The organism is Streptomyces sp. NPDC002776, assembly GCF_053592195.1.
The window spans coordinates 1-57,671 of sequence record NZ_JBSFVG010000017.1 but is presented as its reverse complement, the minus strand read 5'-3'; the positions used below and the strand labels follow the sequence as shown (position 1 = coordinate 57,671).

Here is a 57,671-nt window from a genome sequence, read left to right as displayed (position 1 = left end):
TCCCGGCGCGCGGCACGGTCTCCTCCTGGGGCGACTCCTACGGCAACCGCGCCGACCGCTTCCTCGCGGGCACGGCGTACCTGGACGGCTCCCGGCCCTCGCTGATCATGGCCCGCGGCTACTACACCCGGAGCGTGATCGCCGCCTGGGACTGGCGAGGCGGCTCCTTCACCCGCCGCTGGACCTTCGACACCAGTTCCTCCACCAACTCCGGCAAGGGGTAGGACGGTCAGGGCTCGCACAGCCTGTCGGTGGGGGACGTCGACAACGACGGCAGGGACGAGATCGTGTACGGCTCGATGGCCGTCGACGACAACGGCAGCGGTCTGTGGACCGCGCGGACCGGCCACGGGGACGCCCAGCACCTCGGGGACCTCGACCCGGCCGCCTCGGGCCTGGAGTACTACAAGGTCTCCGAGTCGACGTCCCAGCCGGCCGCGGTGTACCTCAACCCCGCGGCGGGGGCGGTCCGTTGGAAGCTCGCCGCCTGCTGCGACAACGGGCGGGGAGTGGCCGCGGACGTCTGGGCCGGGAACGACGGCGCGGAGGTCTGGTCGGCCTCGGACACGAGCATCCGGGACGAGGCGGGCGCCACCAAGGGGCGCGAGCCGTCGTCGGTCAACTTCCTTACCTGGTGGGACGGGGACACGGTCCGCGAACTCCTCGACGGTACCCGGATCGACAAGTACGGCACCTCGGCGGAGACCCGGCTGCTGACCGGCGCCTCGGTCCACTCCAACAACGGCACCAAGGCGACCCCGGCCCTGTCCGGTGACATCCTCGGCGACTGGCGCGAGGAGGTCATCTGGCCGACCAGCAACAACACGGCCCTCAGGATCTACTCGACGCCGCACGAGACGACCACGAGGATCACGACCCTGCTGCACGACACGGTGTACCGCACGGGTCTGGCCTGGCAGAACACCGCGTACAACCAGCCCCCGCACCCGAGCTTCTACCTCGGCAACGGCATGCCGCCGGCCCGCCGACGGGGGTGTGCCGGAATCGCCACACCCCCGCCGTCTCAGCTCACCGCGCAGTTCTGGTCGCCGACCTTGAATGTGGTCGGTTTGCCGTTCGTGCCGGACCAGTTGGCCGTGAAGCCGAAGTTCACCGACCCGCCGGCCGCCACGTTGGCGTTCCAGCCGACGTTCTTCACCGTGACCGAGGCGCCCGACTGGGTGCGCTCGGCGTTCCAGATCTGCGTGATCGTCTGGCTGTCGGGGAAGGACCAGGCCAGCGCCCAGCCGGACCAGGCGCTCGTGCCGGTGTTGGTCAGCCGCACGTCCGCCTGGAAGCCGCCCTGCCACTGGTTGGTGACCTTGTACGTCACCGCACAGGCCCCCGTGGGCCCCGGCCCGGGATCGGGATCCGTACCGCCGCCGCTGTCGGAGGAGTCCCCGTAGATGACGCCCCGGCCGTTGGTGGCGATGTAGACGCGGCCGTAGACCCTCGGGTCACCGGTGATCGCGGCGCCCGTCCAGCCCCATTGGTGGGCGTCGTCGTTGATGCGCGTCCAGGTGGCGCCCTGGTCGGTGGAGCGGAAGATGCCGCGGACCCCGCCGATCTTCGCGCTGGTGTAGAGCGTCTGGTACGAGGCCCCGGGCGCCGCCTTGCCGAACCCGATGGTGTCGGCCTGCTCGACGCCCGCGAGCTTCGTGAAGCTCGTGCCGCCGTTCGTCGACCGCCACAGCCCGTACGCGCCGTCACTCGCGCCGCCCGCCAGCCACACGTCGCCCTTGGTGCCGGGCAGCGCCTTGAAGCGGACGCTGTCACCGCTCGGCAGCCCGGTCGCGGCGGAGGCGGCGAAGGTGGCTCCGCCGTCCGTACTGACGTAGAACTTCCCGGACTTGAAGCCGTAGAAGACCTTCGGGTCGACGCGGTCGGACTCCACGATCGCCCCCGCCGGGATGCCGGAGGACGCCGACCAGGAGGTGCCGAAGCCGGTCGTGTGGTGGACGCCGGTGCCCTGCGGGCTCCACACGAACCGGCTGCCGTCCGCCGCCGCGGCGACCGTGCCGCCCCCGGAGACACCCGAAGGGTCCGTCCCGGCGAACCAGTTGGCGCCGTTGTCGGTGGAGAACGCGATGTGCGGGCCCGAGTCCAGGTTGCCGGAGCGGACCACCGTGTTCGGGTTGGCCTCCGCGAAGTCCAGGCTGGTCGTCGAGGTGAAGTTGGGCTGCGTGAACATCATCGAGGGGACCTTGGTGAGGTCCGTGTGGCGGAAGCCGCCGATGTCACCGAGCGCGCTGAGCAGCGGGGCGCCGGACGGGGGAGAGATCAGGTCGTTGACCGCCGTCTCCTCCAGGCCCCGCACCATCGGCTTGATGGTGAACTGGGCACCGCTGTCCCAGGCGGTGAGGTTCTCGGTGCCGTAGATCGTCGCGCCGGTGCCGTACATCATGCGGTCGGAGTCGAACGGGTCGATCTCCAACGCCTCGGTCATCCAGCCGAGTTTGGGCGTCTGCTCGGGCGGGCTGGGGTTCGCGCCCCAGGTCAGCCAAGGGGAGGAGGAGACGTCCATGGTGTAGCGGTTGGCGCGGTTGGGGTACGACGTGTAGTCCCACGCCTTCGTCCAGGTGGCGCCGCTGTCGGTGGAGCGGAAGATCTGGGTGTCCGGCCACCAGGAGCTGTACGCCGTCGCCATCACCGTGCCCGGATCCTGCCGGTCGACGGTGAGGCCGCTGAAGCCGAAGTAGGTGTCGGCCTCCGCCACCGGGCTGATGTCGGTCCAGGTGCCCGTCGCCGTCGCGTACCGCCACAACCGGCCCTTGCCGCCGTCGTAGGGGCCTCCCTTGTCGCTGTACGACAGGTAGAGGTGGCCGTTCTCGGCGTCCAGCACGCCCTTGTGGGCGAGATAGCCGGTCGGCTGCCCGGCGACCCTGCTCCAGGTCGCCCCCGCGTCCGTCGAGCGGTACACGGCGTTGTCCTTGTCGGCCACGCCGACGTAGATCGTCCGGGTGGCGCTGCCGGCGGTGCCGGTGGACTCGTCGAAGGTGACCCAGACGATGCCCTGGTTGTCGGAGGCGTAGCCGCTGGTGTCGCTCGGATCCTGCACGTAATTGCCGACGTTGGGGAAGTTCGCCACTTGCGACCAGCTCGCCCCGGAGTCCGTCGACCGCCACAGGCCCTTGCCGCTCGGCGCGCCCAGGTACAGCACGCTGTTGCGGTGCGGGTCGACCGCCAGGCGCTCGCCCATGCCCCGGCCCGGCATGTTGCCGCCCAGCTTGAACGGCAGATTCGCCTTCTGCCAGCTGGCGCCCCGGTCCGCGGAGCGCAGCACGGCTCCGTTCCCCGGGTCCCAGCTGTTGGTGTACGTGCCGACGGCGGCGTACACCCGGTTCGGGTCGACGGCGTCGGAGGCGATGCTGACGACGCCGGTGTGGCCCCAGTCGTCCCAGCCCACCGAGTCCAGCAGCGGGGTCCAGGTCTTCGACGACTCCACCCAGCGGTAGGCGCCGCCGATGTCGGTGCGGGCGTAGGCGAGGTTCTTCTCGGTGCGGTTGAACACGATGCCGGGGACGAAGCCGCCGCCATCGATGCGGGCGTTCTTCCAGGTGTAGGTGTCGGCGCTGATCGACACCGTCTTCTTGGCGGGCTCGACGGCGGCCAGTGCGGGCGGCGCGCCCGACAGCAGCCCGGCCGCGAGCGCCAGGACGGCCGTGAGGATGCGGGTTCTTCGCACGGGGAGTCCTTTCCGGTGGGGGAGTTCCGGTGGGTCGTGGAAAGCGCTTTCTCAGTGCAGCGAGAGGTGCCGGGCGGTCCCCCGTGCGGGAAGGGACCGCCCGGCCGTCCGGCCTCGCCGTCAGGTGGCGAGACCTTGCACGCGGGGCTCTTTCAGGCGCCGTGGAGCGCCTGGCGGGGGCGGGTTATTCGAGCAGCTCCGCGTACGAACCCATGGCCAGGGCGATGTCCGCCTGGGCCCAGAAACGGTGGTACGTGAACGTGGGAACCGCTCCGCCCGCCAGATACGCCTCGATCTTCGACCAGGCCGGGTCGTCCTCGTAGAACGTGCGGATCGACTCGAACGTCGACGAGGAGTTGATCGCGTCGCCGTTCGGCATCGTTCCGGTCCAGCCGCTCGGGATGTGGACGCGGTCGTCGAAGCGGTTGTAGTCGGCGCGGTTCTCCGGGACGGCGATGCCCAGGGCGTCCTGGTGGTGGTCCCACATGCCGTCGAGCAGGGCCTTCGCTGTCGTCGCCGCCGCGGTGTCACCGGAGCGGTCGGCGTAGTACGTCAGGGTCTTGGCGTACGCGGCCGCCACACCGACGTCGTTGGTGTAGTCGGCGACGGTGACGTGCAGGCCCGTGTTGGCACCGGGGTTCGTGGCGTTCCAGGTGTCGGGCTGGCCCGACCACTGCAGCGTCGACGGGATCCGGTAGGTGCCGTCCGGGTTGATGGTGGTGTGCGCGATCGCCCAGTCCACCCACTTGTCGAGGACCGCCTTGGCCGCCGCGTTCCCCGTCTGCTGGTAGTACTCGGCCACCCGCTCCATCGACCACGCCTGGAAGCCGAACCACTGGTTGGACGGCGGGTCGTGGTAGACGGGCTGCTGGTCGTAGTACATGCCGTAGAAGGTCGACTTGCCGGCCGGCGGGGTCGCGTAGCGGCCCGCCCAGCTGTTGGTCGCCCCGCCCGCGATCGCGCCCTCGCTGGACTGGAGCCAGCGGTAGAACTCGATCTGCCGCTCCAGGGACTTGGCCCAGTCCGCCTGTCCCGTCGCCGACTTCGGCTTCAGGTCGGGGTAACTGGCCAGCGCGTACGCGGCCATCGGGTTCTGGTAGCCGCCGTGCGCGTGACTGGAGCCGATGCGCCAGGCCCAGCCCGCCGAGGTGTCGGTGGCACCGCCCCAGGCGTAGTACCAGGAGAGCAGGTAGTGCGAGGAGTCCTTGCCGGTGCCGGCCGGGCACGCCGACGGACCGACACAGTTGCCGATCTTCTTGAAGTACTTGTCGTACATGGCGTAGCGCAGATAGTCGCCCATCTTCGCGGCCTTGGCGACGGTCGCGGAGATCTGGCTGCCCTTGCCCTGCGCGTCGGCCCACTTGTCGGCCCAGTACGCGGCCTGCACCGCACGCGCGTCGGCGTCCGGGGCGTTGGTGAACTTCCACTGCTTGGCGTAGGAGGAGTCACCGGTGAACAGGTCCAGGTAGCCGTTCGGGCCGCCGTACTTGAAGGCGTCGCAGGTCGGCTGCGGCACCGTCTCCCACACCGACTCCTGCACTCCGCGCTGGAAGGTGTTGATGTACGACGGACCGGTGTCCGACGGGCCCGCCTCGCACTTGCCGGGCGAGTTGCCGAAGCCGTAGATGTTGTCCACGTCCTGCAGCCAGTGCATGCCGTAGATCTCGTCCGTGCCGTACGCGCTCTTCAGCTCCGCCGCGATCGGGTCCGGGCCGACCGAGACCGAGGCGTCGAGCCGGGCCGGGTACTCGTTCGGGGTGTCCAGCTCGGGCGCGTAGGTCGCGGGCTTGGAGGCGTTGTAGAAGGAGTTGGTCGGCTGGTCGGCGCGGGTGGGGATCATGTACTTCTCCATGATCTCCCAGGCGCCGTTGAACTTGGTCCAGTCGCCCGTCACCTTGCCGTACATGGCCTGCAGCCACAGCAGGTAGCTGTAGGCCTCCGAGGTGGTCTCGTGGCCGTGGTCCGGCGCCTCCACGATCAGCGTCTCGACCGAGTGGTAGGGGATCCCCTCGGGCGAGAAGTAGCCGTTGGCCGGGTTGGTGATCTTCTCGTACAGCTCCAGGAAGCGGGCGTCGTACTCACCCGACGCCTCCACCTGGGTGACGGTCACCGTGGCCTTGCCGTGGCCGTTCGCGGTCGACTCGAAGGTCGCCGCGCCGGTCCCGGAGGAGTCCGCGGTGATGGTCACGCGCTGTGCGGTGTTCCAGTTCGCCGGGGTGAAGGTGAGCGAGGCGCCGCCGGTCACCGACAGACCCGAATTCCCGCCGGTGCGGGCGGTGGTGACGGTCACGTTGGCCGACGGCTGCGTGGACAGCTTGATGTCGAACGTGCCCGTCTCGCCCTGCCGTACGGCCAGTTGGTTGGTCGAGGCCACCACGGCGGGACCCGAGGCGACCGTGATGCCGACCGGCGTGGACTCCGCCGACGCGCCCAGACTGTCGTACGCCTTGGCCAGCAGCGAGTGGCTGCCCACGGTCAAGTTGGAGACGGAGAGCGAGAAGGGGGCGCTCGTGTCCGTGCCCAGCAGCCGGGTGTCGTCGTAGAACTCCACCTTGCTGATCGTGGCGTTGTCGGCGGCCGCGGCGGTGGCCGCGAGCGGCACCGCGTCCCCCTGCGAGTACACGGCACCCGCGGCCGGGCTGGTCAGCACCGTGATCGGGGGCTGATGGGCGCCGGTGCAGCGCGTGCCGTTGATCGCGAAGGAGGCCGGGGCGGCGTTGGTGCCGCTGTAGCTGAACTGCGCCCCGGTGGAGACCGCGGCGCCTGCCGCGATCCGGCCGTTGTACGGGGCGTTCTTCACCGTGATGTTCTGGCCGGACTGGGACCAGGTCCCGTTCCAGCCGTTGCTGAGCCTCTGGTTGCCCGTGTAGGCGTACGTCAGGGTCCAGCCGTCGACCACGTCGGTGCCGCGGTTGGTGATGGTCAGATTCGTGGTGAAGCCGGAGCCCCAGTCGTTGGTCTTGTAGTCGACGCTGCACTGCAGCGGCGCCGCCTGGGCGGGCGTGGTGCCCGTCGCGAGCAGCGTGAACGGAAGCGCCAGGGCGGCGACGACGGCCGTCCAGGCACGCCGTACCGCTCTTCGCCTTCGGTGTGGAGGTTGCATGTGCTGGTTCCTCCTTGCGGCTCGGAGAAGTCAAGGCTTGAACCAGTGGGAGCGCTCCCATAGTGGAGACGGGTGTGCGGGGGGTCAAGATGCTTGAAGAGTCGAAAAGATTCGACGACCACCGTCGAGCGAAAGTCGAGCAACTCCCCTGTCCCTGACGGTCACTTGGCGCTAACTTCGTTGGCACCAGTGGGAGCGGTTCCACCAGTCGACGCGTCGCTCACGACGCGCTGATCTGCAAGGAGACGCTCATGCGCCACCCCCCGCGTTCAGTACTTTTAGCCGTCACCGGAGTGATCCCCATGGTCCGGTACGAGTGTGACGGCGGTGCACCAGAGCCCTCCGCGCGCACCGCATGTCATCCGCGCTGATCACCTCCTGCGCCGGAACATCCACGTCGTACGGCATCGGGCCGCGTGTTCTCGGCGCGCTCGACGGATGACATCCCGCAACGGACCACACCCCATGACGGAGAGGGAACCCGCACTCATGAGTCGTACCAGAACAGCGATGCTCGCCGCCCTGGCGCTGGTCGCCGGGGCCTCCGGGACGGCGTTCGCCGCCGTACCCGACGACGTCGGCACCACCGCCGTGCCCTGCACCGTCGACTACAAGGTGCAGAACCAGTGGGGCACCGGCTTCACCACCGCGGTCACGGTCACCAACAACGGCGCCGCCAAGAGCGGTTGGGCGGTGAAGTGGTCGTACGCCGGCAACCAGAAAGTCACCAACGGCTGGAACGCGAAGATCACCCAGAGCGGTACGGCCGTCACCGCCGCCAACGAGTCCTACAACGGCACCCTGGGCACCGGCGGTTCGGTCAGCTTCGGCTTCCAGGGCTCCTACAGCGGCAGCAACGCCGTCCCCGCCACCTTCACCCTGGACGGCGTGACCTGCAACGTCGACGACGGCGGCGGCACCGGCCCGGACCCCGATCCCGGCAACCGCGTGGACAACCCGTACGCCGGCGCCAAGGTCTATGTGAACCCCGAGTGGTCCGCGAAGGCCGCCGCCGAGCCGGGCGGCAGCCGGATCTCCAACCAGCCCACCGGGGTGTGGCTCGACCGGATCGCCGCCATCAACGGCGTGAACGGCGGCATGGGCCTGCGCGACCACCTCGACGCGGCCCTGACGCAGAAGGGCAGCGGCGAGCTCGTCGTCCAGCTGGTCATCTACAACCTGCCCGGCCGCGACTGCGCCGCCCTCGCCTCCAACGGCGAGCTCGGCCCGACGGAGATCGGCCGGTACAAGACCGAGTACATCGACCCGATCGCCGCGATCCTCGCCGACCCCAAGTACGCCGGGCTGCGGATCGTCACCACCGTCGAGATCGACTCCCTGCCCAACCTCGTCACCAACACCGGCAGCCGCCCGACGGCCACTGCGCAGTGCGACGTGATGAAGGCCAACGGCAACTACGTCAAGGGCGTCGGCTACGCGCTCAGCGAGCTCGGTGACGTGCCCAACGTCTACAACTACGTGGACGCCGGGCACCACGGCTGGATCGGCTGGGACGACAACTTCGCGCCGTCCGCCCAGGTGTTCAAGGAGGCCGCGACCGCCGAGGGCGCGACCGTGAACGACGTCCACGGCTTCATCACCAACACCGCCAACTACAGCGCCCTGAAGGAGAACAACTTCACCGTCAACGACACCGTGGCCGGCAAGTCGGTCCGCGAGTCGAAGTGGGTCGACTGGAACCGGTACGTGGACGAGCTGTCCTTTGCCCAGGCCTTCCGCAACCAGCTGGTCACCGTCGGCTTCAACAGCAGCATCGGCATGCTGATCGACACCTCCCGCAACGGCTGGGGCGGCTCGGCCCGGCCCGCCGGTCCCGGGGCGACGACCAGCGTCGACACCTACATCGACGGCGGCCGCTACGACCGCCGCATCCACATCGGCAACTGGTGCAACCAGTCCGGAGCGGGCCTCGGCGAGCGACCCCAGGCCGCCCCGGCCGCCGGGATCGACGCCTACGTGTGGATGAAGCCGCCGGGTGAGTCCGACGGCGCCAGCCGGGCGATCCCGAACGACGAGGGCAAGGGCTTCGACCGGATGTGCGACCCGACGTACACCGGCAACGCCCGCAACGGCAACAACCTCTCCGGCGCCCTTCCGGACGCCCCGGTGTCCGGGCACTGGTTCTCCGCCCAGTTCCAGCAGCTGATGCGGAACGCCTACCCGCCGCTGCCGTAAGCGGCGGACCTCGCCGGGGCCCGGGAGGGCCGGGCCCCGGCACCCTTTTGCGGTTGCGGCAACATCGTTTGCCTTTCGACGGTGCGTCGGCGCACGCTGGCGCCAACCGGAGGAGAGGCTGACCACCATGGCGCACCAGCACGCGCACCACCACGACCACACCGACATCGACTGGGCCGACATGGCCGGGCACCTGGAGACCCAGGCCGAGCTGTACACGCCGCTGACCGAGCACGCGCTCGCCTGGCTGGGCGGAAAGCAGTCCGAGCCGGGTCTGATCGTCGACGCGGGCAGCGGCCCCGGTGTCGTCTCCTGCATGCTCGCCGACGCCTTCCCCGGTGCCCGGGTCGTCGCGGTCGACGGCTCCGGGCCACTGCTGGAGCGGGCCCGCGCCCGCGCGGAGCGGCTCGGGGTCGCGGACCGCTTCGGCACGATCGCCGGCGACCTCCCGGACGCCATGGCCGAGCTGGACTATCCGGCCGACCTGATCTGGGCCAGCTACAGCCTGCATCACCTCGGCGACCAGCAGGCGGCCCTCGCGGCCTACGCCGAGCGGCTGGCGGCCGGTGGCACGCTCGCCCTGGTGGAGGGCGGTCTGCCCACCCGCTTCCTGCCCCGCGACTTCGGCATCGGCCGGCCGGGCCTTCAGGCGCGGCTCGACGCGTTGCAGGAGGACTGGTTCAGCGAGATGCGGGCCGGGCTGCCGGGCAGTGTCGCGGTGGCCGAGGACTGGCGGGCGCTGATGTCGGCCGCCGGACTGAGGCCCACGGGCTCGAGGACCTTCCTGCTCGACCTGCCCGCTCCGGCGCCCGACCGGGCGCGCGCGGTCGCCGCGGACACCTTCGGCCGGTTCCGGGAGACCTGCGGTGACGCCCTCGACGCCACCGACCGGGCCACCCTCGACCGGCTCCTGGACCCGGACGACAAGGCGAGCGTGCACCACCGCCCGGACCTGTTCGTCCTGGCCGCCCGTACGGTGCACACCGCGGTGCGCCCGGCCTGATCCCGGCGCTCAGCAGCCGCCCGGCCGGGCGTGGACGGTGACGCGCGCGCCCTGGAGGCTGCGGGTGCCGCACTCCACGAAGTACCGGTCGAGCACCCGGCGTTTGGTGCTCTCCTGAGCCGTCCGGTCGACGGGCTGCCCGGCCGGATCGCGGACCGACACCACGCGGCGCGCCGCGAGCAGGCGGGCGCGGATCTCCGGGGCGGGCAACTCCGTGCCGTACAGCGTGCGCGAGCCGGACGGCGAGCCCTTCAGCGCCACATCGCGCAGGCCGTGCACGGACGACGGGTCGGCCAGGGTCTCCACACCCGGCGCCGGGACGGCATGAACACGATCGCGTCGGCGTCGGCCGAGGTGTGTGCCCGGGCTGCGGGTGGGGTGAGGGAGACCGAGTGGCGCCGCCGTCTGCCCTCGGTGCCGTACCGCGAGACCTGCGGCGACCGCCCTTGACTTGGAGAGCGCTGCAACTGATGAACTCCCCCTCACCGAACGACAACAGGGGGTAACCATGACCGACTCTCCGGTCGCACTCATCACCGGCGGCGGCAGCGGCATCGGCGCCGCCGTGGCGCGTCGGCTGCTGGACGCCGGGCACCGGGTGGCCGTCACCGGCCGCGGAGAGGCCCGGCTGCGCGGCTTCGCCGAGGAACTCGGCGATCCCGAGGGGCTGTTGACGATCGTCGGGGACGCCGCGGACCACGAGCACATCCAGGGCGCGGTGGACACCACGCTGAAGCGGTTCGGGCGCCTCGACACGGTCGTCGCCAACGCCGGCATCGCCACCCACGACTCGGTCGCCGAGGGGGACCCGGCCGGCTGGCCGGAGATGATCCTGACCAATGTCCTCGGACCGGCGCTGCTCATCCGCGCCTCGATCGACGCCCTGAAGGAGACCCGGGGCCGGATCGTGCTGGTCGGCAGTGTCGCCGGGTTCGTGCACACGCCGGGCAACCTCTACGGCGCGACCAAGTGGGCGGTGACCGGGCTCGCCGAGAACACCCGCCGTGAGGTGACCGAGTGGGGCGTCGGCGTGACGCTGATCGCGCCGGGCAGGGTGGAGACGCCGTTCTGGGACAGCTACGGCAGCCTGCCGCCCGGGCATCTGCTCACCGCCGACCAACTCGCCGACTCGATCGTCTGGGCGATCCGCCAGCCGGACGGGGTCGACGTCAACACCGTCGTCGTACGGCCGGTCGGACAGCCCAACTGACCGGCCCGGGCGGTCCGGTGACCCGGACCGCCCGCGCCGCACGCGTCAGACGACGTCGAACGTCGCCGGGTCCGGACCGATCCGGCGGTCCTCGTTCAGCGCGCTGATCGCCGCCAGGTCCTCGTCGTCCAGGCGGAAGTCGAACACGTCGATGTTCTCCTGGATCCGGGACGGGGTGACCGACTTCGGGATCACCACATTGCCGAGCTGGAGGTGCCAGCGCAGCACGACCTGGGCCGGGGTGCGGTCGTGCTTGCGGGCGATGGCCACGATCGCCGGGACCTCCAGCAGGCCCTTGCCCTGGCCGAGCGGCGACCAGGCCTCGGTGGCGATGCCGTGCTCCGCGTGGAACGTGCGGGAGGCGTGCTGCTGGAGGTGCGGGTGCAGCTCGATCTGGTTGACGGCCGGGACGACGGACGTCTCGCCGATCAGCCGCTCCAGGTGCTCCGGCAGGAAGTTGGACACGCCGATCGCCTTGATGCGGCCGTCGGCGTGCAGCTTCTCGAACGCCTTGTAGGTGTCGACGTAGGTGTCCCGGGCCGGCAGCGGCCAGTGGATGAGGTACAGGTCCACGTAGTCCAGGCCGAGCTTGGCCAGCGACGTGTCGAAGGCGCGCAGGGTGGTGTCGTACCCCTGCTCGGAGTTCCAGAGCTTGGTGGTGACGAAGAGGTCCTCGCGGGGGACGCCGGAGGCGGTGATGGCCTTGCCGGTGCCCTCCTCATTGCCGTAGATCGCCGCTGTGTCGATGCTGCGGTACCCGGCCTCCAGAGCCGTGCTGACCGCCTGCTCCGCCTCGTCGTCCGGCACCTGCCAGACGCCGAAGCCCAGCTGGGGCATCTCGACGCCGTTGTTGAGGATGATCGGGGGAACCTTGCTCACGAGCTCGTGATCCTTACGGTTGTCGTCAAGTGGTACTCCCATCGTCAACGATCACGGGCCGCGATGCATTCCTGATCGCGCAATCCGTCCGGAGTCCGTCCTGAACTCTCAGGCCTGGTACAGCGCCGCCACCTCGCCGGCGTAGGCCTTCTCGATCGCCCTGCGCTTCAGCTTGAGCGAGGGGGTGAGCAGGCCCTGCTCCTCGGTGAAGGGCTGGGCGAGGATCCGGAAGGTACGGATCGACTCGGCCTGCGAGACCAGGGTGTTGGCGGCGACCACCGCGCGCCGCACCTCCGCCTCCAGGTCGGCGTCGCGCACCAGTTCGGCCGGGGGCGGCCGCCGCTTGCCGCGCATGGCCAGCCAGTGGTCCACTGCCTCCTGGTCGAGGGTGACCAGGGCCGCGATGTAGGGGCGGTCGTTGCCGACGACGACGCACTGGGCGACCAGCGGATGGTCGCGGACCCGCTCCTCCAGCACGCCCGGCGAGACGCTCTTGCCGCCCGAGGTGACCAGGATCTCCTTCTTGCGCCCGGTGATGGTGAGATAGCCGTCCTCGTCGAGGGAGCCGAGGTCGCCGGTGGCCAGCCAGCCGTCGTGCAGGGTCTCGTCGGTGGCCTTGGGGTTGTTGAGATAGCCCTGGAAGACGTTGGCGCCGCGCAGCCAGATCTCCCCGTCGTCCGCGATGTGCACGCTCATCCCGGGGATGGGCTGTCCGACCGAGCCGTAGCGGGTGCGCTCGGGCGGGTTGGCGGTGGCCGCCGCCGTGGACTCGGTCAGGCCGTAGCCCTCGTAGATGTGCACGCCCGCGCCCGCGAAGAACAGGCCGAGCCGGCGGTCCATCGCCGAGCCGCCGGACATGGCGTGCCGGATCCGGCCGCCCATCGCGGCCCGCATCTTGCCGTAGACGAGCTTGTCGAAGAGCTGGTGCTGCATGCGCAGGCCGGCCGAGGGGCCGGGCCCGGTCCCCCACGCCTTGGCCTCCATGGCGTCCGCGTACTTCACCGCGACCTCGACGGCCTTCTCGAAGGCACCGGCCCGGCCCTCCTTCTCGGCCTTGCGGCGGGCGGCGTTGAAGACCTTCTCGAAGACGTACGGCACGGCGAGGAAGAAGGTCGGCCGGAACGCGGCGAGGTCGGGCAGCAGGGCGGCGGCGTTCATCTGCGGCTGATGGCCGAAGCGGACGCCCCCGCGGACCGCGGCGACCTGCACCATACGGCCGAACACATGCGCGAGCGGCAGGAAGAGCAGGGTCGCCGCCTCGTCGCCCTTCTTCGAGTGGAAGACCGGCTCCCAGCGCTCGATGACGGTGTCCGCCTCGTACATGAAGTTGCCGTGGGTCAGGACACAGCCCTTGGGGCGGCCGGTGGTGCCGGAGGTGTAGATGACGGTCGCGACCGAGTCGGGGGTGACCGCCTGGCGGTGCCGGTGCACCACCTCGTCGTCGAGGTGGGCGCCGGCGTCGTACAGCTCCGGGACGCAGCCCGCGTCCAGTTGCCACAGCTCGCGCAGCCGCGGCAGCCGGTCGATGACCGTGGCGATGGTCATCGCCTGGTCCTCGTGCTCGACGACCGCCGCCGAGACCTCCGCGTCGTGCAGCATCCAGAAGCACTGCTCGGCGGAGGAGGTCGGGTAGACCGGCACCACCTGGGCGCCGATGGTCCACAGGGCGAAGTCGAAGAGGGTCCACTCGTAGCGGGTGGGGGACATGATGGCGACCCGGTCGCCGAACCGGACGCCCCGGGCGAGCAGCCCCTTGGCCAGGGCGAGCACCTCGTCGCGGAACTCGGCGGAGGTCACGTCCCGCCAGTGCCCGGCGTCGTCCTTGCGGCCGAGGGCCACATGCGCCGGGTCCTCCCGGGCACGCTCGAACACCACGTCGGCCAGTCCGCCCACCGGCGGGGCCGACGCCGACGGAGGGTTGGTGAACTCGCGCAAACCCCGCTCCCCGCTGTCGACGCTCCGCACAGAGCCGTGAAAGCTACCCCACGCTCCTGTCTGACGGGAGGGGGCAAAAAGCCGGGCGGGGCCCGGGTATGCACAGTTCTAGGGGCGGAAAATGCGCTTACATGGGGAAGGGTCGGACAGAAAACTGACCGTCGAGTAAGTTTCGGTGCCGTAATCTCCACCGAATCTGTACGAGCACATCAGCGGCGGTGCAGTCGCTCCCCGCCCGCCAGGATCGCCGCCGCCAGCGCCTCGGCCGCTCCCTGGGCGGCCGTCCGCCGCTGCCCGTGGACCAGCACGAAGTCCACCCGGCCCAGCTCCGGCAGCCCCGACCGCTGCGCCATCCTGACCAGCCCCGGCGGGATCAGCCCCCGCGAGTGCGCCATCACGCCCAGGCCCGCCCGGGCCGCCGCGATCAGGCCGTTGAGGCTGCCGCTGGTGCACACGATCCGCCACTCCCGACCCTGGCGCTCCAGGGCCTCCAGCGCCAGGGCGCGGGTGATGCCCGGGGGTGGATAGACGATCAGCGGCACCGGGCGGTCCGCCTCCAGCCGCAGCCGCTCCGCCCCGATCCACACCAGCCGGTCGTGCCACACCAGCTCGCCCCCCGGCTCCTCGGGGCGCCGCTTGGCGAGGACCAGGTCCAGCTTTCCGGCGGCCAGCTGCTCGTGCAGGGTGCCCGAGAGCTCCACCGTCAGCTCCAGGTCGACCTCCGGATGCTCGTACCGGAAGCCCTCCAGGATCTCCGGCAGCCGGGTCAGCACGAAGTCCTCGGACGCGCCGAAGCGCAGGCGCCCGCGCAGCCGGGTCCCGGTGAAGAAGGCCGCCGCCTGCTCGTGGACCTCCAGCATCCGCCGGGCGAAGCCGAGCATCGCCTCGCCGTCCTCGGTCAGCTCCACCGAGTGGGTGTCCCGGGCGAAGAGCTGCCGCCCCGTGGCGTCCTCCAGCCGCCGTACGTGCTGGCTGACCGTCGACTGGCGCAGCCCGAGCCGCCGGGCGGCCTGGGTGAAGCTCAGCGTCTGGGCGACCGCCAGGAACGTGCGCAGCTGGGAGGGGTCGTACACGCCCCCAGACTAGCGCGGCTATCGCGGAATGTGATGACAGTCAGAACGGTATGCCGGATTCCCGATCAGGCTGCCGGGGAGGACGATGGGGAGGGCACGACCGTGCCCTCGGACCGGACGTACAGCGAAGTAGTGGAGCACAGTGAAACGCCTGCGATGGCCGCGTCGGCTGCCGATCGACCCGTACGTCCTGCTGCTGCTCGGCACGGTGGGGCTGGCCGCCCTGCTGCCGGCGCGCGGGACGGGGGCCGAGGTGGCCTCCGGTGCCTCGACAGCGGCGATCGCCTTCCTCTTCTTCCTGTACGGCGCCCGCCTCTCCACCCGGGAGGCGCTGGACGGACTGCGCCACTGGCGACTCCACCTCACCGTCCTGGCCTGCACCTTCGTCGTCTTCCCGGTGCTCGGCCTGGCGGCCCGCGGACTCGTCCCGGTGCTGCTGACCGACCCGCTCTACCAGGGCCTGCTCTTCCTCACCCTGGTGCCCTCCACCGTCCAGTCGTCGATCGCGTTCACCTCGATCGCCCGCGGCAACGTGCCCGCCGCCATCTGCGCGGGTTCCTTCTCCTCGCTGGTCGGCATCGTCGCCACCCCCCTCCTCGCGGCGAGCCTGCTCGGCGGCGCGGGCGGCGGCTTCTCCGCCGACTCCGTGCTGAAGATCGTGCTGCAACTGCTGGTGCCGTTCCTCGCCGGGCAGGTGCTGCGCCGCTGGATCGGCGGCTTCCTCACCCGCCACAAGAAGGTCCTCGGCCTGGTGGACCGCGGCTCCATCCTGCTCGTCGTCTACACCGCCTTCAGCGAGGGCATGGTCCAGGGCGTCTGGCACCAGGTCAGCCCCGCCCGGCTGGCCGGACTGCTCGCCGTCGAGGCCGTGCTGCTCGCCGTGATGCTCACGCTGACCTGGTACGGCGCCAAGGCGCTGCGCTTCGGCCGGGAGGACCGGATCGCCATCCAGTTCGCCGGCTCCAAGAAGTCCCTCGCCGCCGGGCTGCCCATGGCGAGCGTCCTGTTCGGCGCGCACGCCTCGCTGGCCGTGCTGCCGCTGATGCTCTTCCACCAGATGCAGCTGATGGTGTGCGCGGTGATCGCCAAGCGGCGCTCCCGCGACCCCGTCACGGAGGTCACCCCCCGGCCGCCAGCCGGAGGGTCACGAACCGCGGTCGGTACAGGGCGACGTTCCGGCTGAGCTGGGCGGCGGCGCCGGTGGTCTCCAGCCAGTTGACGTCGTAGCTGAGCACCAGCCGCCCGTCCTCGCTCAGTTCGGGGTGCGTCTGCGGGTTGTACGCGGCCACCTGCCCGTCCGGCAGGGAAGGGCTGAAGTCCTTGGCCGGCCCGTGCCAGGGCCCGGTGGGCGAACAGGACCAGTACGAGGTCACGGTCGTCAGCCCCGCCCCGCCCGCCGCCATGGTGAACAGCACATACGTCCGCCCGTCGCGCACCACCGAGAAGGCGCTGCCCACCCCGGTGCGCCGCTCGTCCCCGAGCACCGGACGCGGGCGGACGCCCACCGCCCACTCCTCGCCGTCCCAGTACTCCCAGGCGCCCGGATCGGCGAGACCGCCCTCGGGGACCCGGGCGACGTACGCCTGCGACGCCGGACGGGACACCGCCCGGCCGTCGTCGCCGCCGAAGACGTAGGTGAAGCCGTCCTCCTCCAGCAGCGTCGTGCCGAACAGCACGCGCCGGGACGGATCGGGGACCTGCTGCTGGTCGAGGACCTTGACCGTCGACTCGACGCGCAGATCGGGCAGCGAGAGCGTGGCGACCTCGGTGGCGGTGGGCACTCCGTAGATCCACGGCGACTGGCCGTTCGTCCGCACCCACAGCAGTACCCGCAGGACCTGTTCCGAGGAGCCGGGGGAGCGGGGCTCGACGCGTGCCGCGACCGGCCAGCGCCACTGGCCCGGCGCGGGATCGGGGAAGAGGGGAGCGGGCAGGGTGCTCTCCAGCCGCCCGTCCCGCATCACGACCGCCGAGTTCCGCACCATCGGCGCCGTGGTGTCCCGCCAGGCGTACGACTCACCGACCGGGTTGGGCGGGGCGTGCACCTGGCCCAGATAGGTGTCCGAGAACAGCCACAGCACCCGTCCGTCCGGCAGTCGCACCGAGTGGGTGCCGTCACCGCCGGTCCAGTCGTCGGTGCGCGAGGCGTCGTTGCCGTAGCGCGCGAACTCCGAGGTGAGCCGCTGATCGGCGGACCAGGCCCGGACGGTACGGGGTGCGCAGGCGCCGTCCGTGTCGTCGTCCTCGGGAAGCGCGGTGAGCAGTACGGCGCCGAGAACGAGGGCCAGCAGCAGACCGAGCCCCGTTCCCGTGCGGTGGCGTACGCGTGCGTCGTCGGGCACGTTCCGGGACGTTAGTGGCAGGAGCGCACCTGGTCCATGGCGCCTCCGAAGACACCCCGGCCCTGAACGGGCCAACTGACGCCAACAGGCCAACCAAGAGCCACTTAACCCGGGCCACCGGCACAAAGCGCCCGAAGGCGACCGACCCATACAGCAGCGAGACCCCGGGCGGCGCAGGGGGCGCTCCCCGCCGCTCGGGGTCCCGCCGTCGTGCAGCGGGGAACCGTTCAGCCCTGGGCGGCCGCGGCCCGCAGGGCGACGCGGTTCTCGCCCGCGTACACGTTCATGGAGGTGCCCCGCAGGAAGCCCACGAGGGTCAGCCCGGTCTCCGCGGCCAGGTCGACCGCCAGCGAGGAGGGCGCCGACACCGCCGCCAGCACCGGGATCCCGGCCATCACCGCCTTCTGCGCCAGCTCGAAGGAGGCGCGCCCGGAGACCAGCAGGAGTGCGCGGGACAGGGGCAGTTCGCCGTTCTGGAGTGCGCGTCCGACCAGTTTGTCGACCGCGTTGTGCCGCCCGACGTCCTCCCGTATGTCGAGCAGTTCCCCGTCCTCGCTGAACAGGGCCGCCGCGTGCAGCCCTCCGGTGCGGTCGAAGACGCGCTGGGCGGCGCGCAGCCGGTCCGGGAGGCTCGACAGCAGGTCGGGTTCGACGCGGACCGGGGGAGTGTCGGCGATGGGCCAGCGGGCGGTGGTCCGTACGGCGTCCAGGCTGGCCTTGCCGCACAGGCCGCAGGAGGACGTCGTGTAGACGTTGCGCTCCAGGGTGATGTCGGGGATCACCACGCCCGGTGCCGTCTTCACGTCGACCACGTTGTAGGTGTTCGTGCCGTCGGCCGTGGCGCCCGCGCAGTAGACGATGTTCTGGAGTTCTCCCTGCTCCGCGAGGACTCCCTCGCTGACCAGGAACCCGGCGGCGAGCGCGAAGTCGTCGCCGGGGGTGCGCATGGTGATCGCGAGCGGTTTGCCGTTGAGCCGGATCTCCAGGGGTTCCTCGGCGACGAGCGTGTCCGGGCGGGTGGAGACCGCCCCGTCCCGGATCCGGATCACCTTGCGTCGTTCCGTGACTCGTCCCATGTCCCCATCAGCCCCGATCAGTTCCGGTTCTGGACGTGCTGGTAGCCGAAGCGGCCCTTGATGCACAGATTGCCGTGGGTCACCGGGTTGTCGTGCGGCGAGGTGACCTTCACGATCTCATTGTCCTGCACGTGCAGGGTGAGGTTGCAGCCCACTCCGCAGTACGCGCACACCGTGGTCGTCTCGGTCTGCCGGGCCTCGTCCCAGGTACCCGCGGCCCGCATGTCGAACTCGGACTTGAAGGACAGCGCCCCGGTCGGGCACACCTCGATGCAGTTCCCGCAGTACACGCACGCCGAGTCGGTCAGCGGGGCGTCGTGCTCCACCGCGATCCGCGCGTCGAAGCCCCGCCCGGCCACCGAGATCGCGAAGGTGTTCTGCCACTGGTCGCCGCAGGCGTCGACGCACTTGTAGCAGAGGATGCACTTGTCGTAGTCGCGCACGTACAGGTCGTTGTCGATCCTGGGTTCCTCGTTCAGCCGGGCCGCGTCCGGGCCGAAGCGGTCCGGTTCGGCCCCGTACTCCTTGATCCACTCGGCGGCCCGCGGTGTCGTCGACAGGTCGACCGAGGAGGCGAGCAGTTCGAGCACCACCTTGCGGCTGTGCCGCGCCCGCTCGGTGCCGGTGCGGACCTCCATGCCCGGCTCGGCCTTCCGCGAGCAGGCCGGGACCAGGGTGCGGGCCCCCTCGACCTCGACGACACAGACCCGGCAGGCGTTCTTCGGGCGCAGGGTGTCGCCCTCGCACAGGGTCGGGACGTCCTTCCCGGCGGCCCGGCAGGCGTCCAGGATCGTCGATCCCTCGGGCGCCCGCACGGCCTCCCCGTCGAGGGTGAACTCCAGCAGGCGGCGGGGGATCCCCAGCGGTGTCACGGTCATTCGTACGCCCCCAGGCGGTCGATGGCGGATTCCACGGCGTTCCACGCGGTCTGGCCCAGACCGCAGATCGAGGCGTCCCGCATCGCGCGGCCGACCTCTCTGAGCAGGGCGATGTCCCCGGCGGCCGCCGCGCCCGTGCGCTCGGCGATCCGGTGCAGCGCCTCCTCCTGGCGCACGGTCCCGACCCGGCACGGCACGCACTGCCCGCAGGACTCGTCCCGGAAGAACTCGGCGATCCGCAGCAGCAGCCGGGGCAGCGGGACGGTGTCGTCGAAGGCCATCACCACGCCCGAGCCGAGGGTGGTGCCCGCCTGGCGGGTGCCTTCGAAGGTGAGCGGGATGTCCCGCTCGTCGGGCCGTACGAAGCCGCCCGCGGCACCGCCCAGCAGCACCGCCCGCAGCCCGTCGCGCACTCCGGCCAGGTCCAGCAGCTCGCCCAGCGTGGCGCCGAAGGGCAGCTCGTAGATCCCGGGCCGCGCCACGCTCCCGGAGACGCAGAACAGCTTCGGCCCGGTGGACTTCGCGGTGCCGATCGCCGCATAGGCCGGGGCGCCCATGGTCAGGATCGGCAACACGTTGACCAGCGTCTCCACGTTGTTCTCCACCGTCGGCTTGCCGAACAGGCCCTTCTCGACGGGGAACGGCGGCTTGGCGCGCGGCTCGCCCCGGTAGCCCTCGATGGAGTTGAACAGGGCCGTCTCCTCACCGCAGATGTAGGCGCCCGCGCCCCTGCGGATCTCGATGTCGAAGGACCAGCCCTGCCCGAGGACGTCGTCGCCGAGCAGCCCGCGCGCGCGGGCCTGGGTGAGGGCGTGCTCCATGCGCGCCAGGGAGCGCGGGTACTCGCCGCGCAGATACAGGTAGCCGCGGTGCGCGCCGGTGGCGTAGGCGGCGACGGTCATCGCCTCGACCAGGGCGTACGGATCGCCCTCCATGATCACGCGGTCCTTGAAGGTGCCCGGCTCGGACTCGTCGGCGTTGCAGACGAGGTAGTGCGGGCGGTCGGGCTGGGACGCCGTCGCCTGCCATTTGCGCCCCGTGGGGAAGGCGGCGCCGCCCCGGCCGACCAGGCCCGAGTCGGTCACCTCGCGGATGACGCCGGCCGGGCCGAGGGCGAAGGCCCGGCGCAGGGCGGTGTAGCCGCCGTGGGCGCGGTAGTCGTCGAGGCTCGCCGGGTCCACGACGCCGATCCTGCTGAGCAGGACGAGGCCCGGGTCCCCGGCCTGGGGGACCGCGAGCGCCGCCGGTGGCTCCTCGGGGGCCGAGTCGGGCGCGGTCGCGGCGAGCACGGCGCCGGGCACGGTGGCCGGCGCCGACACGGCCGTACGCACCGGGTCCCCCGCCCGGATCGCCAGGGCCGCCGGAGCGCGCTCGCACAGGCCCAGGCAGGGGCTGCGTTCGACGTGGACGCCGGGGCCGAGGCCGCTCTCGACGCCGGCGCACAGGCCGGCCGCGCCCGCCGCCGCGCAGGCCAGGTCGGTGCAGATGTGCAGGACGGTCGCGGGGCGGGGCTTGACCGAGAACATGGCGTAGAAGGTGGCGACGCCGTACGCCTCGGCGGGCGGCACCGTCAGGCGGCGGCACAGGTAGTCCAGGGCGCCGTCGCTGATCCAGCCGATCCGGTCGTTGAGGGCGTGCAGCCCCGGCAGCAGCAGGTCCCGGCGGTCGCGGGCCGCGCGTCCGCCGCGCGCCCACCTGAGGTCCGCGTCGGAGCGGTCGGCGCCCTCCCAGGAGGACTCGGGCGGGCCCAGCAGGGCGTCGACGGCGGCCCGTTCGTCGTCCGTCGGTTTGCTGTCGCCGAAGTGCAGGTCCACTTGCGTCACCTCACGATGGTCGCGACGGGGAGCTTGTCGATCCGGATCGCCGATGCCTTGAACTCCGCCGTCCCCGCGATCGGGCAGTTGGCCTCGATCGTCAGCTGGTTGGTGTCCACCTCGTCGGGAAAGTGCATGGTCATGAAGGCGAGACCGGGGCGGAGCGCGGTGTCGATCCACACCGGTGCGACCACGGCTCCCCGGCGTGAGGTCACCCGGACCTCCTCGCCCACCACGACGCCGTAGCGCTCGGCGTCCTCCGGGCACAGCTCGACGTACTCGCCGCGCCGCATGGGGGAGGCGAAACTGCCGCTCTGCACGCCGGTGTTGTAGGAGTCCAGGCGCCGTCCGGTGGTGAGCCGGATCGGGTACCGCTCGTCGGTGAGGTCGACCGGCGGATCGTGCTGGACCAGCCCGAAGGGCGCCGGGCGGCCCCTGCGGGCGCGGTCCGCGTGCCACAACCTGCCGTGCAGGTAGGGCGGTTCGACTTCCTCGGTGCTGGGGCACGGCCACTGGATGCCCTGCTGCTCCGCCAGGCGTGCGTACGTCATCCCGTAGTGGTCCGGGGAGAGGGACCTGAGCTCGTTCCAGACGGTTTCGGCGTCGGCGTACTTCCACGCGTGGCCGAGCCGTGCGGCCAGTTCGCAGATGATGTCGATGTCGTCGCGCGCCTCGCCGGGCGGGGTGAGCGCCGGGCGCACCCGCTGGACCCGCCGCTCGCTGTTGGTGGTGGTGCCGTCGGTCTCGGCCCATCCGGCGGTCGCGGGCAGCACGACGTCCGCGAGCTCGGCCGTCTTGGTCAGGAAGATGTCCTGGACGACCAGGAAGTCCAGTTGGCGCAGGCGCCGTACGGCCTGGTCGCTGTCGGCCTCGGACTGCGCCGGGTTCTCGCCGATGCAGTAGACGGCCTTGAGCGTGCCCTCCTCCATCGCCTCGAACATCTCGGTGAGGTTCAGTCCGTGGTGCGGCTGGATGACGGTGTCCCACGCCGACTCGAACCTCGTCCGGGAGGCGGGGTCGAGGATGTCCTGGAAGCCGGGCAGCCGGTTGGGGATGGCGCCCATGTCGCCGCCGCCCTGGACGTTGTTCTGGCCGCGCAAGGGCTGCAACCCGCTGCCGTAGCGGCCCACATGGCCGGTCAGCAGGGACAGGTTGATCAGCGCGCGGACGTTGTCGGTGCCGTTGTGGTGCTCGGTGATGCCGAGGGTCCAGCACAACTGGGCGCGCTCGGCGCGGGCGTAGGCGTGCGCCAGCTCCTTGATGGCCTGGGCGGGTACGCCCGTCACCTTCTCGGCGAGCGAGAGCGTCCAGGGCTCGACGAGGGCCCGGTACTCCTCGAAGCCGATGGTCGCCCGCTCGATGAACGGCTCGTTGGCGAGGCCCGCGTGGATGATCTCGCGACCGACCGCGTGGGCGAGCGGGATGTCGGTGCCGACGTTCAGCCCCATCCAGCTCTCCGCCCACTCGGCGGTGGAGGTGCGGCGCGGGTCGACGGCGTACATCCGGGCGCCGTTCCTGATGCCCTTGAGCACGTGCTGGAAGAAGATCGGGTGCGCGAAGCGGGCGTTGGAGCCCCACATCACGATGACGTCGGTGTGCTCGATCTCCTCGTAGGAGGAGGTCCCGCCGCCGGAGCCGAAGGCCGCCGACAGGCCCGCCACGCTCGGGGCGTGACAGGTGCGGTTGCAGGAGTCGACGTTGTTGGTGCCCATGACGACCCGGGCGAACTTCTGGGCCACGTAGTTCATCTCGTTGGTGGCGCGGGCGCAGGAGAACATGCCGAACGTGCCGCGGTTGCGCCCGATGCCCGCCGCCGCACGCTCCAGGGCCTCCTCCCAACTCGCCTGCCGCAGGGGCTCGTCGCGGGAGTCCCGGACGAGCGGGTGGGTGAGCCGGGTGTAGGTCTTCGGTTGCCGTTTCCTCATGCGGCGCTCCTCAATGCGAGCAGGTCCGAGATGGCGTGCACGGTGCGCAGGGTGGGCACCGGAACGCCGGTGATCTCCGCCAGCTCGACGACCGCCGCGAGGAGCACGTCGAGTTCGAGCGGCTTGCCGCGCTCCAGGTCCTGGAGCGTGGAGGTGCGGTGGTCGCCGACCTTCTCGGCGCCGGCCATCCGGCGTTCGATGGAGACGCCCACCTCGCAGCCGAGGGCCTCGGCGACGGCGAGCGTCTCGGCCATCATGGTCTCGATCACCTTGCGGGTGCCGCCGTGCCGGCACATCTGCCGCATGGTGGCGCGGGCCAGCGCGCTGATCGGGTTGAAGGAGATGTTGCCGAGCAGCTTGAGCCAGATGTCGTTGCGCAGATCGGGCTCCACCGGGCACTTCAGTCCGCCGGCCCGCATGGCCTCGCCGAACGCCAGACAGCGCGGGGAGATGCTCCGGTCGGGCTCGCCGATGGAGAACCGGGTGCCTTCCAAGTGCCGTACGACGCCCGGGCCTTCGAGTTCGGTGGCCGCGTAGACGACACAGCCGACGGCCCGTTCGGGCGCGAGCACCGCACTGACCGTGCCGCCCGGGTCGACGCTCTCCACGCGATGGCCGTCGTGGGGGCCGCCGTGCCGGTGGAAGTACCACCAGGGGATGCCGTTCTGGGCCGCGATCACCGCGGTCGCGTCGTGCAGCAGGGGCTCGATCAGCGGCCCGCACGCCGCGTACGAGTTGGCCTTCAGGCCCAGGAACACATAGTCGACCGGGCCGATCTCGGCGGGGTCGTCGGTGGCCCGGGCACGGGCGGTGAAATCGCCGCGCGGGCTGAGCACCCGCACGCCGTGCTGCCGCATGGCCGCCAGATGCGGTCCACGGGCGACGAGATGCACATCGGCGCCCGCGCGGTGGAGCGCGGCACCGACATAGGCGCCGATCGCACCGGCGCCGAGGACTGCGACTTTCATACGGGGGAGCTCCGTTCGGTCGAGGGATACCGCGGAGATGGGGACAGTGCCGAGAAGTGCCGACACTCCGTCGACGAAATATTGTCTACAGTATGCTTGTTGGGGCGGCAAGGGTGCGGGCAAGGTCGGGGCGTGGGTTCGGGGGCACGGGTCGGTGCCGAACCGGAAACCGGTCGCTCCGACCGTTCGTCGCGCCCGGAATACCGCTCACCGCAGACGGTCGACGCGTCGCTTCTCAACTCCGCCGCCGGTTCCTACCGTTCTGGATCATGAGTCCCCCCGTCGCGCCGCCGGGCTGGAGCCGCTGGCTGGTTCCCCCCGCCGCTCTCTCGGTCCACCTCTCCATCGGCCAGGCCTACGCCTGGTCCGTGTTCAAACCGCCCCTGGAATCCGCGCTCGGCCTCAGCGGCACGCAGAGCGCCCTCCCCTTCCAGCTGGGCATCGTCATGCTGGGCCTGTCCGCCGCGTTCGGCGGCACGCTCGTCGAACGCAACGGCCCGCGCTGGGCGATGACCGTCGCCCTGTGCTGCTTCTCGTCCGGCTTCCTGCTCTCCGCGCTCGGCGCGGCCACCGAGCAGTACTGGCTGATCGTCCTCGGCTACGGCTTCGTCGGCGGGATCGGCCTCGGCATCGGCTACATCTCACCCGTCTCCACGCTGATCAAGTGGTTCCCGGACCGGCCCGGCATGGCCACCGGCATCGCCATCATGGGCTTCGGCGGCGGCGCGCTGATCGCCTCCCCGTGGTCCGCGCAGATGCTGGAGTCCTTCGGCAGCGACTCCTCCGGGATCGCCCTCGCCTTCCTGGTGCACGGCCTGTCGTACGCGGTGTTCATGTCGCTGGGTGTCCTCCTGGTCAGGGTGCCGCGCACCGAACCCGGGAGGCGGGGCACCGAGACGGTCACCCCCGCCGGCCCGCAGGTGACCGCGAACCAGGCCGTCCGCACCCCCCAGTTCTGGTGCCTGTGGGTCGTGCTCTGCATGAACGTGACCGCGGGCATCGGCATCCTGGAGAAGGCCGCACCGATGATCACCGACTTCTTCGCGGACACCTCGACAACGGTGTCAGCGACCGCCGCGGCCGGTTTCGTCGCCCTGCTGTCGGCCGCCAACATGGCCGGCCGCATCGGCTGGTCCTCCACCTCCGACCTGATCGGGCGGAAGAACATCTACCGCCTCTACCTGGGCGCCGGCGCGCTGATGTACGCCGCCATCGCCCTGTTCGGCGACTCCTCGAAGCCGCTGTTCATCCTGTGCGCCCTGGTGATCCTCTCCTTCTACGGCGGCGGCTTCGCGACGATCCCCGCCTATCTGAAGGACCTCTTCGGCACCCACCAGGTCGGCGCGATCCACGGCCGGCTGCTCACCGCCTGGTCCACCGCCGGCGTCCTCGGACCGCTGATCGTGAACTGGATCGCCGACCGCCAGGAGGCGGCGGGCCGAACCGGTGCCTCGCTGTACGGCCTGTCCTTCGTCATCATGATCGGCCTGCTGGTCGTCGGCCTCGTCGCCAATGAACTGGTCCGGCCCGTCCATCCCCGCCACCACATCCCCGCACCCCGGCAGGAGGCCGCCGATGCCGCACGACAGCAGCCAGAGTCCGCCTGACCGGCGCGCACTGATCGCCTTCGCCTGGCTGTGGGTGGGGGCACCGCTCTGCTACGGGCTCTACGAACTCGTCCGGAAGGCGACGCAGCTGTTCACCGGGTAGCTGTCACGGCGTCCCAGGGGCTGACCGAAGCCGACAACCCGGGCGCCCGATTCCTGTGACTTCACCTGCCGCCGTACCGGTGAGTCACTGATCAGACTGGTGGATCCCGCTACCCGAGCAATGAGGGGACCATCCGATGAACGGCTCGCGCATCGCCGCGCTCGGCCATTACCAGCCGGCCAGGGTACTCACCAACGAGGACCTGGCCGGCATGGTCGACACCAGCGACGAGTGGATCACGTCGCGGGTGGGCATCCGCACCCGCCACATCGCCGGGCCCGACGAACCCGTGGACGAGCTGGCCGCGCACGCCGCCGCGAAGGCGCTCGCGGCGGCGGGCCTCACCCCGGCCGACATCGACCTGGTGCTGGTGGCCACCTCCACCGCCGTCGACCGCTCCCCGAACATGGCCGCGCGCGTCGCCGCCCGGCTCGGCATCCCCTCGCCCGCCGCCATGGACGTCAACGTCGTCTGCGCCGGTTTCACCCACGCCCTGGCCACCGCCGACCACGCCGTCCGCGCGGACGCCGCCACCCGGGCCCTGGTGATCGGCGCCGACAAGATGTCCGACGTGACCGACTGGACCGACCGCACGACCTGTGTGCTCGTCGGCGACGGCGCGGGGGCCGCCGTCGTGGAGGCGTCCGAGGAGCCCGGCATCGGACCGGTGCTGTGGGGATCGGTGCCCGAGATGGGGCACGCCGTACGGATCGAGGGGACACCGTCGCGGTTCGCGCAGGAGGGCCAGAGCGTCTACCGCTGGGCCACCACCCAGCTGCCGTCCGTCGCCCGGCGGGCCTGCGAGCGGTCCGGGCTCACCCCCGCCGACCTCGCCGCGGTCGTGCTGCACCAGGCCAACCTGCGGATCATCGAACCCCTCGCGCAGAAGATCGGCGCGGTGAACGCCGTGGTGGCCAAGGACGTCTCCGACTCCGGGAACACCTCCGCCGCGAGCATCCCGCTGGCCTTCTCCAAGCTGGTCGAGCGCGGCGAGATCACCACCGGCGACCCGGTCCTGCTGTTCGGCTTCGGCGGGAACCTCTCCTACGCCGGTCAGGTCGTCCGCTGCCCGTGACGCCGGGTCCGGCACGGCCGGCTCCCGCCCGGGTGCCCAGGCCTACCCGCGGTGTGACAAGGCCAACTCCCCCTGTCCCTGGCCCTGGAGCGCCGTAGACTGTAGACGAAAGACAATCCATACTGTGCTGTCCGACGGCTCTGGAGGGGGACCGCGATGTTGTCGACAGGACTTCCGCAGGGGGCGGTGCCCAAGCTCGAACGGCCCGGGCCGCTGCGGGACCGTGTCTACGAGGCCCTGCTCGAACTGATCACCACCCGCGCCCTGCGCCCCGGCCAGCATCTGGTCGAGAGTGAACTCGCCGGTCATCTGGGGGTGTCCCGGCAGCCGGTGCGCGAGGCGCTGCAACGCCTGAACACCGAGGGCTGGGTCGATCTGCGGCCCGCCCAGGGCGCCTTCGTGCACAAGCCCACCGAGGAGGAGGCCGACCAGCTCCTCACCGTGCGCACCCTGCTGGAGGCCGAGGCGGCCCGGCTCGCCGCCGCCAACGCCGGAGCCGCCGGGATCGCGGCCCTGGAGGAGCTGTGCGCCGAGGGCGAGCGTGCGGTGGAGGCGGACGACGTGGACGGTGCCGTCGCCATCAACGCCCGCTTCCACGCCAAGGTCATGGAACTCGCGGGCAACGCCGTCCTCGCCGAACTCGCCGCCCAGGTCGACCGCCGGGTGCGCTGGTACTACACGCCGGTGGCCCGGCAGCGCGGGCAGCAGTCCTGGATCGAGCACCGCGGGCTGATCGCGGCGATCTCCGAGCGCGACCAGCAGCGCGCCACCGCGCTCATGCGCGAACACACCGAGCACACCCGCACCTCTTACCACGCCCGCCAGCGGTCCTGACGGCGCCGCGGAGCCGAGGTGGACACCACTCGGCTTTGTCCTCTCAGAGGCAGAAGTCGTCGCTAATTCGTGCACAGATTCTTCCCAGCCACGGCAGCCGCTGCTACGTTCCCCTCGAAAGCCCGGCAACCGGTGGCCGAAACAGGCGGGGAGGGGCACGTGAGACGTATGACGGCGCGACCCGCGAACGCCCATCAGGCCCGGCTGCTGAAGCTGTTGCGCGACGGGGGGCCCAACTCCCGTGCGCAGCTGGGTGATCAGATCGACCTGTCGCGGTCCAAGCTGGCCGTGGAGGTGGACCGGCTGCTGGAGACGGGCCTGGTCGTGGCCGACGGACTCGCCGCCTCGCGCGGCGGCCGGCGCTCCCACAACATCCGGCTCAACCCGGGGCTCCGCTTCCTCGGCGTCGACATCGGCGCGACCTCGGTCGACGTCGCCGTCACCAACGCCGAGCTGGAGATCCTCGGCCACCTCAACCACCCCATGGACGTGCGCGAAGGCCCGGTCGCGGTCTTCGAACAGGCCCTCGCCATGGCCGCCAAGCTGCGGGCGACCGGTCTCGCGGAGGGGTACGACGGCGCCGGCATCGGCGTCCCGGGCCCGGTCCGCTTCCCCGAGGGTGTCCCGGTCGCGCCGCCGATCATGCCGGGCTGGGACGGCTTCCCGGTCAGGGAGGCGCTCAGCCAGGAGCTCGGCTGCCCGGTCATGGTCGACAACGACGTGAACCTGATGGCGATGGGGGAGCAGCACGCGGGCGTCGCACGCTCCGTGAACGACTTCCTCTGCGTCAAGATCGGCACCGGCATCGGCTGCGGCATCGTCGTCGGCGGCGGTGTCCACCGCGGTACGACGGGCAGCGCCGGCGACATCGGGCACATCCAGGCGGTGCCCGACGGCAGGCCCTGCGCCTGCGGCAACCGGGGCTGCCTGGAGGCCCACTTCAGCGGGGCGGCCCTCGCCCGGGACGCCCTGGAGGCGGCCCAGCAGGGGCGGTCGGCCGAACTCGCCGCACGCCTGGAGGCCAGCGGCGGACTCAGCGCCGTCGACGTCGCCGCCGCGGCCGCCGCGGGCGACGCCACCGCCCTCGACCTGATCCGCGAGGGCGGCAACCGCACCGGCCAGGTCATCGCCGGTCTGGTCAGCTTCTTCAACCCGGGCCTGGTGGTGATCGGCGGCGGGGTGACCGGCCTCGGCCACACCCTGCTCGCCGCGATCCGCACCCAGGTCTACCGCCAGTCGCTGCCGCTGGCGACCGGCAACCTGCCCATCGTGCTGGGGGAGCTGGGCCCCACCGCCGGAGTCATCGGCGCGGCCCGGCTCATCAGCGACCACCTGTTCTCACCCGCGTAGGCCCACTCGCTCACCGGCACGTCCCGTTGCTTCGCCCTGCCCTGAACCGGCCCGCACGCCCGCCAAGGGGAGCCCATGGCACCAGAACCACCGCTGCTCAGCATGTCCGGCATCACCAAGTCCTTCCCCGGTGTCCGGGCCCTCGACGGAGTCGACCTCGACGTCCAGGCCGGCGAGGTGCACTGTCTGCTCGGCCAGAACGGGGCCGGGAAGTCCACCCTGATCAAGGTCCTGGCCGGCGCCCACCAGCCCGACACCGGCACCATCCGCTGGCGCGGCGAGGACGTCACCCTGCGCTCCCCGATCGCCGCCATGCGCCTGGGCATCGCCACCATCTACCAGGAACTCGACCTGGTGGAGCACCTGTCGGTGGCCGAGAACGTGTACCTCGGCCACGAACCGACGGCCGCCGGTTTCGTCGTACGCCGCGGGACCGCCCGCACGCGGACCGCGCAGATGCTCCAGCGGCTCGGGCACCCGGAGATCGAACCGGGGCGGCTGGTCGGGGAGTTGTCCGCGGCCCAGCAGCAGATCGTCTCCATGGCGCGGGCGCTCTCCCACGACGTACGGCTGATCGTGATGGACGAGCCGTCCGCCGCCCTGGACCCCGACGAGGTCGACAACCTCTTCCGGATCGTCGGCGACCTGACCGCCGACGGGGTCGCCGTCGTCTACATCTCGCACCGGCTGGAGGAGATCCGGCGCATCGGCGACCGGGTGACCGTGCTCAAGGACGGCCGGGCCGTCGCGGTGGGGCTGCCGGCGAAGTCGACGCCCACCCGGGATGTCGTGGCGCTGATGACGGGCCGCAACGTCGAGTACGTCTTCCCCGACCGGCCCGTGGGCGTGGCGGCCGGCCCGCCCGTGCTCCAGGTCCAAGGGCTGGCCCGCGAGGGCGAGTTCGCGCCACTGGACCTGGAGGTGCGGCCCGGGGAGATCGTCGGGCTCGCCGGACTCGTCGGCTCGGGCCGATCCGAGATCCTGGAGACGATCTACGGGGCGCGCAAGCCCTCGGCCGGGCAAGTCCTCGTGGACGGGCGGGCGTTGCGGCCGGGCAGCGTGCGTGCCGCCGTCCGGGCCGGACTCGGGCTCGCCCCCGAGGAACGCAAGGCGCAGGCCCTGCTGATGCTGGAGTCCGTCACCCGCAATGTCTCGGTCTCCTCCATGTCCCGCTTCGCGCGCGCCGGCTGGATCGACCGGGGCGCCGAACTGGGCGCCGCGCGGGCCGCCACGCGCGAGCTGTCACTGCGGCCCGACAACCCCGCCGTGCCCGTACGCACCCTGTCCGGCGGCAACCAGCAAAAGGCCGTCCTCGCCCGCTGGCTGCTGCGCGGCTGCCGGGTGCTGCTCCTGGACGAACCCACCCGCGGCGTCGACGTCGGCGCCCGCGCCGAGCTCTACGCGGTGGTCCGGCGCCTCGCCGACGAAGGACTCGCCGTGCTGCTCGTCTCCAGCGAGGTGCCCGAGGTGCTGGGCCTCGCCGACCGTGTCCTGGTCCTGCGCGAAGGGCGCGTCGTGCACACCGCGTCCGCCCGCGACCTGGACGAACACCGTGTCCTCGACCTCGTCATGGAAGGAAGCCCGGCGTCATGACGCAGCACGCGTCCCCACCGAGGGACAGCACCGGCAAGACCGCACCCGCGGCCGAACCCCCCGCCTGGCGGGGCATGATGGCCCGCGCCGACGTCCGCACCCTCTCCCTGCTCGGGGTGCTCGCCGCGCTCGTCGTCATCGGCGGCATCACCAAGCCGGACGAGTTCCTCGACACCCGCAACCTCCAACTCGTCCTCACCCAGGCCTCCGTCATCGGTGTCGTCACCGTCGGCATGACCTTCGTCATCACCTCCGGCGGCATCGACCTGTCGGTCGGCGCGATCGTCGCCCTGGCCTCGGTATGGGCGACCACGGTGGCGACGCAGGACTACGGCTTCGGCGGCGTCCTGTTCACCTCGGTCCTGGTCGGCGTCGGCTGCGGCCTGGTCAACGGCCTGCTCATCGCGTACGGCGGGATGGTGCCGTTCATCGCGACGCTCGCCATGCTCGCCTCGGCGCGCGGCCTCGCCCTGCAGATCACCGACGGCAAGACCCAGATCGTCACCATCCCCAGCATCCTCGACCTCGGCGAACGCGACGCCTACGTCCTCGGCATCCCGCCGCTCGTCATGGTCTTCGCCGTCGTCACCGTCATCGGCTGGCTGATCCTGAACCGCACCACCTTCGGCCGCCGCACGGTCGCCGTCGGCGGCAACTCCGAGGCCGCCCGGCTCGCCGGCATCGATGTCCGCCGCCAGCGCCTCTACCTCTATCTGCTGTCCGGCCTGTGCTGCGGCATCGCCGCCTTCCTGCTGATCATCCTGTCCGGATCGGGTCAGAACACCAACGGCAACCTCTACGAACTCGACGCCATCGCCGCCGCGATCATCGGCGGCACGCTGCTCAGCGGCGGCCGCGGCACCATCACCGGCTCCGTGCTCGGCGTCCTGATCTTCACCACGATCACCAACATCTTCGCCCTGAACAACCTGCAGAGCGACGTCCAGCAGATCGCCAAGGGCGCGATCATCGTCGCCGCCGTGCTGGTCCAGCGCCGTACCGCGAGCACGACCTGAGGAAAGGGTTCACCGCCATGCCAGAGTTCACCAGCCGTAGAGGACTGCTCTTCGGGACCGCCGCCGTCGGAGCGGGTGCCCTGCTCGCGGGCTGCACCAGCAACGAGTCCGACGACGAACCGGCCGCCAACGACCAGCCGGCCGCCGACGACAAGCCCGGCAAGCCCGTCACCATCGGCTTCGCCGGCCCCCAGGCCGACCACGGCTGGCTCAACGCCATCAACGACAACGCCAAGAACCGGGCGAAGAAGTACTCCGACGTCACCCTGGAGATCACCGAGGGCTCCAACGACACCGCCCAGCAGATCGGCCAGATCGAGACGCTGATCAACAAGAAGGTCGACGTCCTGGTGATTCTGCCGGCCGACGGCAAGGCCCTCACCCAGGTCGGCCTGAAGGCGATGCGGGCGGGCATCCCCGTCGTCAACCTCGACCGCATCTTCAACTCCCCGCAGGCGTACCGCTGCTGGATCGGCGGCGACAACTACGGCATGGGCCTCAACGCCGGCCACTACATCGGGGAGAAGCTCAAGGGCAAGTCCGGGGCGCGGGTGATCGAACTGGCGGGCCTGGACAACCTGGAGCTCACCCAGCAGCGCACCAAGGGCTTCGACGACGCCCTGAAGAACTACCCCAACATCAAGAAAGTGGCCCGCCAGGCCGCCGAGTTCACGGTCGAGTCGGGGCAGGCCAAGATGGCCCAGCTGCTGCAGGCCCAGTCGAATTTCGACGCGCTGTGGAACCACGACGACGACCAGGGCGTGGGCGCGCTGCGCGCCATCGAGCAGGCCGGACGCGACGACTTCCTGATGGTCGGCGGCGCGGGCGCGCTCTCCGCGTTCCAGGCCATCAAGCAGGACGACGGCGTCCTCAAGGCGACGGTCCTCTACCCGCCGACGATGGCCGCCTCCGCGATCGACCTGGCCCGCGCGCTCGGCCAGGGCAAGGGAGTCGGCGGTCTCGCCGAGTTCGAGATCCCGGCCTCGCTGACCCTGTACTCGGCCGTCGTCGACAAGGACAACGTCGACCAGTACATGCCCACCGGCTTCAAGTAGGCCGTGCCGTGCGCCGGACGCCACTCCCACGAGTTCGAGGAGGACACTCGCATGTCAGAAGGGCCTGAGGTGGATCCGGAGGTGAATCCGGAGGTGGACCCTGGGGTGAACCCTGAGGTGGATCCTGGGGCGAATCCTGGGGTGGAGAAGCCGCCGCTTCGGATCGGCATGGTCGGCTACGCCTTCATGGGCGCCGCCCACTCCCAGGGGTGGCGCACCGCGGGGCGCGTCTTCGACCTGCCCCGGCGGCCCGTGCTGGCCGCGATCTGCGGACGGGACGCGGCGGCGGTGCGCGCGGCGGCCGACCGGCACGGATGGGCGGCGGCCGAGACCGACTGGCGTGCGCTGATCGCCCGGGACGATGTCGACCTCGTCGACATCTGCACCCCCGGCGACAGCCACGCCGAGATCGCCGTCGCCGCCCTCGCCGCGGGCAAGCACGTCCTGTGCGAGAAGCCTCTGGCCAACACGGTCGAGGAGGCCTCGGTGATGGCCCGCGCCTCCGAAGAGGCTTTCGCACGCGGTCACTTGGCGATGGTCGGGTTCAACTACCGCCGGGTGCCCGCGACCGCCCTCGCCCGGCGGATGGTCGCCGAGGGGCGGATCGGCAGGCTGCGGCATGTGCGGGTGACGTACCTCCAGGACTGGCTGGTGGACGCCGGCTTCCCGCTGACCTGGCGGCTGCGCAGGGAGTACGCGGGTTCGGGCTCGCTCGGCGACCTCGGGTCGCACATCGTGGACCTCGCGCAGTACGTGGCGGGGGAGCAGCTGGCCGGGGTTTCCGCCCTCACCGAGACCTTCGTACGTGAACGGCCACTGCCGGGCGGTGCCGTGCAGGGGCTGTCCGCCGTCTCGGCCGACGGGGACACCGGCCAGGTCACCGTGGACGACGCGGCCCTGTTCACCGCCCGCTTCACCTCCGGCGCCGTCGCCTCCTTCGAGGCGACCCGCTACGCCACCGGGCGCAAGAACGCCCTGCGCCTCGAACTCAACGGCGAGAACGGCTCGTTGGCCTTCGACCTGGAACGGCTCAACGAACTCTCCTACCACGACGGCACGGAGCCCGCGGCCCAGGGCGGCTTCCGCCGCATCCTCGTCACCGAGCCCGAACACCCCTACCTGGACGCCTGGTGGCCGCCGGGCCACGGCCTCGGCTACGAGCACACCTTCGTCCACCAGGCCCGCGACCTCGTCCACGCCATCGCCGAGGGCCGGCAGCCCGACCCCTCCTTCGCCGACGGGCTCCAGGTGCAGCGCGTCCTCGCGGCGGTGGAGGAGAGCGCCGAGAAGAACTCCGTCTACACCCCCATAGCGGTCTGAGGAGGCCCTGGTCATGCCGCGCACCTTCACGCTCTTCACCGGTCAGTGGGCCGATCTTCCGCTGGAGGAGGTCTGCCGTCTGGCCCGCGACTTCGGTTACGACGGTCTCGAACTCGCCTGCTGGGGCGATCACTTCGAGGTCGACAAGGCCCTGTCCGATCCCTCGTATCTCGATGCGCGGCATCAGCTGCTGGAGAAGTACGGCCTGAAGTGCTGGGCGATCTCCAACCACCTGACCGGGCAGGCGGTCTGCGACGCCATCATCGACGAGCGCCATCAGGCGATCCTGCCCGGCGCGGTGTGGGGCGACGGTGAGCCGGAAGGGGTGCGGCAGCGGGCGGCGGAGCGGATGAAGGACACCGCCAGGGCCGCGGCCGCTTTCGGTGTGGACACCGTCATCGGCTTCACCGGTTCGGCGATCTGGCATCTGGTGGCGATGTTCCCGCCCGCGCCCGAGTCGATGATCGAGCGCGGTTACGAGGACTTCGCGCAGCGCTGGAACCCGATCCTGGACGTCTTCGACGCCGAAGGCGTCCGCTTCGCCCACGAGGTCCACCCCAGCGAGATCGCCTACGACTACTGGACCACCCAGCGCGCCTTGAAGGCGGTCGGGCACCGCCCGGCCTTCGGCCTGAACTTCGACCCCTCGCACTTCGTGTGGCAGGACCTGGACCCGGTCGGTTTCCTCTACGACTTCCGGGACCGGATCTACCACGTCGACTGCAAGGAGGCCCGCAAGCGCCTCGACGGCCGCAATGGCCGCCTGGGCTCCCACCTGCCCTGGGGCGACCCGCGCCGCGGCTGGGACTTCGTCTCCGCCGGCCACGGCGACGTCCCCTGGGAGGACGTCTTCCGGATGCTGCGCTCCATCGACTACCAGGGGCCGATCTCGGTGGAGTGGGAGGACGCGGGCATGGACCGCCTCCAGGGCGCCCCGGAGGCACTGGCCCGCCTGAAGGCCTACGACTTCGACCCCCCGTCGGCCTCCTTCGACGCCGCCTTCGGCAACTGACGCCGACACCACTGTCATCACCGGCCGAGGAGGGGAGGGGAGCACGCGATGCGATCAACGGCCCGACCCGCGACGGTCGTCACGGGTACGAGCCCGCTCCTCGGTTGCGTGTCGATCCGGGTGCGGGGCGAGCGCCTCTGCCTGTGGCGGCACGTCCGGATCGAGGAACTGCCCGTCCAGGGCCACTGAGCGACGGTGGGCGAGGGACGCCGGACCCCCGCCCACCGTCTTCCACCCCCTCCGGGGGAGCACCGGGGTTCCGCTCACGACAAGGAGGCTGCCCATGACCGTGTCCCGTTCTGGATCCCGAGTCGGAGTGTGGCTGATCGGAGCGCGTGGCTCCGTCGCCACCACGGTGGTCGCGGGCTGTGCCGCGGTCTCCGCGGGGCTGCGTCCGCCGACGGGCATGGTCACGGCAACCCCGCCCTTCGCCTCCTCGGGGCTGCCCCCGCTGCCCTCCCTCGTCTTCGGCGGCCACGACACCGTGGACTGCCCGCTGCCCAAGCGCGCGGAGGAGCTGGCGGCGGGGGGCGTGCTCCCGCCCGGCCTCCCGACCGCCGTATCCTCCGAACTCGCCGCCGCGGAAAGGGAGATCAGGCCCGGCGGCCCCCTCCCCGGCGACACCCGGGACCCGGACGCGCTGATCACCGCCTTCGCCGCCGACATCCAGGACTTCGTACGACGGCTCGGTCTGTCCCGCGCGGTCGTGGTGAACGTGGCCTCCACCGAACCCGCACCGACGGACCGGGACCTCCCGCCCAGTGCCCTGTACGCGGCGGCGGCCCTGCGCGCCGGCTGTCCCTACGTCAACTTCACCCCGTCCACGGGCCTGCACCACCCCGCCCTCGCCACCACCGCCGCCGAGTCCGGGCTCCCGTACGCCGGGCGGGACGGCAAGACCGGCCAGACCCTGCTCCGGGCGGCACTGGCCCCAATGTTCACCCAACGCGCCCTCGCCGTACGCGCCTGGTCCGGCACCAACCTGCTGGGCGGCGGCGACGGAGCGGCGCTGGCCGACCCGGCCGCGGCCGCGGCGAAGAACGCGGGCAAGGAGCGCGTCCTGGCCGACACCCTCGCCACCCCTCCCGAGGGCCAGGTCCACATCGACGACGTCCCCGCCCTCGGCGACTGGAAGACCGCCTGGGACCACGTGGCCTTCGACGGCTTCCTCGGCACGCGGATGATCCTCCAGACGATCTGGCAGGGCTGCGACTCCGCGCTGGCCGCCCCCCTGGTCCTGGACCTGGCCCGCCTGACGGCCCGGGCCCACGAGACCGGCCTGTCCGGCCCGCTCACGGAACTCGGCTTCTTCTTCAAGGACCCACTGGGGGAGGGCCCCGCGGCTCTGGCGGAGCAGTACACGGAACTGGTCGGGTTCGCGGGACGCCTGGGGGCGGGGCAGAAGCGGTGAGAGGGGCGCGGGACTTCCCGCCCGTCCTCGCGGCCTCCTCCGGTACCGGTCACCAGGGCCTGACCGGCGTGGAAGCGCCCCGCCATTCCCACGCCGGCGAACTTTGCCTCCCGTTCCCCCTTGAGGCAGCCCCCACAGTCCCCGCAGTGACCGAGTCCCCCCACCCCGGCGATCCCTCCGCCACCCCCGAAGGGAGCACCCCATGACCCACCCCCGCCCCACGACGGACACCCCGACAACGGGCAACCAGGCCACCCAGGGCCCCCGGCCCACGGACGATGCTCGCCGCGCCACCGGGGTTGGCCGCACCGACGGTCCCGGTCCCACCAACGGGGGCGACCCCACCGACGGTGCTCACCCCGCCGAGGGGAGCCAGCCCACCGACGGGGGTCCCCCCACTGACCGGGGCCAACCTACCGACGGGGGTCACTCCACCGCCGGTGCTCACTCCCCCGACGGGGGCCAGCCCGCCGAGGGCGGCCAACCCGCCGAGGGCGGCCAGCCCACCACCGATGGTCACCCCACCGAGGGGCCTGCCCCCCTCCCCCTCCCCCCACCCCCCACCCTCCACGCCCACCTCTCCACCCACCTCGGCGGAGCTGCTCGTGCCTGGCTGGATCAGGCTCTCGACGAGGCCGCTGCCCATCCCGGCGCCCACGGGCCCATCTCCGTATGGGAGTTGCGCCTGGCCGAGGCCGGGCGGCGTTGCGGCTCCGCGTACGCCGACGCCGTCCGCGTCCTCATCCTGCACACGGTCCGGGCCGACGCCGCCGCCCTCACCCGCGTCTACTACCAGGGCACCGGTGCCGAGCGCCGCGCCGTGCTGCACGCCCTGCCCCACCTCGTGCCGGGCCCGGACGCCCTCCCGCTGATCGAGGACGCCCTGCGCACCAACGACACCGGGCTCCTCGCCGCCGCCGTCGGCCCGTACGCCGCCCGGCACCTCGACGCCCACCAGTGGCGGCACGCCGTGCTGAAGTGTCTGTTCACCGGCGTGTCCGTCAGCGCGGTGGCCGACCTGGAGCGCCGCGCCCGCGCCGACGCCGAACTCGCCCGCATGCTCGCGGACTACGCCGCCGAACGCACCGCCGCCGGCCGCCCCGTGCCCGAGGACCTGTACCGCCTCCTGGCCCTGGCCGAGTCCGGCCCCGCACCCTCACCGCACGGCTCGGCCCACCCCCACGGCGCCCACCCCCACGGCGCCCACCCCCACGGCAAGGAGTCCTGATGCGCATCTTCGACCCCCACATCCATATGACGTCCAGGACCACCGACGACTACGAGGCCATGCACGCCGCGGGCGTCCGTGCCGTCGTCGAACCCTCCTTCTGGCTGGGTCAGCCCCGCACCTCCCCGGCCGCCTTTCTCGACTACTTCGACTCCCTCCTCGGCTGGGAACCCTTCCGCGCCGCCCAGTACGGCATCGCCCACCACTGCACGCTCGCCCTCAACCCCAAGGAGGCGAACGACCCCCGCTGCGTGCCCGTCCTCGACGAACTGCCCCGCTATCTCGTCAAGGACCAGGTCGTGGCCGTCGGCGAGATCGGCTACGACTCGATGACCCCCGCCGAGGACACCGCCCTCGCCGCCCAGCTCCAGCTCGCCGCCGATCACGACCTGCCCGCCCTCGTGCACACCCCGCACCGCGACAAGGCGGCCGGACTGCGCCGCACCCTCGACGTCGTCCGGGAGTCCGCACTGCCCCCGGACCGCGTCCTGGTCGACCACCTGAACGAGACCACCGTCAAGGAGGCCAAGGACAGCGGCTGCTGGCTCGGCTTCTCCGTCTATCCCGACACCAAGATGGACGAGGAACGGATGGTCGCCGTCCTCCGTGCCTACGGCCCCGAACAGGTACTGGTGAACTCCGCCGCGGACTGGGGCCGCAGCGACCCCCTCAAGACCCGCGGGGTCGGCGACCTGATGCTGGCCGAGGGCTTCACCGAGGACGAGGTCGACCGGGTCCTGTGGCGCAACCCCGTCGCCTTCTACGGGCTCAGCGGCCGGCTGAACCTGGACGTCACGGCCACCGACGCCACCCACGAGGGCAACTCGATCCTCCGCGGCGGGGCGTGACCCATGCGTTTCCGCCACCCCGACGGCTCCACCGTCCACCTCGCCTACTGCACCAACGTCCACCCCGCCGAGACCCTCGACGGCGTCCTCGCCCAGCTCCGGGACCACTGCGAACCCGTCCGCCGCCGGCTCGGCCGCGACCGCCTCGGCATCGGCCTGTGGCTCGCCCGTGACGCCGCTCACGCCCTGGTCACCGACCCGTCCGCGCTGCGCGGCCTGCGCTGCGAGCTGGACCGCCGAGGCCTCGAGGTCGTCACCCTCAACGGCTTCCCCTATGAGGGGTTCGGCGCCGAAGAGGTCAAGTACCGCGTCTACCGGCCCGACTGGACCGACCCCGAACGCCTCGACCACACCACCGCCCTGGCCCGCGTCCTCACCCGGCTGCTCCCCGACGACGTCGACGAGGGCAGCATCTCCACCCTCCCGTTCGCCTGGCGCACCCGGCCCACCGACACGGCCCACGACGCGCTGCGCACCCTCGGCGAACGGCTCGACGCGCTGGCGGAACTCACCGGCCGCTCCCTGCGCATCGGCCTGGAACCGGAACCCGGCTGCGTCATCGAGACCACCGGTGACGCCATCGCCCCGCTCACCGCGATCGACCACCCCCGCATCGGCATCTGCGTCGACACCTGCCACCTCGCCACCTCCTTCGAAGACCCGCACACCGCCCTGGACGCCCTCGTCGCGTCCGGGGTGCCTGTCGTGAAGTCTCAGCTCTCGGCGGCCCTGCACGCCGAGCACCCCCACCTCCCCGAGGTCCGCGACGCCCTCGCCGCCTTCGACGAGCCCCGCTTCCTGCACCAGACCCGCACCCGCACCGCCGCCGGGCTGCGCGGCACCGACGACCTCGGCGAGGCCCTCGGCGGCCGGGCGATCCCCGACGGGGCGCCCTGGCGTGCCCACTTCCACGTCCCGCTGCACGCGGCCCCCGCCGCGCCCCTCACCTCCACGCTTCCCGTCCTGAAGGCCGCCCTCGCCCGGCTGGTCGGCGGCCCGCACCCGCTCGCCCGCCATCTGGAGGTCGAGACCTACACCTGGCAGGCCCTCCCACGCGCCCTGCGCCCCGCCACCCGGGCCCAGCTCGCCGACGGCATCGCCGCCGAACTCACCCTGGCCCGGGACCTGCTGACGGACCTCGGCCTCAAGGAGCTCCCATGAGCACGAGCACCCCACGGACCGCGCCGGGCACCGGCCCCACCCCGCTCCTCGTGCTCGACGTCGTCGGCCTCACCCCCCGTCCCCTCGACCACATGCCCCACCTCAAGCGGCTCGCCCAGTCCGGCTCCCGTGCCGCGCTCGGCACCGTCCTGCCCGCCGTCACCTGCGCCGCCCAGTCCACTTTCCTCACCGGTGCCCACCCTTCCGAGCACGGGATCGTCGGCAACGGCTGGTACTTCCGCGAACTCGGCGACGTCCTGCTCTGGGCGCTGGAGGTCGTAGTCGAGGTGAGGGAGGTAGCACAGGGTCAGATCCGGGTGCCGGGTCCGGATGATGTGGCGGGTCGCGTCGATGATCCACTGGCTGGAGACGAGGTCGGCGCCGGGTCCCCAGAAGTGGAAGAGGGGGAAGGTGCCGAACTTCTCGGTGAGTTCGTCGTGGAGGGCTGGGGGCCGGGTGTAGCAGTCGGGTTCCTTGCGGCCGTCGGCGTAGTAGACCGGGCGGGGGGTGACGGTGAGGTCGGTGTCTTCGGCCCCGACGACCCGCGCTCCCTGCGAGCGGCCGCCGACCTGGACACGGCCCTGACCCCGCTCCTGGACGACGCCCGCGCGGAAGGCCGTACCGTCGTCGCCCTGTCCGAGTACGGCATCACCCGCGTCAGCCGCCCCGTCGACATCAACCGCGCCCTGCGCCGGGCCGGACTCCTCGAAGTCCACACCCAGGACGGCATGGAATACCTCGACCCGATGACCTCCCGCGCCTTCGCCGTCGCCGACCACCAGATCGCGCACGTCTACGTCCGCCGCCCGGAAGACCTCGACGCCACCCGCGCAGCGCTGGACGGACTGCCCGGACTCGGTCAACTCCTCGACGACGAGGGCAAGAAGGCACACCATCTCGACCATCCACGCTCCGGCGAACTCGTCGCGGTCGCGGAACCGGATGCCTGGTTCACGTACGACTACTGGCTCGACGACACCCGCGCGCCCGACTTCGCGCGACTGGTCGAGATCCACCGCAAACCCGGCTACGACCCGGTCGAACTGTTCATGGACCCGCTCGACCCCTACGTCAAGGTCAAGACGGCGACCGCGCTGGCGCGCAAGAAGCTCGGCATGCGTTGCCGCATGGCGGTCGTGCCGCTGGATCCCTCGCCTATTCGCGGCAGCCACGGCCGCCTTCCGGCGAGCGACGACGACGGTCCGCTCCTCATCTGCTCCACCCCCCGAGCTGTCGGCGACCGCCTCGCGGCCACCGATGTGAAGTCACTGCTGCTCCGACTCGCCGGTCTCACCTGAGGGATGAACCCCTCAGGTCCGACTGGTCCCAAGTGAAGCACTCACCACTGACAACGGCCTGTGATCACGAGGAGTTCCCGCATGAGCCGCACTCACCGGACCGATCCCGACCTCACCCACCGCCTCAGCCGGCGCGGCATGCTCGGCGTCGCCGCGGGCGCCACCGCCGCCGCCCTGCTGGGCGCCGCGGCCCCCGCCACGGCCGCCACCGGCGCCGCCCCTTCTGCGGCGGGCCGCGGCCGTCCCGTCCTGCCGCCCGGCCGGCTCGGCATCCAGCTCTACAGCCTGCGCGACAAGGTCTCCACCCTGGGCTTCGCCGCCGTCTTCGCCGAACTGGAGAAGTACGGCTACGACGAGGTCGAGTTCGCCGGTTACAGCCAGGGCTCGGCGGGCCCGATCACCCTCGCCCAGCTCAAGCGGCTGGCCCGGAACCACGGCCTGAACCCCATCGGCAGCCACGTCGGCTACTACTCCGACGACCCGAACGCCTACACCTTCGCCCAGAACCTCACCAAGGTCCTCGACGACGCCCAGGCCCTCGGCCTCAAGCACATCGGCACCGCCTCGAACCCGTTCCGCTACGGCTCGACCGTCGACGCCTGGAAGCGCGCCGCCGAGGACTTCAACACCTACGGCGCGGCGGCCCGGGCGCGCGGCATGAAGTTCTACCAGCACAACCACTCCGAGGAGTTCTCCTTCGCCACCGACAACCCCAGGGTCCGCCTCTACGACGTCCTGCTCGCCGAGACCGACCCCGATCTCGTGTACCTGGAGATGGACATCTACTGGGCGTACTCGGGCCAGTTCCGCTTCTCCAAGCGGCCCGACGGCACACCCGCGCCCTTCGACCCGCTCGACTACGTCCTCAAGCAGCCGCACCGCTACCCGCTGTTCCATGTGAAGGACGGAGTCAGCGACCCGGCGAACACCTACGGCTACCGCATGGTCGACGTCGGCGACGGCGACATCGACTACCAGCGGTTCATCTCCGGGGTGACCCGGCTGCGCGGCCAACGGCTCGCCCATCACTGGCAGGCAGAGCACGACAACCCGGCCGAGTCCTTCACCTTCGCCCGGCGGTCCAGCGAGCACCTGCACTCGCTGCGCGAGGACTGCTGACGGCCGTACCGGCATGAGAAGGCCCTCCCCACCGCGGGGAGGGCCTTCTCAGGAGGACCTGCCGTCATGTCACCCCGTCTCGTCGCCGAGCGGCTGTGGATTGGGCACGATGCGCTTGTCCTTGTCGCGGCCCGGCGGGGACAGGAACAGGGCCATGAATCCGGCGAACAACGAGATGGAACCGGCCAGGATGAAGGCACCGGAGTGCCCCCACGCGCCGACGACCACGGCACCCATGCCCGCACCCAGACCGGAGACGAGCTTGGCGCTGTAGACCATGCCGTAGTTGGACGCGTTGTTGTTCTCGCCGAAGTAGTCGGCGGTGAGCGCGGCGAACATCGGGAAGATGGCACCGCCGCCGAATCCGGAGATGGACGAGAAGATCAGGAACAGCGGAAGGTTCTTCATCTCGGCCGACCAGAGGATGCCGTACTGGGACAGGCCCAGGATCACGCAGACCACCAGCAGGCAGCGCTTGCGGCCGTAGAGGTCGGAGAGCCAGCCGATGACACCGCGGCCGGTGCCGTTGACGATCGCCTTCAGGGACATGGCCGTGGCCACGACGCCGCCCGCGAACCCCGCTTCCTCGCCGATGTCCACCTGGAAGGCGATGCCGAAGATGTTCACGCCGGACGTGCAGGCCAGACAGAACCACATCAGAGCCACCCGGCCGGTCTTCCATGCCTCCCGGGGTGTGTACTGGTGGACCGCCGGCGGGTTCATCCGCATCGAGCGGGCCGCGCGGGGGTCCTTCGGCGGGTTGAGCGGGTCGATCGCGGCGGGCCACCAGTTCTTCGGCGGGTCCTTGAAGAAGTAACCGGCGACCCCGACCATGCCGGCGAGCAGGAGACCCACCGAGACCAGCACCCAGCGGAAGTTGGTCAGGTCCATGTAGCCGTTGAAGAGGAAGACGAAGGGCACCGAGCCGTAGGCGAAACCGCCGTTGACGAAGCCGGTCTTGCCGCCCTTGCGCTCCGGATACCACTTGCCGACCATGTTGACGCAGGTGGCGTAGACCATGCCCGCGCCCATGCCGCTGAACATGCTGAAGCCGATGTACGCGAAGACGACATGCGGCGCGAAGGCCAGCGACAGATAGCCCAGCAGGGTGCCCACCGCGCCGAGCAGCATCGCCCAGCGGGCCGGGAGTCTGCCGCTCTCACGCAGCTTGCCCGCGGGGAAGGCCACCGCGGCCTGGAAGAAGACCCAGACGGTCATCATCCAGAAGATGTGCATGCTGTTCCATTGGTGCGCGGTGTGCAGGGTGTCCTCGGCGGACGCGAACGCGTACTCCGCGGAGGAGATGCCCATCATGCCGATCCACGGCAGGATCACCATCCACTTGCGCTTGCGCCCCATGATGTCGATGTCGGACTCGCCCACCCGGTAGACGCGTCCGTTCTTGTCGGTCACCTCCCGGTAGGCGGCGACCTGAGGAACGTCGGTGGTTGTCACGGCTCGTTGCACCCCTTGCGTCGAAAGATCTGGCCAGCGCCCCCTGTCCCATGCCTTTCGTGCGCGTACGGGTCCTGGAGCCGGCCGACGCGCACCGTCGGCCGGCCCCGTGCCCCCTCACCTCATGAGCCGCCCCCCAACAGGCCCGCCGCTCTCGCCCAGCGGTACTTCGCGCCGAGCACGGCCACCGGCTTCTCGGTGGTGTACGGGTAGGCCACGACCCCGCGCTCGTAGAGGTACTGGCAGGCCTCCTCGACCTCGACGTCCCCCGCGAGCGACGCCACCACCGGCTTCTCGATCCCGCGCGCGCGGAACTCGGCCACCACGCGCGCGGTGAGCTCGGCGAAGACCATGGGGGGCGTGACGATGGTGTGCCAGTAGCCGAGGACCAGCGCGTGGATGCGCGGATCCTCCAGACCGAGCCGGATCGTCGCCTCGTACGTCGACGGCGGCTCGCCCCCGGTGATGTCGATCGGGTTGCCCGCGGCCCCGAAGGGCGGGATGAACTTCCGGAACGCCTCGTCCAGGTCGGACGGGATGTCCATGAGGGTCAGGCCGTTGTCGGTGACCGCGTCGGACAGCAGCACCCCGCTGCCGCCGGCCCCGGTGATGATCACGATGTTGTCGCCCTGGGGGGCGGGCAGCACCGGCAACGCGCGCGCGTACTCCAGCATGTCGTTCAGACCGGGCGCCCGGATGACCCCGGCCTGCCGCAGGATGTCGTCGTACACGGCGTCGTCGCCCGCGAGTGCCCCGGTGTGCGACCCGGCCGCCCGGGCTCCGGCGGCGGTCCGGCCGGCCTTGAGCACCACGACAGGCTTCTTCGGTACGGTCGCCCGAGCGGCTTCCACGAAGGCCCGCCCGTCCTTGAGGTCCTCCAGGTGCATGGCGATGCACTCGGTGTGCGGGTCCTCACCGAACCAGGTCAGCAGGTCGTCCTCGTCAAGGTCCGACTTGTTGCCGAGACCGACGATCGCCGACACGCCCGTCTTCGTGGTGCGGGCGAAGCCCAGGATGGCCATGCCGATGCCCCCGGACTGGGAGGTCAGGGCCACCCCGCCCTTGACGTCGTAGGGCGTGCAGAAGGTGGCGCACAGGTCGTGCCACGTCGAGTAGTAGCCGTAGATGTTCGGTCCGAGCAGGCGGACGCCGTGCCGTTCGGCGATGGCCACGATCTCGGCCTGGAGTTCGTGTTCCCCGGTCTCGGCGAATCCGGAGGGGATCAGCACGGCGTTGGGGATCTTCTTGCGTCCCACCTCCTCCAGGGCCGAGGCCACGAACCTGGCGGGGATCGCGAAGACCGCCACATCCACCTCGCCGGGGACGTCCGTGACACTCTTGTACGCCTTGCGGCCCAGAATGTCATCGGCCTTGGGATTCACCGGATGGATCTCCCCGGCGAAGCCTCCGTCGACGAGGTTGCGCATCACCGAATTGCCGATCTTCCCCGGTTCGTTGGAGGCGCCGATCACGGCGACCGAGGAGGGCTGCATCAGCCGGCGCATCGAGGTGAGGATCTCCTCGCGCGTGTACGTCCGGCGCGGCGGCGGCTGGTGCTCCGCGAGGATCACCCGGATGTCGGCGGCGACCGCGCCGTCCGCGGTGGCGATCACCGGGTTGAGGTCCACCTCGGCGATCTCGGGGAAGTCGGCGACCAGTTGGGACACCCGGCGGATCTGCTCCGCGATCGCCCACCGGTCCACGGCCGCCTGGCCGCGCACCCCGCGCAGGATCTCCGCCGACCGGATCGAGTCCAGCATCGACAGTGCCTCGTCCGCGTCCAGGGGCGCGAGTCGGAAGGTGACGTCCTTGAGGACCTCGACCAGCACCCCGCCGAGCCCGAAGGCGACGATTTTCCCGAACGTCGGATCCGTCACGGCGCCGACGATGACCTCCTGCCCCTTGGCCAGCAGTTCCTGGATCTGGACGCCCTCGATGCGGGCGGACGCGTCGTAGGCCCGCGCGTTGTCGACGATGGTGCGGAACGCCGCCCGGACGTCGGCGGCGCCCTCGACGCCGACGATCACTCCGCCGGCGTCGGTCTTGTGCAGGATGTCCGGAGAGACGATCTTCATCACCACGGGCCCGGCGAAGCGCGCCGCGTACGCCACCGCTTCCTCGACGTCGGTGGCGAGCTCCTCCCCGGGTACGGCGATGCCGTACGCGTCGGCGATCACCTTGCCCTCGGGCGCGGTCAGCGCGGTGCGTCCCTCGGCCCGCACGGAGTCCAGGAGCGTGCGCACCCTCAGAGCCCGGTCTTCGGCCATCACGTCAGATCACTCCGTTCGACTTGAGTAGGCGCAGCTCCTCGTCGCCGAGACCGAGCTCGCCGATGAAGACCTCTTCGTTGTGCTGGCCGAGCAGGGGTGAACCGGTCACCTCCACCGGGGAGTCGGACAGCTTCAGCGGACTGCCGACGGTCACGAACTCGCCGCGCTCGGGGTGCGGCACGGTGACGACCATCTCGTTGTCGACCAGGGAGGCGTCTTCGATGATCTCCTTGGTGGACAGGATCGGACCGCACGGGATGTTGTGCGCGTTGAGCCGTTCCAGCACCTCCCACTTGGGCAGGGTCGAGGACCACTCCTCGATCAGCTGGAACATCTTGGTCAGCTGGGGCAGCCGGGCCTCGGGCGTCGCCCACTCGGGGTCCTCGGCCAGTTCCGGCCGGCCGATGAGCTCGGTGATCGGCCGCCAGCCGACGGGCTGCACGATGACGTACACGTAGTCGTTCGGGCCGCCCGGCGCGCACTTGACCGCCCAGCCCGGCTGGCCGCCGCCGGAAGCGTTTCCGGAGCGGGGAACCTCCGTGCCGAAGTCCTCGTTGGGATATTCAGCGAGTGGGCCATGGGTCAGGCGCTGCTGGTCGCGCAGCTTCACCCGGCAGAGGTTGAGCACCGCGTGCTGCATGGCCACGTTCACCCGCTGACCACGCCCGGTGGTCTCGCGCTGGAAGAGCGCCGCGAGAATCCCGGCCACCGCGTGGACGCCCGTGCCCGAGTCCCCGATCTGGGCCCCCGTCGCCAGCGGCGGCCCGTCCTCGAAGCCGGTGGTCGACATCGACCCGCCCATGGCCTGCGCGACGACCTCGTACGCCTTGAAGTTGGTGTACGGGCCCTCGCCGAACCCCTTGATGGAGGCATAGACGATCCGTGGATTGATCTCCTGGATGCGCTCCCAGGTGAAGCCCATCCGGTCGACCGCGCCCGGACCGAAGTTCTCGACCATGACGTCGGAGCGCCGGATCAGCTCGGTGAGGAGCTCCTTGCCGCGCTCGGTCTTGGTGTTCAGGGTGATGCTGCGCTTGTTGCAGTTGAGCATCGTGAAGTAGAGCGAGTCGACGCCGGGGAGGTCGCGCAGCTGCTTGCGCGTGATGTCACCGGTCGGCGCCTCCAGCTTGACGACGTCCGCGCCGAGCCAGGCGAGCAGCTGGGTCGCGGAGGGCCCGGACTGGACGTGCGTCATGTCCAGGACGCGGATGCCTTCGAGTGCCTTGGTCGGCGTTCCTGTCATGGGAGCCACCTCACTTGTACATCGTCTGGTTCATGGTTCCGGGGGCGTACGCGTCCGGGTCGACCCAGACGTTGATCAGCGAGGGCTTCCCGGACTCGCGGGCGCGCCGCAGCGCGGGGCCGATGTCGGCGGGGTCGCGGACCTCCTCGCCGTAACCGCCCAGCATCTGCGCGAACTTGTCGTAGTGGACGTCGCCGAGGGTGTTGCCGACGCGCTCGCGGGCCTCGCCGTACTTGGCCTTCTGGCCGTAACGGATCTGGTTCATCGAGGAGTTGTTGCCGACGATGCCGACGAAGGGGAGGTCGTAGCGGACGAGGGTCTCGAAGTCCCAGCCGGTGAGGGAGAAGGCGCCGTCGCCGAAGAGGGCGACCACCTCCTTGTCCGGGCGGGCCTGCTTGGCCGCGAGGACGAAGGGGACGCCGACGCCGAGGGTGCCGAGCGGCCCGGGGTCCATCCAGTGGCCGGGCGACTTGGGCTGCACGACCTGCCCGGAGAAGGTGACGATGTCGCCGCCGTCGCCGATGTAGATGGAGTCCTCGGTGAGGAAGTCGTTGATCTCGCTCACCAGCCGGTAGGGGTGGATGGGGGAGGCGTCCGAGCGCAGGTGCGGCAGCCGCTTGTCGAGCGCGGTCTGTTCGGCCGAGCGCAGCTCGTCCAGCCACTCCTTGCGTTGGGAGGCGCCGCCGTTCAGGCGCCCGGACGCGGCCTCGGTGACCGCCTTGAGCACCAGTCCGGCGTCGCCGACGATGCCCAGGTCGATGTCGCGGTTCTTGCCGACGGTCCGGTAGTCGAGGTCGATCTGCACGACGGTCGCGTCCGGCGACAGCCGCTTGCCGTAGCCCATGCGGAAGTCGAAGGGCGTACCGACGATGACGATGACGTCGGCACCCGAGAAGGCGTACCGGCGGGAGAGCTGGAAGTGGTGCGGGTCGCCGGGCGGCAGGGTGCCGCGGCCGGCGCCGTTCATGTAGGCGGGGATGTTGAGGGTGCGGACCAGTTCGATGGCGGACTCGGTGCCGCGGGTGGTCCATACCTGGCTGCCCAGCAGGATCGCGGGCTTCTCGGCGTGCACGAGGAGGTCGGCGAGCTTCTCGATCGCCTCGGGGTCGCCGGCGGAGCGGGTCGAGGCGCGGTAGGCGCCGGGCCGGGGTACGCGGGCCTTGGCGGCCGGCACCTTGGCGTCGAGGACGTCCCGCGGGATCTCCAGGAAGGAGGGCCCGGGCGCGCCGTGGTAGCACTCGCGGAACGCCATGGACACCATGTCCGCCGCGCGTGCCGTGTCCGGTACGGCCGCCGCGAACTTGGTGATCGGGGTCATCATGTCGACGTGCGGCAGGTCCTGGAGGGACCCCATCTTGTGCTGGGTGAGCGCCCCCTGGCCGCCGATCAGCAGCATCGGGGACTCGGCTCGGAAGGCGTTGGCGACGCCGGTGACCGCGTCGGTCGTACCGGGCCCCGCGGTGACGACGGCGCAGCCGGGCTTGCCGGTGATGCGGGCGTACCCGTCGGCGGCGTGTGCGGCGACCTGCTCGTGGCGTACGTCGACGACCTCGATGCCCTCGTCGACGCAGCCGTCGTAGATGTCGATGATGTGGCCGCCGCACAGGGTGTAGATGCGGTCGACGCCCTCGGCCTTGAGGGCCTTGGCTACGAGATGACCACCGGAAATGACGTCCTGGGTGTCGTCGGGCATGGCGAAGTCCTGTCCCTTCGTAGGGGGTTGGAACGCTCTCGCGGTACATTGCATACAGTCGACGAATACTGTATGAAGCTTGTTATCCCGCATCCGGTGGGTGGTGTCCAGGGGGCGTGCGGCACTTTTGAGTCAGGAGCCGGTATGGACCTGTACGAGCACCAGGCAAGGCAACTCTTCGAGGAATACGGCATCTTGGTGCCGAGGGCCGAGGTCACGGACTGCGCGAAGGAGGCGCGCGAGATCGCTCGCCGGCTCGGCGGCCGTGTCGTCGTCAAGGCCCAGGTGAAGACCGGCGGGCGCGGCAAGGCGGGCGGAGTGAAGCTCGCCGCCGACCCGGCCGCCGCGGAACTCACGGCCCGCCAGATCCTCGGCATGGACATCAAGGGCCACCGCGTCGGCACGGTGATGCTGGCCCAACCCGTGGACATCGAGACGGAGTTCTACGTCTCCTACGTCCTCGACCGCGCGGCCGGCCGCTTCCTCGCCATCGCCTCCGCCGAAGGAGGAATGGAGATCGAGGAGGTCGCCGCCACCAGACCGGAAGCGGTGGCCCGCGTCCACATCGACCCGGCCGAGGGCGTCACCTCGGCGAAGGCGGGCGAGATCGCCGCGGCGGCCGGACTCCCGGCGCAAACCGTCGACGTCCTGGTACGGCTGTGGGAGGTGCTGGTCAGCGAGGACGCCGTACTCGTCGAGGTGAACCCTCTCGTCCGCACACGACAGGGCCGGATCCTCGCCCTCGACGGCAAGGTGACCCTCGACGACAACGCCGGTTTCCGACAGGCACGTTGGGGCGCCGAGGCGGAGGCGCACGCCGATCCGCTGGAGGCGGCCGCCGCCGCCAAGGGCCTCAACTACGTCAAACTGGACGGCGAGGTCGGCATCATCGGCAACGGCGCCGGTCTGGTGATGTCGACGCTCGACGTGGTCGCAGGCTGCGGCGCCCGCCCCGCCGACTTCCTCGACATCGGCGGCGGCGCCTCGGCCCGGATCATGGCCGACGGGCTCTCGGTGATCCTTTCCGACCCGTCCGTGAAGTCGGTGCTCGTCAACGTCCTCGGCGGCATCACCGCCTGCGACGCGGTCGCCGACGGCATCGTCAAGGCCCTGGACGAGGTGCGGCTGACCAAGCCGCTCGTCGTTCGCCTCGACGGCAACAACGCGGCACGCGGCCGCGCCATTCTCGACGAGCACGCCCATCCGCTGGTCGAGCAGGCCACCACCATGGACGGCGCCGCCGCCCGGGCCGCCCGACTCGCCACCTCGGCCTAAGGAGACGGGACACCATGGCGATCTACCTCACCCAGGAGAGCAAGATCCTCGTCCAGGGCATGACCGGCGGCGAGGGCATGAAGCACACCCGGCGCATGCTCGCGGCCGGCACCGATGTCGTCGGCGGCGTCAACCCCCGCAAGGCGGGCCGCACCGTCGACTTCGACGACCGTGCCGTCCCCGTCTTCGGCTCGGTCGCCGAGGGCATGGCGGAGACCGGCGCGGACGTCACCGTCGTCTTCGTGCCGCCCGCCTTCGTCAAGTCGGCCGTCACCGAGGCCGCCGACGCCGGCATCGGACTCGCGGTCGTCATCACCGAGGGCATCCCGGTGCACGACTCCGTCGCCTTCACCACGTACGCGCAGCGCAAGGGAACCCGGATCATCGGCCCCAACTGCCCGGGGCTGATCACCCCCGGGCAGTCCAACGCGGGCATCATCCCCGCCGACATCACCAAGCAGGGCCGCATCGGCCTGGTCTCCAAGTCGGGCACGCTCACCTACCAACTCATGTACGAACTGCGCGACATCGGCTTCTCGACCTGCGTGGGCATCGGCGGCGACCCGGTGATCGGGACGACCCACATCGACTGCCTCGCCGCCTTCCAGGAGGACCCCGACACCGACATCATCGTCCTCATCGGGGAGATCGGCGGCGACGCCGAGGAACGCGCGGCCGCGTACATCCGCGACCACGTCACCAAGCCCGTCGTCGGCTACATCGCCGGATTCACCGCCCCCGAGGGCAAGACCATGGGCCACGCCGGCGCCATCGTCTCCGGCTCCTCCGGTACGGCGGCGGCGAAGAAGCGGGCCCTGGAGGCGGCCGGAGTGCGGGTGGGGAACACCCCGACGGAGACCGCGAAGCTCGTGCTCGCACGGCTCGATGAGCAGCGTTAGTCCAGACCTTCGCCCCACCCGCCCCCGACCGTGCACCGAGAGCGGAGCAACCCCATGGCAACCACCCTCACCCTCAAATCCGGCACCTCCTGGCCCGACGCCTGGCAGCGCTGTCTCGCCGTCGCCCCCGAGGCCTTCCGGGACGACCGCGTCCTCAACCTCTGGGCCGGCACCTGGCAGGCCGACGGCCGGGCTCTGCCCGCCACCAGCCCCGTCGACGGAAGCCCCATCGCGGGCCCGCCCCGCCTGGACCGGGCCACCGCCCACCGGGCCGTACGCGCCGCGCTCGACCAGCACCGCGCCTGGCGGCACCTTCCCCTCGACGAGCGCCGCGCCCGCGTCGCCGCCACCCTCGACTCCCTCACCCAGCACCGCGAACTCCTCGCCCTGCTGCTGGTCTGGGAGATCGGCAAGCCCTGGCGGCTCGCGCAGGCCGACGTCGACCGGGCCATCGACGGGGTCCGCTGGTACGTCGACGGCATCGAGCCGATGCTCGCCGGGCGGACCCCGCTGGACGGCCCGGTTTCCAACATCGCGAGCTGGAACTACCCGATGAGCGTGCTCGTTCACGCAGTACTGGTTCAGGCACTGGCAGGCAACGCGGTCATCGCCAAGACCCCGACCGACGGCGGCGTCGCCTGTCTCACCCTGGCCTCGGCGCTCGCCGCCCGCGAGGGGATACCCGTCACCCTCGTCAGCGGCAGCGGGAGCGAGCTGTCCCAGGCGCTGGTGCGGGCGCCCGAGATCGGCTGCGTCTCCTTCGTCGGCGGCCGCGACACCGGCGCCGCGGTGGCCACGGCCGTCGCCGACCTCGGCAAACGACATGTACTCGAACAGGAGGGACTCAACACCTGGGGCATCTGGAACTACACGGACTGGGACGCGCTGACGGCGGTCGTGCCCAAGCTCTTCGACTACGGCAAACAGCGCTGCACGGCGTACCCGCGCTTCGTCGTCCAACGCACGCTGTTCGACGAGTTCCTGGCGGCGTACCTCCCCGCGGTGCGCACGCTCAGGGTGGGCCATCCGCTGGCCGTCGAGCACCCCGACGACCCGTACCCGGCGCTGGACTTCGGGCCGGTGATCAACGCGGCCAAGGCCAAGGAGCTGCACGACCAGGTCGCCGAGGCCGTCGACCGGGGCGCCGTGCCCCTGCATCGCGGCAGTCTGACCGACGCCCGCTTCCTGCCCGGCCAGGACACCTCGGCGTACGTCCAGCCCGTCACGCTGCTCAACCCGCCGCCGTCCTCGCCACTGCACCACGCGGAGCCGTTCGGGCCGGTCGACACCATCGTCCTGGTCGACACCGAGGCCGAGCTGCTGGCCGCGATGAACGCCTCCAACGGCGCCTTGGTCGCCACGCTGTCCACGGACGACCGGTCGGCGTACGAGCGCCTCGCCCCGCAGATCCGGGCCTTCAAGGTCGGCCACGGCACGCCCCGCTCGCGCGGCGACCGTGACGAGCTGTTCGGCGGCTTCGGGGCGTCCTGGCGGGGCGCCTTCGTCGGCGGCGACCTACTGGTCCGCGCGGTGACGCACGGCCCCGCGGGGGAGCGGCTGCCGGGGAACTTCCCGGAGTACCACCTCATGCCGTGAGCGACGGCGGGGAGCGGACGCGGCCTGCGGTGCGGGACAGCAGGCCGTGAGCACCGGCGGGCCGTGAGCGTCGGCGGGTCGTGGGGGTCGGGTCTGCGGTGACGGTGGCCTGTTGCGGGATGGGCGCGGCCTGCGTGTGGGATGGCGGTTCGGGAGCGTTGGCAGGCCGTGAGGGTCGGGCCGCGTCGGGGATGGCGGGGCGTGAGGGTCGGCCTCGGGGAGGGCCCGGCTGCGGTGAGGGTGGGCCTGTGGTGACGTAGATCCGCTGTGGGGTGGGCGCGGCCTGCGTCGGGGATGGCGGGTGCGCGTCGCCCTGGGGGAGGGGCAGGCTGCGGTGAGGGTCGGCCTGCGGTGACGGTGGCCTGCTGTGGGGTGGGCGCGGTCTGGGACAGCAGGTCGTAAAGGTTCGGGCTGTGGGGGGGGCAGGGCGTGGGCGTCGGCAGGCCGCGTGCCTCGGCCTGGGTGCGGGTTGGCCTGCGGCCAGAAGGTGCGGCGCGTGAGGGTTGGCGGGCCGTTGCGGTCTGCTGGGAGTGGGTGCCGGGCGGTCGCCTGGCGTGGTTGGGCGGCAGGACCCCTCGGGTATCGGGTCGGTGGATGACCGGGTCCGGGCGGAAGTTGATCGCTACAGTCGGCGCATGGTCCGTGACGAACCTCCCGCGTCCCCCGAGCCGCGGCCCGACGCTCGCCAGGACACCCGTCTCGGTCACCTCCTCCGGCTCGCGCAGACCAAGCTGGCCCGGGCATCCGCTCAGGCGCTGGCCCCGTACGGGGTGGACCGGCACGAGTTGGCGGTGCTCGCGGTGCTGTCCGGCGCGCGGCCGCTGTCGCAGGTGGAGGCGGCGGGCCGGCTGGGCGTCGACCGCACCACCATGGTGGCGTTGATCGACGGCCTGGAGGACCACGGCCTCGTCGCCCGGCGGCGCAGCACCCAGGACCGGCGCAAGAACATCGTCGAGCTCACCGCCGCGGGCGAGGAGTGCTACCGGCAGGCCGAGCTGGCCCGCCGCTCGGCCGAGCGCAGCTTCCTGGCCCCGCTGGACGAGCGGACGGCCGCCACGCTGCTCCGTGCGCTGCACCAGCTGACCTGGGAGGACCGCACCACGGACAGCCCAGGGTGAGCAGGAGATCGCTCCTGGTGAAACCTTCCGCCGGAAGCTCCGCCGACCCCCTCCGCCGACCCCCTCCACCCGGCAGATATGCACGTGAAGGCCACTCCGAAAGCTTGGTATTGTTGTCCCTGTCGCCGCCGGGAACACCCCCGGCAAGGCGGCAGACACCTGGTCCGGGTGGCGGAATGGCAGACGCGCTAGCTTGAGGTGCTAGTGCCCTTTATCGGGCGTGGGGGTTCAAGTCCCCCCTCGGACACATCCCAGCTTGTGCGGGTCGAGATTTCTCGGCCCGCACAAGCTGTTTTCGCACCCCGCACCCCGCACCCCGGCCGGCGGCTACGGCACCCCGAGCTCGAACAGCACATACCCCGCGTACGACCCGGACGCCACCGCCGCGATGCCGAGGGGCCAGCACATCATCAGGGGGCTGAGGCGACGCAGGGCGAAGGCGAGCGGGAGGTAAAGGGGGAACGCCGGCAGCAGGTAGCGGGAGACGTTGGCGAAGATCTGCTGGCTGCCGAGGATCAGGGCCAGCGTGAGGACCGTGTACACCACGAGCGGCGCCGGGGGACGATGGCGCAGCAGCAGGCCGAGCATCGTGACGGCGAGCAGGACGGTGCCCACCCCGACGACGTCCGCGAAGGGGTAGGCGAAGAGATAGTCGAAGTGGCCCACCGGGAGGGACGTGAGGACGTCCAGGGTCTGTGCGCCGTAGTCGAAGGTGTGCGCCCAGGCGCCGTCCTGGAGCTTGAAGTAGCCGCCGTAGTCGCCCATGCGGTGTCCGACCCAGGCCAGATAGCCGAACAGTCCGAGCGGTGCCACCGCCAGCGCGAGCAGGGGGCGTACGACGCCCTCGTCCTGCCGATGGCGGTGCAGGGCCAGCGCGACGGCGACGCCGAGGGCCGCGATCAGGGCCCCGGCGGTGGGGCGGTTGAGGCCCGCGAGGAAGGTGAGAAGGCCCGCGGTGAGCCAGGCGCGGCTCAGCATGGCGTGGCAGGACCAGGCGGCGAGGGCGACGTAGAGGGAGTCGGAGTAGACCGCCCACTCCACCCCGGAGCCGGGCCACACCGCCCACAGCCCGGCCGCGGCCAGGCCCGCCCGGCGTCCGCCGAGGTGTGCGGCGACCGTGTGGATGCCGAGGGCCGCCGCGAAGGACGCGAGGACGGAGACGAGCAGGCCCGCGCCGTAGGACCCCAGGCCGGTCGTCTCGGAGACCAGGCGCATCAAGGCGGGGTAGAGGGGGAAGAAGGCGGCCGAGTTGCCTTCCAGGGTGATCATTCCGGTGGCGCCGGGGACCGGGACGAGGGCGGGGTCGTAGCCGTGTTCGGCGATCTGCCGGTACCACCAGCCGTCCCAGGTGGCGAGCACGTCCCAGGGGTGTGCGCCGCCGCCGAAGCGGGGGTTCTTCTCGCGGAAGTCGCCCGCGGCGTGCAGCAGGGACAGGAAGACGGTGAAGCCGATCAGCTTCAGGGTGCCGTAGAGGGCGAGGACGGGACCGTAGCGGGCGGCGGCCTCGCGCAGCGGGTGGCGTGGCGGGACCGGTTCGGTGAGGCGGGCGTTCCAGGTCGGCCGGGTGTCGGTGGTGGCGTTCATCGGGTCCCCTTGCCGAACACCCAGGCGCGCAGGAGGAGGAACCGCAGCAGGGTCGTGGTGAGGTTGGCGGCGACGAGCACGGCGAGTTCCGTGCGCGGCGAGGCGCCGGGTGCCGCCAGGTGCAGGGCGGCGAGCGCTCCGGAGGTGAGCGTCAGACCCAGGACGAAGACCAGCAGCCCGCGCGCCTGGTGCCGGAGCGCCCCGCCCGGGCCGCGAACGCCGAAGGTGAACCGCCGGTTCGCGGCCGTGTTCGCCACGGCGCACACCAGGAGCGCCAGCGCGTTGGCGGCCTGCGCCCCGGTCGCCGGGCGCAGGGCCGCGTAGAGCAGCAGATGGGCGAGGGTGCTGAGGGCGCCGACCAGGGCGAAGCGCAGGAGTTGGGGGAGCAGCCTGGGGGGCGAGGTGGCGGAGGGCAGTCCGCCGCGGGCGAGGGCCGTGCCGATCCGGACGATCCCGCGCAGGTCGGCGAGGGCGGTGGGGAGGAGGTCGACGCGGCTGTCCGGGTCGTCCACCCAGTCGACCGGCACCTCATGGATGCGCAGTCCGGCCCGTTCGGCGATCACCAGCAGCTCGGTGTCGAAGAACCACTCCTCGTCCCGCACCAACGGCACCAGCCGCTCGGCGACTTCGCGCCGTACCGCCTTGAACCCGCACTGCGCGTCGGAGAACCCGACCGCGAGGGTGGAGCGGAGCAGGGTGTTGTAGCCGCGGGAGATGAACTCCCTTTTGGGGCCCCGGACCACGCGTGATCCGGGCGCCAGTCTGGTCCCGATGGCGAGGTCCGAGTGGCCCGAGATGAGCGGCGCGACCAGGGGCAGCAGCGCGGTCAGTCCGGTCGACAGATCGACATCGACGTACGCCAGGACCGGTGCCGGCGACCGTGACCAGGCCGCCCGCAGCGCCCGCCCCCGCCCCTTCTCCTCCAGCCGCAGCCACTGCGCCTCCGGCAGTTCGCGGGCGAGGCGGGCGGCGATGCGAGGGGTGGCGTCGGTGCTGGCGTTGTCGGCGACGGTGATCCGGAACGGATACGGGAAGCCCGCGCGCAGATGGGCGTGGAGCCGCCGCACGCTCTGCTCCAGACCCGCCTCCTCGTTGAAGACGGGGACGACGAGGTCGAGAACGGGGGCGAGGAGGTCGACGTCCATGGGGCCCCGGGTCATGAGCTGCTCCCGCTGTTTCGTCACGGTCTGTCCTTGTCTGTGCTGTGCCACAGGGCATGCCGAGGGCAGCCGGGGCGGGGTGTTCAGGAGGCGCGGGGCGCGGTCAGGGGGTGGCGGAGGTCTCCGGCGGCGGGGCCGAGGCCGGTTCGGTGGTGGAGGCCGGCGGCGAGGTGAGCGCGGAGATGTCGGGCGTGGACGTCGGCGGCTCGGACGACGTGGGTGTCGAGGTGGTGGCGTCCGTGGTGGTGGTCGACGGTGGCCGCGTCGTCGGCGTCGAGGTGGCGGTGTCCGGGGGCGTGGACATCGGTGACGTGCTCGGCGGCGCGGGCGTCGAGGAGGGGGAGGGGGCCGGAGGCGAGGTGGTCGGGCTGATCGTGGGCGCGGGGCGCGGCGAGCTGGGTTCGACGTGCTGTGCTCCGCCCGGCCGCAGCACCAGGGCGAGCGCGACCGCGGCCACCGCGAGCACCGACCCGGCGGCGTTACGGGCCGCCCGCAGCCGGCGCCGGGTCCGCACCGCCTCGTGGAGCCGCTCCCGCTGCCGGGCCTCCAGGGGGGTGTACTCCGCGGAGGAGCGCATCAGATGGGCGAGTTGCTCTTCGAAGTGGTCCATGGCTCCTCCTTCACCCGACCGGTTCGATGACGTCGGACAGGAGCCGCCGCAGCCGGGCGACTCCACGGGAGGCGTGCGAGCGGGCGGTGCCGACGGGGCAGCCCAGCACGTCGGCGACCTGCCGGTCGGGCAGGTCCTGGTAGTAGCGCAGCACCACGGCGGTCCGCTGATCAGGGGTCAACTGCGCGAGCGCGGCTTCGAGCCGGGACCGCTCGGCGACGGCGGCGGACACATCGCCCGGCAGCGCGGTCTCGGGCACCTGCTCGACGGGCCGCTCGCCCCACCACCGCCGCCGGGCCGACCGCGCGGCGGCGCGTGCCATGACCTTGCGGACGTAGGCCTCGGGGGCCTCCTCGCCGACCTTCGCCCAGACGAACCAGAGCTTGACCAGGGACTCCTGCAGCAGGTCCTCGGCGCGGTGCCGGTCCCCTCCGGTCAGCAGGCGCGCGAGATGGAGCAGCCCCGACCACCGGGCCGCCACAAAGTCGTCGAACTCACCCTCTCGAGCCCGTTGCATCCACACGTCCCTGCTGTCGCCAGTCACCTACACCTGTGAGAAGGCCCTGGCGCCCCTGGGGCGCTGCACTTGGGTCAGGTGATCTGGGCCACATCCGGCACGGAAACGCCACGGGGCCGGTAACTTCTCGGCAG

The 57,671-nt window shown here is 71.3% G+C and carries 44 protein-coding genes, 1 tRNA gene and 2 pseudogenes (1 of these 47 running past the window's edge); 27 read left to right on the top strand and 20 right to left on the bottom strand.

Going from position 1 to position 57,671, the window contains the following annotated elements; translation table 11 throughout:
- Window positions 1-989 (top strand): annotated as a pseudogene (locus tag ACWD11_RS28540) (rhamnogalacturonan lyase) (its annotated part extends 865 nt beyond the left edge of the window); the annotation flags it as partial.
- Between the two features lie 35 nt (window positions 990-1,024).
- On the opposite strand, the gene ACWD11_RS28535 reads toward ACWD11_RS28540, so the two are convergent.
- A complete protein-coding gene (locus tag ACWD11_RS28535; RefSeq protein ID WP_451286400.1) occupies window positions 1,025-3,685 on the bottom strand; it encodes a cellulose binding domain-containing protein in 2,661 nt (886 codons plus the stop codon).
- 184 nt (window positions 3,686-3,869) lie between these two features.
- Window positions 3,870-6,788, bottom strand: a complete 2,919-nt coding sequence (locus tag ACWD11_RS28530; protein ID WP_451286398.1) for a glycoside hydrolase family 48 protein — start codon at window positions 6,786-6,788, stop codon at window positions 3,870-3,872.
- 489 nt (window positions 6,789-7,277) lie between these two features.
- Here ACWD11_RS28530 and ACWD11_RS28525 point away from each other — a divergent pair, with 489 nt between their 5' ends.
- Both ACWD11_RS28525 and ACWD11_RS28520 read left to right on the top strand, forming a co-directional pair.
- Window positions 7,278-8,984, top strand: a complete 1,707-nt coding sequence (locus ACWD11_RS28525) for a glycoside hydrolase family 6 protein (protein WP_451286396.1) — start codon at window positions 7,278-7,280, stop codon at window positions 8,982-8,984.
- A 127-nt stretch (window positions 8,985-9,111) separates the two neighbouring features.
- Window positions 9,112-9,987, top strand: a complete 876-nt coding sequence (locus ACWD11_RS28520; RefSeq protein WP_451286394.1) for a class I SAM-dependent methyltransferase — start codon at window positions 9,112-9,114, stop codon at window positions 9,985-9,987.
- A gap of 9 nt (window positions 9,988-9,996) precedes the next feature.
- Here the strand turns inward: ACWD11_RS28520 and ACWD11_RS28515 are convergent, their stop codons facing one another.
- Complete coding sequence (locus tag ACWD11_RS28515; RefSeq protein ID WP_451286392.1) at window positions 9,997-10,293, bottom strand: hypothetical protein; 297 nt, start codon at window positions 10,291-10,293, stop codon at window positions 9,997-9,999.
- 202 nt (window positions 10,294-10,495) lie between these two features.
- On the opposite strand from ACWD11_RS28515, the gene ACWD11_RS28510 reads away from it, so the two are divergent.
- On the top strand, window positions 10,496-11,197 hold the full coding sequence (locus tag ACWD11_RS28510; RefSeq protein WP_451286390.1) for an SDR family oxidoreductase: 702 nt from the start codon (window positions 10,496-10,498) through the stop codon (window positions 11,195-11,197).
- Window positions 11,198-11,242: 45 nt separating this feature from the next.
- Here the strand turns inward: ACWD11_RS28510 and ACWD11_RS28505 are convergent, their stop codons facing one another.
- The 3 genes from ACWD11_RS28505 to ACWD11_RS28495 all read right to left on the bottom strand — a co-directional run bounded on the left by ACWD11_RS28505 (window position 11,243) and on the right by ACWD11_RS28495 (window position 15,084).
- Entirely contained in the window at window positions 11,243-12,034 is a 792-nt protein-coding gene (locus ACWD11_RS28505; RefSeq protein ID WP_389420815.1) for an aldo/keto reductase, read from the bottom strand.
- Between the two features lie 150 nt (window positions 12,035-12,184).
- On the bottom strand, window positions 12,185-14,011 hold the full coding sequence (locus ACWD11_RS28500) for an AMP-dependent synthetase/ligase (RefSeq protein WP_389420805.1): 1,827 nt from the start codon (window positions 14,009-14,011) through the stop codon (window positions 12,185-12,187).
- Window positions 14,012-14,220: 209 nt separating this feature from the next.
- Window positions 14,221-15,084: a LysR substrate-binding domain-containing protein gene (locus ACWD11_RS28495; protein WP_451115904.1), complete on the bottom strand. Its 864-nt coding sequence runs from the start codon at window positions 15,082-15,084 to the stop codon at window positions 14,221-14,223.
- Window positions 15,085-15,226: 142 nt separating this feature from the next.
- On the opposite strand from ACWD11_RS28495, the gene ACWD11_RS28490 reads away from it, so the two are divergent.
- A complete protein-coding gene (locus ACWD11_RS28490) occupies window positions 15,227-16,267 on the top strand; it encodes a bile acid:sodium symporter family protein (protein ID WP_389420807.1) in 1,041 nt (346 codons plus the stop codon).
- On the opposite strand, the gene ACWD11_RS28485 is transcribed toward ACWD11_RS28490, so the two are convergent.
- The 6 genes from ACWD11_RS28485 to ACWD11_RS28460 form a co-directional block, all read right to left on the bottom strand.
- Window positions 16,203-17,426: a DUF4185 domain-containing protein gene (locus tag ACWD11_RS28485; RefSeq protein WP_389420808.1), complete on the bottom strand. Its 1,224-nt coding sequence runs from the start codon at window positions 17,424-17,426 to the stop codon at window positions 16,203-16,205. The genes ACWD11_RS28490 and ACWD11_RS28485 overlap by 65 nt on opposite strands.
- Window positions 17,427-17,653: 227 nt before the next feature.
- Window positions 17,654-18,502 (bottom strand): formate dehydrogenase accessory sulfurtransferase FdhD, encoded by an 849-nt coding sequence (fdhD, locus tag ACWD11_RS28480; protein WP_389421132.1) that lies wholly within the window; start codon window positions 18,500-18,502, stop codon window positions 17,654-17,656.
- A gap of 17 nt (window positions 18,503-18,519) precedes the next feature.
- Complete coding sequence (locus ACWD11_RS28475) at window positions 18,520-19,380, bottom strand: 2Fe-2S iron-sulfur cluster-binding protein (protein ID WP_451286387.1); 861 nt, start codon at window positions 19,378-19,380, stop codon at window positions 18,520-18,522.
- The gene (locus tag ACWD11_RS28470) at window positions 19,377-21,194 is read right to left on the bottom strand and encodes an NADH-ubiquinone oxidoreductase-F iron-sulfur binding region domain-containing protein (RefSeq protein WP_451286503.1); all 1,818 of its coding nucleotides are present in this window, start codon (window positions 21,192-21,194) and stop codon (window positions 19,377-19,379) included. The genes ACWD11_RS28475 and ACWD11_RS28470 overlap by 4 nt, the downstream gene beginning before the upstream one ends.
- A 5-nt stretch (window positions 21,195-21,199) precedes the next feature.
- Window positions 21,200-23,119, bottom strand: coding sequence for a molybdopterin oxidoreductase family protein (locus ACWD11_RS28465; RefSeq protein WP_451286385.1), 1,920 nt, complete (start codon window positions 23,117-23,119; stop codon window positions 21,200-21,202).
- Window positions 23,116-24,087 (bottom strand): 2-dehydropantoate 2-reductase, encoded by a 972-nt coding sequence (locus tag ACWD11_RS28460; protein ID WP_389421135.1) that lies wholly within the window; start codon window positions 24,085-24,087, stop codon window positions 23,116-23,118. The genes ACWD11_RS28465 and ACWD11_RS28460 overlap by 4 nt, the downstream gene beginning before the upstream one ends.
- A 269-nt stretch (window positions 24,088-24,356) precedes the next feature.
- On the opposite strand from ACWD11_RS28460, the gene ACWD11_RS28455 reads away from it, so the two are divergent.
- From ACWD11_RS28455 to ACWD11_RS28375, 17 genes and pseudogenes are all read left to right on the top strand, one after another.
- Window positions 24,357-25,694, top strand: coding sequence for an OFA family MFS transporter (locus ACWD11_RS28455; protein ID WP_389421136.1), 1,338 nt, complete (start codon window positions 24,357-24,359; stop codon window positions 25,692-25,694).
- Complete coding sequence (locus tag ACWD11_RS28450; protein ID WP_389421137.1) at window positions 25,663-25,797, top strand: MFS transporter small subunit; 135 nt, start codon at window positions 25,663-25,665, stop codon at window positions 25,795-25,797. The genes ACWD11_RS28455 and ACWD11_RS28450 overlap by 32 nt, the downstream gene beginning before the upstream one ends.
- 136 nt (window positions 25,798-25,933) lie before the next feature.
- Window positions 25,934-26,872: a beta-ketoacyl-ACP synthase III gene (locus tag ACWD11_RS28445; protein WP_451286382.1), complete on the top strand. Its 939-nt coding sequence runs from the start codon at window positions 25,934-25,936 to the stop codon at window positions 26,870-26,872.
- Window positions 26,873-27,028: 156 nt separating this feature from the next.
- On the top strand, window positions 27,029-27,706 hold the full coding sequence (locus tag ACWD11_RS28440) for a GntR family transcriptional regulator (RefSeq protein WP_451286380.1): 678 nt from the start codon (window positions 27,029-27,031) through the stop codon (window positions 27,704-27,706).
- A 168-nt stretch (window positions 27,707-27,874) separates the two neighbouring features.
- Window positions 27,875-29,056 (top strand): ROK family transcriptional regulator, encoded by a 1,182-nt coding sequence (locus ACWD11_RS28435; RefSeq protein WP_389421140.1) that lies wholly within the window; start codon window positions 27,875-27,877, stop codon window positions 29,054-29,056.
- A gap of 75 nt (window positions 29,057-29,131) precedes the next feature.
- Window positions 29,132-30,649 (top strand): sugar ABC transporter ATP-binding protein, encoded by a 1,518-nt coding sequence (locus ACWD11_RS28430; RefSeq protein ID WP_389421141.1) that lies wholly within the window; start codon window positions 29,132-29,134, stop codon window positions 30,647-30,649.
- Window positions 30,646-31,665 carry an ABC transporter permease gene (locus tag ACWD11_RS28425; RefSeq protein WP_389421142.1) on the top strand — a complete coding sequence of 340 codons (1,020 nt, stop codon included), beginning with the start codon at window positions 30,646-30,648 and terminating at the stop codon, window positions 31,663-31,665. Before ACWD11_RS28430 ends, ACWD11_RS28425 begins: the two co-directional genes overlap by 4 nt.
- 17 nt (window positions 31,666-31,682) lie before the next feature.
- Window positions 31,683-32,720 carry a substrate-binding domain-containing protein gene (locus ACWD11_RS28420; RefSeq protein ID WP_451286378.1) on the top strand — a complete coding sequence of 346 codons (1,038 nt, stop codon included), beginning with the start codon at window positions 31,683-31,685 and terminating at the stop codon, window positions 32,718-32,720.
- A 168-nt stretch (window positions 32,721-32,888) separates the two neighbouring features.
- Window positions 32,889-34,040: a Gfo/Idh/MocA family protein gene (locus ACWD11_RS28415; RefSeq protein ID WP_389421163.1), complete on the top strand. Its 1,152-nt coding sequence runs from the start codon at window positions 32,889-32,891 to the stop codon at window positions 34,038-34,040.
- A gap of 13 nt (window positions 34,041-34,053) precedes the next feature.
- Window positions 34,054-35,052: a sugar phosphate isomerase/epimerase family protein gene (locus ACWD11_RS28410; RefSeq protein ID WP_451286376.1), complete on the top strand. Its 999-nt coding sequence runs from the start codon at window positions 34,054-34,056 to the stop codon at window positions 35,050-35,052.
- Between the two features lie 48 nt (window positions 35,053-35,100).
- The gene (locus tag ACWD11_RS28405) at window positions 35,101-35,241 is read left to right on the top strand and encodes a hypothetical protein (RefSeq protein ID WP_451286374.1); all 141 of its coding nucleotides are present in this window, start codon (window positions 35,101-35,103) and stop codon (window positions 35,239-35,241) included.
- A 94-nt stretch (window positions 35,242-35,335) separates the two neighbouring features.
- Complete coding sequence (locus ACWD11_RS28400; RefSeq protein ID WP_389421146.1) at window positions 35,336-36,463, top strand: inositol-3-phosphate synthase; 1,128 nt, start codon at window positions 35,336-35,338, stop codon at window positions 36,461-36,463.
- A gap of 553 nt (window positions 36,464-37,016) precedes the next feature.
- Window positions 37,017-37,691: pseudogene (locus tag ACWD11_RS28395) on the top strand (EboA domain-containing protein); the annotation flags it as partial.
- Window positions 37,691-38,539 (top strand): TatD family hydrolase, encoded by an 849-nt coding sequence (locus ACWD11_RS28390; RefSeq protein ID WP_389421147.1) that lies wholly within the window; start codon window positions 37,691-37,693, stop codon window positions 38,537-38,539. The pseudogene ACWD11_RS28395 and the gene ACWD11_RS28390, both read left to right, overlap by 1 nt.
- 3 nt (window positions 38,540-38,542) lie before the next feature.
- Window positions 38,543-39,700, top strand: a complete 1,158-nt coding sequence (gene eboE / locus ACWD11_RS28385) for a metabolite traffic protein EboE (protein ID WP_451286372.1) — start codon at window positions 38,543-38,545, stop codon at window positions 39,698-39,700.
- Window positions 39,697-40,998 (top strand): alkaline phosphatase family protein, encoded by a 1,302-nt coding sequence (locus tag ACWD11_RS28380; RefSeq protein ID WP_451286370.1) that lies wholly within the window; start codon window positions 39,697-39,699, stop codon window positions 40,996-40,998. The genes eboE and ACWD11_RS28380 overlap by 4 nt, the downstream gene beginning before the upstream one ends.
- An 81-nt stretch (window positions 40,999-41,079) precedes the next feature.
- Window positions 41,080-42,117, top strand: a complete 1,038-nt coding sequence (locus ACWD11_RS28375) for a sugar phosphate isomerase/epimerase family protein (protein ID WP_389421150.1) — start codon at window positions 41,080-41,082, stop codon at window positions 42,115-42,117.
- Window positions 42,118-42,186: 69 nt separating this feature from the next.
- Here the strand turns inward: ACWD11_RS28375 and ACWD11_RS28370 are convergent, their stop codons facing one another.
- The 4 genes from ACWD11_RS28370 to ACWD11_RS28355 all read right to left on the bottom strand — a co-directional run bounded on the left by ACWD11_RS28370 (window position 42,187) and on the right by ACWD11_RS28355 (window position 48,778).
- On the bottom strand, window positions 42,187-43,572 hold the full coding sequence (locus ACWD11_RS28370; protein WP_389421151.1) for an OFA family MFS transporter: 1,386 nt from the start codon (window positions 43,570-43,572) through the stop codon (window positions 42,187-42,189).
- Window positions 43,573-43,694: 122 nt separating this feature from the next.
- The gene (locus tag ACWD11_RS28365) at window positions 43,695-45,839 is read right to left on the bottom strand and encodes an acetate--CoA ligase family protein (protein WP_451286367.1); all 2,145 of its coding nucleotides are present in this window, start codon (window positions 45,837-45,839) and stop codon (window positions 43,695-43,697) included.
- 4 nt (window positions 45,840-45,843) lie between these two features.
- Entirely contained in the window at window positions 45,844-47,085 is a 1,242-nt protein-coding gene (gene frc, locus ACWD11_RS28360) for a formyl-CoA transferase (RefSeq protein WP_389421153.1), read from the bottom strand.
- Between the two features lie 10 nt (window positions 47,086-47,095).
- Window positions 47,096-48,778, bottom strand: coding sequence for a thiamine pyrophosphate-binding protein (locus ACWD11_RS28355; RefSeq protein WP_389421154.1), 1,683 nt, complete (start codon window positions 48,776-48,778; stop codon window positions 47,096-47,098).
- 144 nt (window positions 48,779-48,922) lie between these two features.
- Between ACWD11_RS28355 and sucC the strand changes: the two genes are divergently transcribed.
- The 5 genes from sucC (at window position 48,923) to ACWD11_RS28330 (ending at window position 53,913) form a co-directional block, all read left to right on the top strand.
- Window positions 48,923-50,053, top strand: coding sequence for an ADP-forming succinate--CoA ligase subunit beta (gene sucC, locus ACWD11_RS28350; RefSeq protein WP_451286365.1), 1,131 nt, complete (start codon window positions 48,923-48,925; stop codon window positions 50,051-50,053).
- Window positions 50,054-50,067: 14 nt separating this feature from the next.
- Window positions 50,068-50,952: a succinate--CoA ligase subunit alpha gene (gene sucD, locus ACWD11_RS28345; RefSeq protein ID WP_451286363.1), complete on the top strand. Its 885-nt coding sequence runs from the start codon at window positions 50,068-50,070 to the stop codon at window positions 50,950-50,952.
- Window positions 50,953-51,006: 54 nt separating this feature from the next.
- Window positions 51,007-52,548 (top strand): aldehyde dehydrogenase family protein, encoded by a 1,542-nt coding sequence (locus tag ACWD11_RS28340; protein ID WP_451286361.1) that lies wholly within the window; start codon window positions 51,007-51,009, stop codon window positions 52,546-52,548.
- Window positions 52,549-53,183: 635 nt separating this feature from the next.
- Window positions 53,184-53,666 carry a MarR family winged helix-turn-helix transcriptional regulator gene (locus tag ACWD11_RS28335; protein ID WP_451286359.1) on the top strand — a complete coding sequence of 161 codons (483 nt, stop codon included), beginning with the start codon at window positions 53,184-53,186 and terminating at the stop codon, window positions 53,664-53,666.
- A gap of 162 nt (window positions 53,667-53,828) precedes the next feature.
- Window positions 53,829-53,913 (top strand) — tRNA-Leu (locus ACWD11_RS28330).
- An 80-nt stretch (window positions 53,914-53,993) separates the two neighbouring features.
- Here ACWD11_RS28330 and ACWD11_RS28325 read toward each other — a convergent pair.
- The 4 genes from ACWD11_RS28325 to ACWD11_RS28310 all read right to left on the bottom strand — a co-directional run bounded on the left by ACWD11_RS28325 (window position 53,994) and on the right by ACWD11_RS28310 (window position 57,537).
- Entirely contained in the window at window positions 53,994-55,250 is a 1,257-nt protein-coding gene (locus ACWD11_RS28325) for a hypothetical protein (RefSeq protein WP_389421159.1), read from the bottom strand.
- Window positions 55,247-56,410 carry a glycosyltransferase gene (locus tag ACWD11_RS28320; RefSeq protein WP_451286501.1) on the bottom strand — a complete coding sequence of 388 codons (1,164 nt, stop codon included), beginning with the start codon at window positions 56,408-56,410 and terminating at the stop codon, window positions 55,247-55,249. Before ACWD11_RS28320 ends, ACWD11_RS28325 begins: the two co-directional genes overlap by 4 nt.
- Before the next feature lie 103 nt (window positions 56,411-56,513).
- The gene (locus ACWD11_RS28315; RefSeq protein WP_389421160.1) at window positions 56,514-57,020 is read right to left on the bottom strand and encodes a hypothetical protein; all 507 of its coding nucleotides are present in this window, start codon (window positions 57,018-57,020) and stop codon (window positions 56,514-56,516) included.
- Between the two features lie 10 nt (window positions 57,021-57,030).
- Window positions 57,031-57,537 carry a SigE family RNA polymerase sigma factor gene (locus tag ACWD11_RS28310; protein ID WP_389421161.1) on the bottom strand — a complete coding sequence of 169 codons (507 nt, stop codon included), beginning with the start codon at window positions 57,535-57,537 and terminating at the stop codon, window positions 57,031-57,033.
- Between the last annotated feature and the right edge of the window lie 134 nt (window positions 57,538-57,671).

What these genes read in the sequence shown, in the direction of transcription:
- ACWD11_RS28530 (WP_451286398.1), bottom strand. Translation starts at nt 6,788, where the DNA reads ATGCAACCTCCACACCGAAGGCGAAGAGCGGTACGGCGTGCCTGGACG.
- ACWD11_RS28525 (WP_451286396.1), top strand. Translation starts at nt 7,278, where the DNA reads ATGAGTCGTACCAGAACAGCGATGCTCGCCGCCCTGGCGCTGGTCGCC.
- ACWD11_RS28520 (WP_451286394.1), top strand. Translation starts at nt 9,112, where the DNA reads ATGGCGCACCAGCACGCGCACCACCACGACCACACCGACATCGACTGG.
- ACWD11_RS28510 (WP_451286390.1), top strand. Translation starts at nt 10,496, where the DNA reads ATGACCGACTCTCCGGTCGCACTCATCACCGGCGGCGGCAGCGGCATC.
- ACWD11_RS28505 (WP_389420815.1), bottom strand. Translation starts at nt 12,034, where the DNA reads ATGCCCCAGCTGGGCTTCGGCGTCTGGCAGGTGCCGGACGACGAGGCG.
- fdhD (WP_389421132.1), bottom strand. Translation starts at nt 18,502, where the DNA reads ATGGGACGAGTCACGGAACGACGCAAGGTGATCCGGATCCGGGACGGG.
- ACWD11_RS28475 (WP_451286387.1), bottom strand. Translation starts at nt 19,380, where the DNA reads ATGACCGTGACACCGCTGGGGATCCCCCGCCGCCTGCTGGAGTTCACC.
- ACWD11_RS28465 (WP_451286385.1), bottom strand. Translation starts at nt 23,119, where the DNA reads ATGAGGAAACGGCAACCGAAGACCTACACCCGGCTCACCCACCCGCTC.
- ACWD11_RS28460 (WP_389421135.1), bottom strand. Translation starts at nt 24,087, where the DNA reads ATGAAAGTCGCAGTCCTCGGCGCCGGTGCGATCGGCGCCTATGTCGGT.
- ACWD11_RS28455 (WP_389421136.1), top strand. Translation starts at nt 24,357, where the DNA reads ATGAGTCCCCCCGTCGCGCCGCCGGGCTGGAGCCGCTGGCTGGTTCCC.
- ACWD11_RS28450 (WP_389421137.1), top strand. Translation starts at nt 25,663, where the DNA reads ATGCCGCACGACAGCAGCCAGAGTCCGCCTGACCGGCGCGCACTGATC.
- ACWD11_RS28445 (WP_451286382.1), top strand. Translation starts at nt 25,934, where the DNA reads ATGAACGGCTCGCGCATCGCCGCGCTCGGCCATTACCAGCCGGCCAGG.
- ACWD11_RS28440 (WP_451286380.1), top strand. Translation starts at nt 27,029, where the DNA reads ATGTTGTCGACAGGACTTCCGCAGGGGGCGGTGCCCAAGCTCGAACGG.
- ACWD11_RS28435 (WP_389421140.1), top strand. Translation starts at nt 27,875, where the DNA reads ATGACGGCGCGACCCGCGAACGCCCATCAGGCCCGGCTGCTGAAGCTG.
- ACWD11_RS28430 (WP_389421141.1), top strand. Translation starts at nt 29,132, where the DNA reads ATGGCACCAGAACCACCGCTGCTCAGCATGTCCGGCATCACCAAGTCC.
- ACWD11_RS28425 (WP_389421142.1), top strand. Translation starts at nt 30,646, where the DNA reads ATGACGCAGCACGCGTCCCCACCGAGGGACAGCACCGGCAAGACCGCA.
- ACWD11_RS28420 (WP_451286378.1), top strand. Translation starts at nt 31,683, where the DNA reads ATGCCAGAGTTCACCAGCCGTAGAGGACTGCTCTTCGGGACCGCCGCC.
- ACWD11_RS28415 (WP_389421163.1), top strand. Translation starts at nt 32,889, where the DNA reads ATGGTCGGCTACGCCTTCATGGGCGCCGCCCACTCCCAGGGGTGGCGC.
- ACWD11_RS28410 (WP_451286376.1), top strand. Translation starts at nt 34,054, where the DNA reads ATGCCGCGCACCTTCACGCTCTTCACCGGTCAGTGGGCCGATCTTCCG.
- ACWD11_RS28405 (WP_451286374.1), top strand. Translation starts at nt 35,101, where the DNA reads ATGCGATCAACGGCCCGACCCGCGACGGTCGTCACGGGTACGAGCCCG.
- ACWD11_RS28400 (WP_389421146.1), top strand. Translation starts at nt 35,336, where the DNA reads ATGACCGTGTCCCGTTCTGGATCCCGAGTCGGAGTGTGGCTGATCGGA.
- ACWD11_RS28390 (WP_389421147.1), top strand. Translation starts at nt 37,691, where the DNA reads ATGCGCATCTTCGACCCCCACATCCATATGACGTCCAGGACCACCGAC.
- eboE (WP_451286372.1), top strand. Translation starts at nt 38,543, where the DNA reads ATGCGTTTCCGCCACCCCGACGGCTCCACCGTCCACCTCGCCTACTGC.
- ACWD11_RS28380 (WP_451286370.1), top strand. Translation starts at nt 39,697, where the DNA reads ATGAGCACGAGCACCCCACGGACCGCGCCGGGCACCGGCCCCACCCCG.
- ACWD11_RS28375 (WP_389421150.1), top strand. Translation starts at nt 41,080, where the DNA reads ATGAGCCGCACTCACCGGACCGATCCCGACCTCACCCACCGCCTCAGC.
- ACWD11_RS28365 (WP_451286367.1), bottom strand. Translation starts at nt 45,839, where the DNA reads ATGGCCGAAGACCGGGCTCTGAGGGTGCGCACGCTCCTGGACTCCGTG.
- frc (WP_389421153.1), bottom strand. Translation starts at nt 47,085, where the DNA reads ATGACAGGAACGCCGACCAAGGCACTCGAAGGCATCCGCGTCCTGGAC.
- ACWD11_RS28355 (WP_389421154.1), bottom strand. Translation starts at nt 48,778, where the DNA reads ATGCCCGACGACACCCAGGACGTCATTTCCGGTGGTCATCTCGTAGCC.
- sucC (WP_451286365.1), top strand. Translation starts at nt 48,923, where the DNA reads ATGGACCTGTACGAGCACCAGGCAAGGCAACTCTTCGAGGAATACGGC.
- sucD (WP_451286363.1), top strand. Translation starts at nt 50,068, where the DNA reads ATGGCGATCTACCTCACCCAGGAGAGCAAGATCCTCGTCCAGGGCATG.
- ACWD11_RS28340 (WP_451286361.1), top strand. Translation starts at nt 51,007, where the DNA reads ATGGCAACCACCCTCACCCTCAAATCCGGCACCTCCTGGCCCGACGCC.
- ACWD11_RS28335 (WP_451286359.1), top strand. Translation starts at nt 53,184, where the DNA reads ATGGTCCGTGACGAACCTCCCGCGTCCCCCGAGCCGCGGCCCGACGCT.
- ACWD11_RS28325 (WP_389421159.1), bottom strand. Translation starts at nt 55,250, where the DNA reads ATGAACGCCACCACCGACACCCGGCCGACCTGGAACGCCCGCCTCACC.
- ACWD11_RS28320 (WP_451286501.1), bottom strand. Translation starts at nt 56,410, where the DNA reads ATGACCCGGGGCCCCATGGACGTCGACCTCCTCGCCCCCGTTCTCGAC.
- ACWD11_RS28315 (WP_389421160.1), bottom strand. Translation starts at nt 57,020, where the DNA reads ATGGACCACTTCGAAGAGCAACTCGCCCATCTGATGCGCTCCTCCGCG.
- ACWD11_RS28310 (WP_389421161.1), bottom strand. Translation starts at nt 57,537, where the DNA reads ATGCAACGGGCTCGAGAGGGTGAGTTCGACGACTTTGTGGCGGCCCGG.